General features: G+C 40.6%; 45 protein-coding genes and 7 pseudogenes (1 of these 52 running past the window's edge). 27 read left to right on the top strand and 25 right to left on the bottom strand.

What is annotated here, in order from left to right:
• Positions 1-165: 165 nt before the first annotated feature.
• Positions 166-462 carry a nucleotidyltransferase-like protein gene (locus NSS60_RS02375; protein WP_004888919.1) on the bottom strand — a complete coding sequence of 99 codons (297 nt, stop codon included), beginning with the start codon at positions 460-462 and terminating at the stop codon, positions 166-168.
• Between the two features lie 121 nt (positions 463-583).
• On the opposite strand from NSS60_RS02375, the gene NSS60_RS02370 reads away from it, so the two are divergent.
• Positions 584-946, top strand: a complete 363-nt coding sequence (locus NSS60_RS02370) for a YgzB family protein (RefSeq protein WP_004888918.1) — start codon at positions 584-586, stop codon at positions 944-946.
• Between the two features lie 23 nt (positions 947-969).
• Here NSS60_RS02370 and perR read toward each other — a convergent pair whose 3' ends face one another.
• The 6 genes from perR to NSS60_RS02340 all read right to left on the bottom strand — a co-directional run bounded on the left by perR (position 970) and on the right by NSS60_RS02340 (position 5,083).
• A complete protein-coding gene (perR, locus tag NSS60_RS02365; RefSeq protein WP_004888917.1) occupies positions 970-1,413 on the bottom strand; it encodes a peroxide-responsive transcriptional repressor PerR in 444 nt (147 codons plus the stop codon).
• A gap of 183 nt (positions 1,414-1,596) precedes the next feature.
• On the bottom strand, positions 1,597-2,058 hold the full coding sequence (gene bcp / locus NSS60_RS02360; RefSeq protein WP_004888916.1) for a thioredoxin-dependent thiol peroxidase: 462 nt from the start codon (positions 2,056-2,058) through the stop codon (positions 1,597-1,599).
• A gap of 12 nt (positions 2,059-2,070) precedes the next feature.
• Positions 2,071-2,469, bottom strand: coding sequence for a potassium channel family protein (locus tag NSS60_RS02355; RefSeq protein WP_041637782.1), 399 nt, complete (start codon positions 2,467-2,469; stop codon positions 2,071-2,073).
• A gap of 44 nt (positions 2,470-2,513) precedes the next feature.
• Positions 2,514-3,299 (bottom strand): ABC transporter permease, encoded by a 786-nt coding sequence (locus NSS60_RS02350; protein ID WP_004888914.1) that lies wholly within the window; start codon positions 3,297-3,299, stop codon positions 2,514-2,516.
• The gene (locus tag NSS60_RS02345) at positions 3,253-4,095 is read right to left on the bottom strand and encodes an ABC transporter permease (protein ID WP_340720618.1); all 843 of its coding nucleotides are present in this window, start codon (positions 4,093-4,095) and stop codon (positions 3,253-3,255) included. The genes NSS60_RS02350 and NSS60_RS02345 overlap by 47 nt, the downstream gene beginning before the upstream one ends.
• On the bottom strand, positions 4,088-5,083 hold the full coding sequence (locus NSS60_RS02340; RefSeq protein ID WP_064214532.1) for an ABC transporter ATP-binding protein: 996 nt from the start codon (positions 5,081-5,083) through the stop codon (positions 4,088-4,090). Before NSS60_RS02340 ends, NSS60_RS02345 begins: the two co-directional genes overlap by 8 nt.
• A gap of 133 nt (positions 5,084-5,216) precedes the next feature.
• Between NSS60_RS02340 and NSS60_RS02335 the strand changes: the two genes are divergently transcribed.
• The 3 genes from NSS60_RS02335 (at position 5,217) to NSS60_RS02325 (ending at position 12,458) form a co-directional block, all read left to right on the top strand.
• Positions 5,217-6,512 (top strand): glutamate-1-semialdehyde 2,1-aminomutase, encoded by a 1,296-nt coding sequence (locus tag NSS60_RS02335; RefSeq protein WP_035018424.1) that lies wholly within the window; start codon positions 5,217-5,219, stop codon positions 6,510-6,512.
• 262 nt (positions 6,513-6,774) lie between these two features.
• The gene (locus NSS60_RS02330; RefSeq protein ID WP_004888910.1) at positions 6,775-11,247 is read left to right on the top strand and encodes a glutamate synthase-related protein; all 4,473 of its coding nucleotides are present in this window, start codon (positions 6,775-6,777) and stop codon (positions 11,245-11,247) included.
• A 137-nt stretch (positions 11,248-11,384) separates the two neighbouring features.
• Positions 11,385-12,458: an FUSC family protein gene (locus tag NSS60_RS02325; RefSeq protein WP_004888909.1), complete on the top strand. Its 1,074-nt coding sequence runs from the start codon at positions 11,385-11,387 to the stop codon at positions 12,456-12,458.
• 34 nt (positions 12,459-12,492) lie between these two features.
• Here NSS60_RS02325 and ntdP read toward each other — a convergent pair whose 3' ends face one another.
• Both ntdP and NSS60_RS02315 read right to left on the bottom strand, forming a co-directional pair.
• Positions 12,493-13,023, bottom strand: a complete 531-nt coding sequence (ntdP, locus tag NSS60_RS02320) for a nucleoside tri-diphosphate phosphatase (protein WP_004888908.1) — start codon at positions 13,021-13,023, stop codon at positions 12,493-12,495.
• Positions 13,024-13,125: 102 nt separating this feature from the next.
• Positions 13,126-13,272 (bottom strand): gamma-type small acid-soluble spore protein, encoded by a 147-nt coding sequence (locus NSS60_RS02315; protein ID WP_004888907.1) that lies wholly within the window; start codon positions 13,270-13,272, stop codon positions 13,126-13,128.
• A 103-nt stretch (positions 13,273-13,375) separates the two neighbouring features.
• On the opposite strand from NSS60_RS02315, the gene NSS60_RS02310 reads away from it, so the two are divergent.
• Positions 13,376-13,600, top strand: a complete 225-nt coding sequence (locus tag NSS60_RS02310) for a hypothetical protein (protein ID WP_004888906.1) — start codon at positions 13,376-13,378, stop codon at positions 13,598-13,600.
• A 12-nt stretch (positions 13,601-13,612) separates the two neighbouring features.
• Here the strand turns inward: NSS60_RS02310 and mutY are convergent, their stop codons facing one another.
• The gene (gene mutY, locus NSS60_RS02305; RefSeq protein ID WP_004888905.1) at positions 13,613-14,701 is read right to left on the bottom strand and encodes an A/G-specific adenine glycosylase; all 1,089 of its coding nucleotides are present in this window, start codon (positions 14,699-14,701) and stop codon (positions 13,613-13,615) included.
• Between the two features lie 55 nt (positions 14,702-14,756).
• On the opposite strand from mutY, the pseudogene NSS60_RS02300 reads away from it, so the two are divergent.
• Positions 14,757-14,915, top strand: a pseudogene (locus tag NSS60_RS02300) (metal-dependent hydrolase); the annotation flags it as partial.
• A gap of 63 nt (positions 14,916-14,978) precedes the next feature.
• Here the strand turns inward: NSS60_RS02300 and NSS60_RS02295 are convergent.
• Positions 14,979-16,160, bottom strand: coding sequence for an IS701 family transposase (locus NSS60_RS02295; RefSeq protein WP_340720617.1), 1,182 nt, complete (start codon positions 16,158-16,160; stop codon positions 14,979-14,981).
• 111 nt (positions 16,161-16,271) lie between these two features.
• Between NSS60_RS02295 and NSS60_RS02290 the strand changes: the two are divergent.
• The 3 genes and pseudogenes from NSS60_RS02290 to NSS60_RS02280 all read left to right on the top strand — a co-directional run.
• Positions 16,272-17,102: pseudogene (locus tag NSS60_RS02290) on the top strand (metal-dependent hydrolase); the annotation flags it as partial.
• A gap of 91 nt (positions 17,103-17,193) precedes the next feature.
• Entirely contained in the window at positions 17,194-17,361 is a 168-nt protein-coding gene (locus NSS60_RS02285; RefSeq protein WP_004888903.1) for a small, acid-soluble spore protein K, read from the top strand.
• Between the two features lies 1 nt (position 17,362).
• Positions 17,363-17,527 (top strand): YpzG family protein, encoded by a 165-nt coding sequence (locus NSS60_RS02280; RefSeq protein WP_006322047.1) that lies wholly within the window; start codon positions 17,363-17,365, stop codon positions 17,525-17,527.
• Between the two features lie 23 nt (positions 17,528-17,550).
• On the opposite strand, the gene NSS60_RS02275 is transcribed toward NSS60_RS02280, so the two are convergent.
• On the bottom strand, positions 17,551-17,871 hold the full coding sequence (locus tag NSS60_RS02275; protein WP_194949963.1) for a YfhH family protein: 321 nt from the start codon (positions 17,869-17,871) through the stop codon (positions 17,551-17,553).
• Positions 17,872-18,224: 353 nt separating this feature from the next.
• Positions 18,225-19,025 (bottom strand): recombination regulator RecX, encoded by an 801-nt coding sequence (gene recX / locus NSS60_RS02270; protein ID WP_004888901.1) that lies wholly within the window; start codon positions 19,023-19,025, stop codon positions 18,225-18,227.
• Between the two features lie 69 nt (positions 19,026-19,094).
• Between recX and NSS60_RS02265 the strand changes: the two genes are divergently transcribed.
• The 6 genes from NSS60_RS02265 to adhP all read left to right on the top strand — a co-directional run bounded on the left by NSS60_RS02265 (position 19,095) and on the right by adhP (position 23,787).
• Complete coding sequence (locus tag NSS60_RS02265) at positions 19,095-20,003, top strand: TIGR01777 family oxidoreductase (protein ID WP_004888900.1); 909 nt, start codon at positions 19,095-19,097, stop codon at positions 20,001-20,003.
• 39 nt (positions 20,004-20,042) lie between these two features.
• The gene (locus tag NSS60_RS02260; RefSeq protein WP_340720616.1) at positions 20,043-21,170 is read left to right on the top strand and encodes an amidohydrolase; all 1,128 of its coding nucleotides are present in this window, start codon (positions 20,043-20,045) and stop codon (positions 21,168-21,170) included.
• A gap of 232 nt (positions 21,171-21,402) precedes the next feature.
• Entirely contained in the window at positions 21,403-21,960 is a 558-nt protein-coding gene (locus NSS60_RS02255; protein ID WP_340720615.1) for a GNAT family N-acetyltransferase, read from the top strand.
• 94 nt (positions 21,961-22,054) lie between these two features.
• Positions 22,055-22,183, top strand: a complete 129-nt coding sequence (locus NSS60_RS02250; protein WP_004888897.1) for a YfhE family protein — start codon at positions 22,055-22,057, stop codon at positions 22,181-22,183.
• Positions 22,184-22,257: 74 nt separating this feature from the next.
• Positions 22,258-22,446, top strand: a complete 189-nt coding sequence (locus NSS60_RS02245; protein WP_004888896.1) for a YfhD family protein — start codon at positions 22,258-22,260, stop codon at positions 22,444-22,446.
• Positions 22,447-22,773: 327 nt separating this feature from the next.
• A complete protein-coding gene (gene adhP, locus NSS60_RS02240; RefSeq protein WP_004888895.1) occupies positions 22,774-23,787 on the top strand; it encodes an alcohol dehydrogenase AdhP in 1,014 nt (337 codons plus the stop codon).
• 75 nt (positions 23,788-23,862) lie between these two features.
• Here adhP and NSS60_RS02235 read toward each other — a convergent pair whose 3' ends face one another.
• Positions 23,863-25,323: a protein adenylyltransferase SelO gene (locus NSS60_RS02235; protein WP_004888893.1), complete on the bottom strand. Its 1,461-nt coding sequence runs from the start codon at positions 25,321-25,323 to the stop codon at positions 23,863-23,865.
• Between the two features lie 189 nt (positions 25,324-25,512).
• On the opposite strand from NSS60_RS02235, the pseudogene NSS60_RS02230 reads away from it, so the two are divergent.
• Both NSS60_RS02230 and dcm read left to right on the top strand, forming a co-directional pair.
• Positions 25,513-25,759 (top strand): annotated as a pseudogene (locus NSS60_RS02230) (transcriptional regulator); the annotation flags it as partial.
• Positions 25,760-25,812: 53 nt separating this feature from the next.
• Positions 25,813-27,168 (top strand): DNA (cytosine-5-)-methyltransferase, encoded by a 1,356-nt coding sequence (dcm, locus tag NSS60_RS02225; RefSeq protein ID WP_230456154.1) that lies wholly within the window; start codon positions 25,813-25,815, stop codon positions 27,166-27,168.
• Positions 27,169-27,191: 23 nt separating this feature from the next.
• Here the strand turns inward: dcm and NSS60_RS02220 are convergent, their stop codons facing one another.
• The gene (locus tag NSS60_RS02220) at positions 27,192-27,935 is read right to left on the bottom strand and encodes a PmeII family type II restriction endonuclease (RefSeq protein ID WP_241735411.1); all 744 of its coding nucleotides are present in this window, start codon (positions 27,933-27,935) and stop codon (positions 27,192-27,194) included.
• Positions 27,936-28,124: 189 nt separating this feature from the next.
• On the opposite strand from NSS60_RS02220, the pseudogene NSS60_RS14960 reads away from it, so the two are divergent.
• The 3 genes and pseudogenes from NSS60_RS14960 to NSS60_RS14955 form a co-directional block, all read left to right on the top strand.
• A pseudogene (locus tag NSS60_RS14960) lies at positions 28,125-28,620 on the top strand (IS3 family transposase); the annotation flags it as partial.
• A gap of 141 nt (positions 28,621-28,761) precedes the next feature.
• Positions 28,762-29,877: an IS4 family transposase gene (locus tag NSS60_RS02210; RefSeq protein ID WP_032101754.1), complete on the top strand. Its 1,116-nt coding sequence runs from the start codon at positions 28,762-28,764 to the stop codon at positions 29,875-29,877.
• A gap of 198 nt (positions 29,878-30,075) precedes the next feature.
• Positions 30,076-30,237: pseudogene (locus NSS60_RS14955) on the top strand (IS3 family transposase); the annotation flags it as partial.
• Positions 30,238-30,403: 166 nt separating this feature from the next.
• Here the strand turns inward: NSS60_RS14955 and gnd are convergent.
• Together gnd and zwf are read right to left on the bottom strand one after the other, a co-directional pair.
• The gene (gnd, locus tag NSS60_RS02205; protein ID WP_020961355.1) at positions 30,404-31,306 is read right to left on the bottom strand and encodes a phosphogluconate dehydrogenase (NAD(+)-dependent, decarboxylating); all 903 of its coding nucleotides are present in this window, start codon (positions 31,304-31,306) and stop codon (positions 30,404-30,406) included.
• 140 nt (positions 31,307-31,446) lie between these two features.
• Entirely contained in the window at positions 31,447-32,850 is a 1,404-nt protein-coding gene (gene zwf / locus NSS60_RS02200) for a glucose-6-phosphate dehydrogenase (protein ID WP_340720945.1), read from the bottom strand.
• Positions 32,851-32,952: 102 nt separating this feature from the next.
• Here zwf and NSS60_RS02195 point away from each other — a divergent pair, with 102 nt between their 5' ends.
• Positions 32,953-34,086: an IS4 family transposase gene (locus NSS60_RS02195; RefSeq protein ID WP_064214037.1), complete on the top strand. Its 1,134-nt coding sequence runs from the start codon at positions 32,953-32,955 to the stop codon at positions 34,084-34,086.
• 12 nt (positions 34,087-34,098) lie between these two features.
• On the opposite strand, the pseudogene NSS60_RS02190 reads toward NSS60_RS02195, so the two are convergent.
• Together NSS60_RS02190 and NSS60_RS02185 are read right to left on the bottom strand one after the other, a co-directional pair.
• Positions 34,099-34,164 (bottom strand): annotated as a pseudogene (locus tag NSS60_RS02190) (glucose-6-phosphate dehydrogenase); the annotation flags it as partial.
• 130 nt (positions 34,165-34,294) lie between these two features.
• Positions 34,295-35,461, bottom strand: a complete 1,167-nt coding sequence (locus tag NSS60_RS02185) for an iron-containing alcohol dehydrogenase (RefSeq protein WP_064214222.1) — start codon at positions 35,459-35,461, stop codon at positions 34,295-34,297.
• A 314-nt stretch (positions 35,462-35,775) separates the two neighbouring features.
• Between NSS60_RS02185 and NSS60_RS02180 the strand changes: the two genes are divergently transcribed.
• The 5 genes from NSS60_RS02180 to NSS60_RS02160 all read left to right on the top strand — a co-directional run bounded on the left by NSS60_RS02180 (position 35,776) and on the right by NSS60_RS02160 (position 39,819).
• The gene (locus NSS60_RS02180; protein WP_064214221.1) at positions 35,776-36,141 is read left to right on the top strand and encodes a winged helix-turn-helix transcriptional regulator; all 366 of its coding nucleotides are present in this window, start codon (positions 35,776-35,778) and stop codon (positions 36,139-36,141) included.
• A 707-nt stretch (positions 36,142-36,848) separates the two neighbouring features.
• Positions 36,849-37,706: a carbon-nitrogen hydrolase family protein gene (locus NSS60_RS02175; RefSeq protein ID WP_064214397.1), complete on the top strand. Its 858-nt coding sequence runs from the start codon at positions 36,849-36,851 to the stop codon at positions 37,704-37,706.
• A gap of 40 nt (positions 37,707-37,746) precedes the next feature.
• On the top strand, positions 37,747-38,433 hold the full coding sequence (locus NSS60_RS02170; protein ID WP_021095846.1) for a GNAT family N-acetyltransferase: 687 nt from the start codon (positions 37,747-37,749) through the stop codon (positions 38,431-38,433).
• Positions 38,434-38,438: 5 nt separating this feature from the next.
• Entirely contained in the window at positions 38,439-39,110 is a 672-nt protein-coding gene (locus NSS60_RS02165; protein WP_064214395.1) for a hypothetical protein, read from the top strand.
• Positions 39,111-39,267: 157 nt separating this feature from the next.
• Positions 39,268-39,819, top strand: coding sequence for a DJ-1/PfpI family protein (locus NSS60_RS02160; RefSeq protein WP_020961363.1), 552 nt, complete (start codon positions 39,268-39,270; stop codon positions 39,817-39,819).
• A gap of 679 nt (positions 39,820-40,498) precedes the next feature.
• Here NSS60_RS02160 and NSS60_RS02155 read toward each other — a convergent pair.
• From NSS60_RS02155 to NSS60_RS02130, 6 genes and pseudogenes are all read right to left on the bottom strand, one after another.
• Positions 40,499-41,578, bottom strand: a complete 1,080-nt coding sequence (locus NSS60_RS02155) for a copper resistance D family protein (protein ID WP_033016621.1) — start codon at positions 41,576-41,578, stop codon at positions 40,499-40,501.
• Between the two features lie 3 nt (positions 41,579-41,581).
• Entirely contained in the window at positions 41,582-42,145 is a 564-nt protein-coding gene (locus tag NSS60_RS02150; protein ID WP_081253598.1) for a copper resistance CopC family protein, read from the bottom strand.
• A gap of 10 nt (positions 42,146-42,155) precedes the next feature.
• Positions 42,156-42,773, bottom strand: a complete 618-nt coding sequence (locus NSS60_RS02145) for a class I SAM-dependent methyltransferase (RefSeq protein WP_064214394.1) — start codon at positions 42,771-42,773, stop codon at positions 42,156-42,158.
• A gap of 112 nt (positions 42,774-42,885) precedes the next feature.
• Entirely contained in the window at positions 42,886-44,073 is a 1,188-nt protein-coding gene (locus NSS60_RS02140) for an IS701 family transposase (RefSeq protein ID WP_340720614.1), read from the bottom strand.
• A 403-nt stretch (positions 44,074-44,476) separates the two neighbouring features.
• Positions 44,477-44,967: pseudogene (locus tag NSS60_RS02135) on the bottom strand (PCYCGC motif-containing (lipo)protein).
• A 331-nt stretch (positions 44,968-45,298) separates the two neighbouring features.
• Positions 45,299-46,423: an IS4 family transposase gene (locus tag NSS60_RS02130; RefSeq protein WP_064214406.1), complete on the bottom strand. Its 1,125-nt coding sequence runs from the start codon at positions 46,421-46,423 to the stop codon at positions 45,299-45,301.
• 504 nt (positions 46,424-46,927) lie between these two features.
• Between NSS60_RS02130 and NSS60_RS02125 the strand changes: the two genes are divergently transcribed.
• On the top strand, positions 46,928-46,986 hold the 5' portion of the coding sequence (locus tag NSS60_RS02125; RefSeq protein ID WP_196762586.1) for a ZIP family metal transporter. Its footprint extends 481 nt past the window's final position; the window shows 59 of its 540 coding nt (coding positions 1-59); the start codon lies at positions 46,928-46,930; the stop codon falls past the right edge of the window.

Below are 46,986 nucleotides of genomic sequence, written 5' to 3'. Positions count from 1 at the left end.
ACTCCCCCCTGTACTTTTTTTGTCTCTTTTTTGGTTTGTATCTCCATAAAAGAGGATTTATCTCGTTTTCAAACATGAAAGTGGTGCAGGGAATCATCAAAAAAAGGGATGTATGGATCATATATCCATAGAACTAACACCAAAATCAAAGTTGATTTCCAACCATCACGGATTCAGGATTTTTCCATTTAACAACCAATTCATTACTTTACGATTTGAACCGAGCAACACCCATTCTTTTACTCGATGTTCATCTACAACGTACAATGATGCACTTTTTTCACCAAACACGTAATGTTTAATAAAAACCGCTTCTTCTCCCTCTCGAACGATAACGAATAAGATAACATCAAATAAATCCGTCTCCGGAGAATAATCCGATCCTCTTTCAACCATTAAAATACCGAGAGTGCGTGACTGACTAGCTCGCTCTTGGTAAATCGGGCGTAACACATCTTCCATAATCGAATCCTCCACTTTTCAACATTGTTTGACCGTATTCGACATTTTTAAAAAAACTCCTGCTTGGTTAATGCTTATCATTCAAAACTTATGATATAGTTATGCGTAGGAGGAGATAAATGTGGGTGTAAAATATTCAAGCAAAATTAACAAAATTCGTACGTTTGCGTTAAGTTTAATTTTTATCGGATTTTTCGTCATGTATGGAGGCATCTTTTTTCGTACATCGCCGATTGTTATGACATTATTTATGATTTTAGGACTGTTGTTTATTATCGCAAGTACAGTCGTTTATTTTTGGATTGGTATGTTGTCGACAAAGACGGTACAAGTCGTTTGCCCTTCATGTAACAAAGTAACAAAGATGCTAGGTCGAGTCGATGTATGTATGTATTGCAACGAACCACTCACCCTTGATCCAACACTCGAAGGGAAAGAGTTTGATGAAAAATATAATCGGAAAGTAAGGGACAAAAAAAGCTGATAGCATCGATGCTACCAGCTTTTTTAATGATGTCCCTTTTGACAATCCGGGCACGTTCCGTAAATCTCCATCCGATGATGACTTACTTTAAAACCTGTCACATGTGCCGCTAAATCTTCTACTTCATCTAAGCCCGGGTAATGGAAATCGACAATTTTCCCACATGTTTCGCAAATAACATGATAGTGATGTGTCGTAACAAAATCGAAACGACTAGATGCGTCACCATACGTTAACTCTTTAACGAGACCGACTTCCTTAAACACGCGCAAATTATTGTACACAGTTGCGACACTCATATTTGGAAATTTTCCTTCCAAAGCTTTATAAATTTCATCCGCTGTTGGATGGGACATTGACTGAATCAAATATTCGAGTATCGCATGACGTTGCGGTGTAATACGGACGCCGGTTTCTTTCAACGCATGAAGCGCTTCTTTTAATTGATGTGCGTGCGTCACCGTCATGCCCCCACTTTCATTTATAAAAATTATAATTATTACTTTATAATTTTTATAAATAGTGTACAAAAAAATAAAACCTTTTGTCAATTGTATTTTCCGGAAAGAAAAAAGGACGACTCTACACAGAATCGCCACATACGTCTTTGAGGAGGTGTGTGCTCTACTATATCGTACGCAACGATTTCATTATTTGTTTAAGCTAATCGCCTGTTTTAAAGCGTTTAGCACCTCTTCAACATGCCCATTTACTTTCACTTTTCTCCATTCTTTTATAATTTGACCATCTGGGTCGATTAAAAATGTCGAACGCTCAATCCCCATATACTCTTTCCCAAAATTTTTCTTTAACTTCCACACATTATACAACTTCGCTACGTCTTGCTTTTCGTCGGCAAGAAGTAAAAACGGTAAGCAATGCTTTTCAATAAACTTTTTATGTCGTTCAATGGAATCAGGGCTGATTCCGATGACAACTGCCCCAAGTTCCGTGAATACTTCGTATTGATCACGAAACTCACAAGCCTCTGTCGTACATCCTGGCGTCATGTCTTTCGGGTAAAAATATAATACGATGTACTTCCCGCGAAATTGTGACAGCGTGACGTTTTCCCCATTACTTGCTGGCAATGTAAAATCAGGTGCTTTCATGATTCTCTCCCCTTACCTTCTTTCTGCATCTATCACCGTTCGGACAACAAAAGCGGCGGGTAGTGCGTAGCCGAGCAACGCTTCGACCATCGCAATCCACCGACCAATTCCAATCGGTACAATATCCCCGTAGCCGACCGAAAGTAATGTAACTGCACTAAAATATAAACTCGTTTCGACATATTGAAAAAAGTTAGAAGCGTTTATATTCTCCCCATTTTCCATCATAACAACATGTCCATTTATATGCAAAATTGTATACACGAGTGCAAAACCGATCATTGTCGTTGAATAAACAAATAAAATGGCAATAAAATTTTTCACTGAAATAACAGAACGTTTCGTTTGCCAAAACGAAATAAAACTCATACATATAACAAAAACGATCATGCCAATCCACACATACGTCACAACATCCCCTCCTGTTCCTTTATATATACGAGGGGATGTTTTATTTAATTCCCGGCACCACGATAACGTTTGACGCCCGCATTCCATAGCAGCAACGATAACGTAAAACATACAATGCCCATCACCGGTGTTAAAAATGAATACATATACCATTCCGTTTTACGCAAAAAATACGCCGACGGATACACGCCGACAAACGCAAACGGTAAAATCCATGTCAAAATGTAGCGAATAATACGATTATAAATATCAACCGGATATCTCCCGTAGTTTCCTATGTTATACATCATCGGCATAATTGAACTGCGCGCATCAGACCAAAAACTGATACTTGCTAACGAAATAAAAATGCCTGCGTAAACAAACGTTCCTCCTAGCACGAACAACACAAACAAAATCGCATCATACCAATGAAACGTTATATCCAATCGAGACGCAGCATACCCCATGACAATGAAACCGGTAATGCCTCCAAGGAGCGACTCGAGTTCCATTCGTTCAAGTACAATTTGAAATAAACTATGCACAGGTCGAGTTAACACTCGATCCATCTCTCCGCGCACAATATATCGTTCATTAAAATCCCAAATGTTAAAAAATGAAGCAAATAAAGCGAAAGGAATTAAAAAGAAACCGTAAATAAAAATAATTTCATCGCGCGTCCAACCGTTTAATAATTGCGTATGCCCAAATACAACAAGAATAAAAATTAAATTTACCCCTTGAAACATCAGATCAGACAAAAACTCAACAACCAAATCCGTTCGATATTGCAACTTTGTCTTAATATATTGGCTCATATATTGGAAGAAAATAGACATATAAAACATATGTTCGCCCCCCTTGAATGATAAGTTTTCGTTTGGCTGCTTTCCATAGCAAATAAATCGGAACGATCAGTACGACACACCAAACGGCTTGAAACATCATTCCCCGCAACGCTTCACTCTCTGTAAAACTTTCCGTAAAAATCATGCTCGGAATATAGCTAATCGCTTGGAAAGGTAAATATTTCATCACATCTTGTGCCCATTCTGGATAAAAGCTGATTGGCAAAATAAGTCCTGAAAACAAATCAATAACAAACCGTTTAGCTCGGAGTAGTCCTTCCCCATTTAATGTAAAAAATGTAACCATTCCTGCAAGCAAATTGAGCTGAGAGTTAATGATAAAACTGAGTATTGTCGACAAGACGAAATATGCCCACGTATGCGCGTTCGTTGTAAATTGAAGCGAAAAAACGAATGTAACGATAACCATGCCCGGAAGCGAGAAGAAAAGTAAGCGAAAAATTCCTTCTCCAAGCCCTTGCATCGTTTTCATGACTAAATAGTTGTACGGACGAATCAGTTCAATCGCCACTTTACCATCACGAATTTCCATCGCAATTTCACGATCAATGTTATTAAAATAAAACGCTCTTGCCATCCATGCGATGGCGACATATGTCGTCATTTGATCAACTGTCATTCCTTGAATAGACGACTGCCCTCCATAAATAGCAGACCACAAAAAATAATACGCGCCGATATTAATGCTATAAATAAAAATGCCGCTATAATAATTCGTTCGATAAGCTAGCATCATTAAAAAGCGCATACGAATCATTTCAATATATTTACCCATGATGAATCCCTTCTTCATAAATGTTGCGAATAATTTCTTCCGTTGAAACTTCACGAATGTGAATATCTTTTAACTCATAGGAAGAAACAACTTTTCCGATCACATGTGCCATATCATTCGCGCGAACATGCGCAATCCAGCTGTATCGGTCTTCCCCTTGTTCCCATGTAACATGAACGAGCGATGTCAGCTCTTCTTTTGAAACAAGATCTCGAAATTGGAAGTGAATTTGTTTCCCTTCTCCCCAGTTTTGTTTTAAATGTTGCAATGACCCATCATAAATGATTTTCCCTTCATCGAGCATAATAACGCGTTCACAAAGCGCTTCGATATCTGTCATATCATGTGTCGTTAATAAAATCGTCGTGTTGTACTTCTCATTAATTTCTTTTAAAAACTGACGAATTTTTAACTTCACAAGCACATCTAAACCGATCGTTGGTTCATCTAAAAATAAAAGCGGCGGATTATGAATAAGGGCAGCAGCCAATTCACAGCGCATTCGTTGACCAAGCGATAATTTGCGCACCGGCTTATCAAGTAAAGGACCGATATCTAACGTTTCAATGACATGATCCATATGTTCGTTATAGTCTTGGTCAGAAACGCGGTATACTTTTTTTAACAACCGGAATGACTCTTGCACCGCAATATCCCACCATAATTGCGATCGCTGACCAAACACAACGCCGATCGTCTGCACGAAACGTTCCCGCTCTTTATGTGGATTCATCCCATTCACAACAACTCGTCCAGATGTCGGCGTTAAAATTCCTGTTAACATTTTGATTGTTGTCGATTTACCTGCTCCGTTTTCTCCAATGTATCCAACCGTTTCGCCCTGTTTGACAGCAAATGAAATATCGTCGACAGCACGAATGATTTTATAGTTTCTCGTGAACAAATCACGAAACGCTCCTGCTAAACCAGACCGACTAGAGTAAGATTTAAATTCTTTCCGTAGTTTTTCTACTTCAATCGCATACATGTTCCTCACCCCTTATGAAATCACTATTCACTAGTGTAACGAAAATGTTGAAACTCAACAAATGGTGTGCTCAAATAAATGTGATAAAATAAACACCATGAAAGAAATTTTACATAAAAGGAGGAGGCTTCGCGTGAATTTTACGAAGTCTGAACAATTATATCAAGAAGCGCTCGAACATATCGTTGGTGGCGTCAACAGTCCTTCTCGTTCATATAAAGCGGTTGGAGGCGGTGCTCCTGTCGTTATGGAAAGAGCACAAGGGGCATATTTTTGGGATGTAGATGGAAACAAATATATCGACTATTTAGCTGCTTATGGCCCTATTATTACTGGACATGCTCATCCGCACATTACAAAAGCAATTCAACACGCAGCTGAAAACGGTGTTTTATATGGGACACCAACACCGTATGAAATTACGTTCGCGAAAATGTTAAAAGAAGCGATCCCTTCCCTCGAAAAGGTGCGTTTCGTCAATTCGGGAACAGAAGCGGTCATGACAACAATTCGCGTCGCACGTGCATACACAGGTCGTGATAAAATCGTGAAATTTGCAGGTTGTTATCACGGCCATTCCGATCTCGTTCTTGTTGCGGCTGGTTCTGGACCATCCACATTAGGTACACCTGATTCAGCAGGGGTACCAAAAAGCATTGCACAAGAAGTGATTACTGTTCCTTTTAATGATGTCGATGCGTTTAAACAAGCTATGGATCGTTGGGGGAATGAAGTAGCAGCCGTTCTTGTCGAGCCTATCGTTGGTAACTTCGGTATCGTTGAACCAAAACCAGGCTTTTTACAAGCAATTAACGATATTGCTCACGCGGTCGGAGCGCTCGTCATTTACGATGAAGTCATTACAGCTTTTCGTTTTATGTATGGTGGCGCTCAAAACTTGCTCGGCATCGAACCAGACTTAACCGCACTCGGAAAAATTATTGGTGGCGGTTTGCCGATCGGTGCATACGGCGGTAGAAAAGAGATTATGGAACAAGTAGCCCCACTCGGCCCTGCTTACCAAGCCGGAACGATGGCGGGAAATCCCGCTTCCATTTTAGCTGGTATTGCTTGTTTAGAAGTATTACAACAAGAAGGCGTGTACGAACATCTCGATCATCTCGGCGCGATGTTAGAGGCTGGCATTTTAACACATGCGAAAACATACGATATTCCTGTGACGATTAACCGTCTAAAAGGAGCACTCACCGTATACTTTTCAACAGAAAAAGTAGAAAACTATGAACAAGCCGAACGAACAGATGGAGAAATGTTTGCTAAATTTTTCAAGCTTATGCTTCATCAAGGGATTAATCTTGCTCCTTCGAAATATGAAGCATGGTTCATTACATTAGCCCATACAGAAGAAGACATTGAATATACAATTAGAGCAGTAGAACACGCATTTAAATCCTTAAAAAATGAATAAATATACAAAATAACGAGGTGATACGTATGTTTTCACCTCGTTTTTTACGCTCAAAATCAATGAAAACACTTACAAATTTCATGAACTTTTTGTTACATAAACTGAATATCATATCCAAAAACATGAATAAATAATTGATTTTCTATCATGGTCGTGTTAATATAGACTATAAAATTTAGAAAATTTTATTTTTTAAAAAAGTTTTTTTGTAGGAGGTGGCGAAGGCGAGAAGCGAATGATAGTCGCTTGCAAGCCGCATGCTATGAAACAACGGTGGAATCCAGCTTCATTTCAACATTTTTACAAACATGAGCACGACGCGTGTGGAATTGTCGCTGCGGTTGAAAAACGACGCATCCCGACAAGAGAAAACATTACAACATGTATTAACGCCCTCGTCACAATGAATCATCGCGCAGGATTTATCAACGGAGAAGGAGATGGCGTCGGCATCCACATCGACATTCCAAAAGCACTTTGGAAAGAAAAATTGGCTGTTGCCCAACTTAATCCTCAACTCGTTGACCGCGACGATTTTATCGTTGGCCATATATTTATTACACGAACAACGAACGTGGAAGAAAAAAAAGCACGTATGCGCCAATTATTTGCTCAGTCCCAATTGACGCTCATTTTTGAATCTGACCGCGTTACATCTTCTTCAGCGCTCGGTCCAATTGCTTTACGCGAAGAACCAGTATTTTGGCAAGTTGCTCTTTTACCAAATCATCAACAAAAAACATTATCTCAAACATTATTTGAATTAACAATTGAGATCGAAAAAGATGAACATATTCATGTCGCTTCGTTAAGCAATCATCACGCGATTTATAAAGTCATGGGTGCTGGTGATATTTTACCAAAATATTATCATGACTTAGCGAGTCCGCTTGTCGCATCTACGATGACACTTGGCCATAATCGCTATTCAACAAATACATTATCAAACTTTTTCCGCGTTCAACCGTTCAGCGTCCTAGGTCATAACGGTGAAATTAACACGATTGCCAAACTACGTGAAGAAGCAACAATGATCGGTGTCCCATTGACAAACGGCGGAAGCGATTCGCAAGATTTAAGCCGTACGATGGAAACGCTCATTTATCGAGATGGTTATACACTATTTGAAGCGATGGACTTTTTATTCCCTCCCATCGTAAACGAAATCAAAAACTATCCAGATCATTTACAAGATTTATATACTTACATTCGCGAAGCTTGGGGACATTTTGCTCAAGGTCCTGCCGGAATCATTTCGCGCCATGCTGATGAAGCGGTATTTAGCGTCGATGCACTTGGATTGCGTCCACTTTGGAAAGTTGAGACCGAGCATCGTTACGTATTCGCATCTGAGCCAGGCATTATTCCAACGTGCGAATACACAGGCGAACCAAAACCGCTCGCCCCAGGGGAAAAAATCGGCTTAAAATGGCAAGCGGACGGAACGATTCGTGTTTATGAATACGCAGATTATCAACAAGAAGTATACAATCGTATTCGAAAGCGTTTAAATATTGAAAATATGCGCCAACGTCTACAAACGCCGACATTCAAACCTTATGTGCTCGTTGCTCAACCAACAAAAGTGCATAATGGACAGTACGCTGCATTCGGTTGGGATCGCGAACATATTCAATTGCTCGAACAAATGGCGGAAAAAGGTGCTGAACCGATTCGCTCCCTCGGTCACGATGCTCCGCTTGCAGCGATCGATCCTGAACGAAAAAACATTGCTGATTTCATAAAAGAAAGTGTGGCGGTTGTCACCAACCCTGCTATTGACCGCGACCGCGAAACAGAACATTTTTCGACGCGCGTGGTTGTCGGAAAGCGGCCAAGCATTGTTTCACATGAAGAACATCCGTACACAGTTGAACTTCTTTCACCTATTTTAATTGAAGGAAAGCTCGGAAACGAATGTGCCGAAACATTGCAACAGCCATCATATGATCAACTCGTTCATGCATTTGAAGAAAAACAATTAGCGTACTTTATATCAGCGACGTTCGTTGAGCACGAAACGATCCCGATGGCGCTTAATCGCTTAGGCAAAGAAGCATGTGAAGCTGTCGCAAATGGGAAAACATTACTTATTATTGACGATGTAAAAGCGCATCAAAGTGGGCATTTATGGATTGATCCGCTCCTTGTCATATCAGCCATCGATCAAGCATTAACAAAAGCGGGGATAAGAAGACATTGTTCTCTCTTACTTCGCTCCGGTGCGATTCGCTCACTTCACGACTTGATCGTCGCTTACGGACTCGGCGCGAACGTCATTAGCCCATATTTAATGTTTGCGACAGTAGCTGACACGTCAACTCGTCCAGCAATTCATTTATATCAAGCGTTAAATAAAGGGCTCGAAAAAGTCATCTCAACGATCGGGATTCATGAATTGCGCGGATATAGCCGACTATTTTCGTCCATTGGATTGCATGACGAAATCGCAGCTGTACTAAATATCGTTAACTTTTTCGGCTCGCACACACTTATCCAAAATTTTGACACATTAAAACAAGATGCGATTGCACGAGCTAAAGATTTTGAATCAGAGCAAGCAAAGTTACGAAAAACGTTTCACGTATTCCCACGTATTTGGAAAGCGATTGGCGAAGTAGCTCAAACCGGCTCATACGACAGCTATCGTGACAAATTGACAGAAATCGAAACGGGGACACCAACAGCCATTCGCCATTTAACAGACTTAAAACAAGCAGACGTCCCTGCAAAAAAAGAACACGTCGACATTTCAGTTGGTGAACATAGCTTGCCGTTTGTCATTGCTTCGATGTCATTCGGTTCACAAAATGAAATTGCCTTTCGTGCATATGCCGAAGCAGCAAATCGCCTCAACATGATTAGCTTAAACGGTGAAGGTGGCGAAATTAAAGATATGCTCGGTAAATATCCACGCACGCGCGGGCAACAAGTCGCCTCTGGTCGATTTGGCGTTAATGCTGAACTACTTAATTCATCCAATTTGCTTGAAATTAAAATTGGGCAAGGGGCAAAACCGGGCGAAGGTGGTCATTTACCTGGTTCAAAAGTAACAGCTAAAATTGCTGAAGCGCGAAATGCAACGATCGGCTCTGACTTAATTTCACCGTCAAACAACCATGACATTTATTCAATCGAAGACTTAGCGCAAATGATTGCTGAATTAAAAACAGCAAATGACCAAGCAAAAGTGGCTGTCAAAGTGCCTGTCGTCCCTAATATCGGCACGATTGCGGTCGGCATCGCAAAAGCTGGCGCTGACATTATTACGCTAAGCGGTTTTGACGGAGGCACAGGAGCAGCACGCATTCATGCCATTCAACACGTTGGCTTACCTGTAGAAATTGGCGTCAAAGCGGCACATAACGCCCTTTTAGAAGCCGGATTACGCCATCAAGTGGAAATTTGGGCAGACGGCGGCATTAAAAGCGCGATGGACGTGATTAAAGTTATGCTTCTCGGCGCCAATCGCGTCGGTTTCGGAACGTTAGCGATGATTGCCATCGGATGTACGACATGCCGTGGTTGTCATTTAGATACGTGCCATGTCGGAATCGCTACGCAAATTGAATCAGAAGCACAAGCAAAAGAACACGGTTTGCGTCGCTTCGTTCCAAGACAATTCGAGCAAGCCGTACAAAACTTAGTTCGTTTCTTTACCGCGTTCGGTGAAGAACTTAAAGCGCTCACCGCATCGCTCGGTTATACAAACTTACAACAACTTGTCGGTCGCTCTGACTTACTTGAACAAACACGCGGACGCGATCGGATAAATTTAGCGACGTTATTAAAACCATTGGAGATCGGTCAATGGTATCAAAAAGAAGTAGCAGCAACATCGGAAGAAGGAAAGCTTGCCGTTGCAGTTGGTGCGGAATATTTAGATTACCAAGTTGAAGACTTGCACCGCTCACGTGAATTTTCAACTGTCACAGCTGAACAGCGTGTGCTCGGTAGCCGTGTTGCATGCCATCGGGTACGTGGTCGATTAGACGGATCGTACAAAAAATTGCCAAATATTTCTTTACGATATAAAGACGGCTCTGTACCTGGCAATGGACTCGGTGCGTATAACGTCACGGGCATTCATATTCACGTCGATGGCGGAGCACAAGATGGCGTCGGAAAAACATCGTTTGGTGGCGGCATCTTCATCTTCAAAGCAAAAGGAAAAGACGGAAAGTTTTACAACGGATCAGTCGGAAAAGGATTTGGCTACGGTGCCCAAAAAGGACTATTAGTCGTGCAAGGAAATGCTGATGCACGCGCAGGCATTCGCCTATCAGGGGCGGATATGATTATCGGTGGTCAAGTGACAAAACCAATTCCTGAAGTAGAACATGGCAATATCGGTGTCAATGCCAACATTAAAGGATTTGCCTTTGAATATATGACAAACGGACGCGGGCTCGTTCTCGGCGATCCAGGGCCATGGATTTGTGCAGGAATGACAGGCGGTGTCGTTTATTTGCGTCATCAGCCAGAAATGGGATTAACGAAAACAGCTCTTGAACGTCGCATCGCCAAAGGAGCGAACGTTACGATTCAACCGCTTAACGAGAAAGGAAAAGCGGACGTGACAGAACTGCTTCGCACATATGTTGATTTGCTTATCGAACACGAACAGCACGACGAAGCAGCAACGCTTCAACCGTTGTTGCAACAACCGGAACAACACTTTTTCCAAGTCATCCCGAAAAAAGAACAAGCAGATCCATCGGTGTCAACAGAATAAACATAAAAAGAACTGCTTCAAAAAAATGAGGCAGTTCTTTTAATTTTTTTCCTTTTTTCTTGATATACTGATAAAAAACATGTATATTTTTTTGTTGTTCTAACAAGATGATAAAAAAGAAAGGAATTTGAGCGACGATGAGACTTGGAGCCCGCGTCTTTAAAACCGGGATTGCGATTACATTTGCATTAGTTTTAGCAAAATTGTTGCAGTTACCTTCCCCTGTATTTGCTGGCATTTCTGCTGTATTTGCGATGCAACCGACCATTTACCGTTCATACTTGTCCTTAATTGAACAAGTGCAAGCAAATGTCATCGGTGCGGTTTTTGCGATTGTTTTTACACTTATTTTCGGACACGATCCGTTTATTATCGGATTAACTGCCATTTTAGTTATTGCGTTATTTCTTCGTCTTCGTTTAGAATCTTCCATTTCTGTCGCGCTTGTAACGGTCATCGCAATTATGGAATATACGGGGGAACACTTTATTGAATTTGCGCTTATTCGCTTTTCTACGATTATGTTAGGTGTGTTGTCCGCGTTTGTCGTGAATTTAGTTTTCCTTCCACCGAAATACGAGAAAAAACTATATACGAAAATTGTCGAATATACAGAACAAATTTTAAAATGGATTCGCATGAATATTCGCCATGCATCTGAGCACCATCTGTTGAAGGAAGATATTGAAAAGTTTAAAGAGAACATGATGAAACTTGACCAACTTTATTTACTCTACAAAGAAGAACGAACGTATTTCCGTAAACATAAATATAGTAAGTCGCGCAAACTTGTCCTGTATCGACAAATGATTGTTGCAACAAACCGCGCCTTAGAGACGTTAAAGCTACTGCATCGTTTAGAAAACGAGCTGTCGCATACACCTGCTGAACTTCAAGATGCAATAAAAAACGAACTCGATTGTTTATTAAATTACCACGACCAAATATTGCTGAAGTTTATCGGGAAAGCAAAATCTGATCCACAATCACAATTTGCAACGGAAGCGTGTTCTGGAAAAAAAGGATTAATTCGCTCGTTTTTAAACCATTATGTTGAACAAAGCGTCGAACAAGAAAATTATCAACTATTTCCTCTGATCGGAGCGATTATTGAATATAGTCACCAACTTGAACATTTAGACACACTGATCGAAAGTTTCCATCATTATCATAAAGAAGAACATGTCGTGCCTACTCCTGAACAAGAATAAAAAGATGTCCCGTTTATGCCTCGGGACATCTTTTTCACTTTCCATACATAATAAACTTTTTATACCAATGTTCGACCACTTCAGGGGCAAACGGTCCCTTTTTTTCTTTAATCCATTGAATTAATTTTTGAATGTTATTTTTTAAAATCTTATCAATAATTTCAGGATAGTTCATTTCGTCGCGATGTCGTTCATATTCATCGCGATCTAATATTTCATACTGTCCGTTCGGAAATACTTTAATATCTAAATCATAATCAATATATTTGAGCGCTTCCCCATCCCAAACGTAAGGCGAGCTGATATTGCAATAGTAATACACACCTTCTGCACGAATCATCGCAATAATGTTAAACCAATGCTTCTCATAAAAAAAACAAATGGCCGGCTCGCGTGTCACCCACGTTCTCCCATCTGCTTCTGTCACAAGTGTGCGATCGTTGCCGCCAATGATTTCTTCTTCGCTTCCTTTTAACACAACTGTTTCCTTCCACGCTCGGTGGATATGACCGTCATGTTTATAACTATGAATTTGAATGATCGCCCCTGTCTGTGGATACTCCATACACATTCCCTACTTTCATTCGACGCTTTTTCCTCTATTATAACGTTAATCAGCGAGGAAGAAAAAGGGCATCGGACGAAAACCGATGCCCTTTGCGCGTTATTAGCTTTTCTTTGCTTCTGATTTTGCATTTTGTTGCTTCACGTGTTGAACATCAGTTTCAGTCGCAAACTCTGTCCCATACTGGCCAGCGTTTTGTTGTTTTACATGTTGAATGTTTGTTCCTGCTGCTGTTTTGTTTGGTTTCATGATACTCACCTCCACGCTTATTACTTTGCGCCATCTATTTAAAAAATATCCGTATGAATAATTTTTATTTCATTTTCCAAACTACATGAAAGAGGTGAAAAAAATGTATGTTGGACGCGACTTGACAGCCCTTCAAATGATTCCGAAACAAAAGTGGAAAGATAGCGAGTTAGCGTTTTTTCATCGCGCCCTTCAACAAGTCACTCCATATTTGAATGCAGAGGGACAAACGTTACATCGTGAAATGATCGAAGAAATTGAAGCGAGGGGCGGTTTACATCGGAATGAGGCAACATATACAAATGGAACATGCGTATTTTATGAGTAAAGGCGCATGCCTTTACTCATACGCTTGCCATATTTTTTGGTACACAACTGGAAATGCGTAAGATGCAAGCTCCTCGATCGTTACCCACTTGCGCGTTGGAATATCTACTGTAAGCCCAATCGCTTCTCCTTTATACGCTTCAATGTGCCATACAACGTGGGAGAACACATGTTGAAACGTACCAATTTGTTGTACTGAACGAGTCACAACACCATATCTTTCGCTTATTTCCTTTATAAACGTTTGGTCGTCTGCTGTCGGGGCATGCTCGTCATTTGGAAACTGCCATAAATTCGCTAATAATCCGCTACTTGGTCGTTTTTCAATCAATATGTTTCCGTCCTCATTGACGAGCACAATGGCACGGAAGGCAACATGCTTCGGTGCTTTCGCTTTCGTTTTTACTGGCAGCTGCTTCTCCATCCCTTCTGCAAACGCACGACAATGTCGTTGAACAGGGCATAATAAACAACTCGGATTTTTCGGTGTACATATGAGCGCGCCAAGCTCCATTAACGCTTGGTTAAAATCAGACGGATTATCGTGCGCAATGATACAAGAAACAAGTTGTTCAAACTTTTTTCGCGTGCTCCCTTTTGCAATGTCATCTGTTATATAAAAAATGCGCGATAACACCCGCATGACATTTCCATCTACCGCGGGCTCGGGAATGTCGTAAGCGATGCTTAATACCGCACCCGTTGTATATGGTCCAACTCCTTTCAACGACGAAAATTGTTCCTTCGATGCCGGCACACATCCATTGTATTTTTCTTTCACTTCTTTTACCGCTGCATGTAAATTGCGAATGCGCGAATAATACCCAAGCCCTTCCCATGCTTTCAACACTTCTTTTTCCTCTGCGTCAGCTAACGCGTCTAAAGTCGGGAACTTTTCAATAAACTTATAAAAGTAAGGGATGACGGTATCGACGCGCGTTTGTTGCAACATCACTTCCGATACCCATATTTTGTACGGATCTTTTTCTTTTCGCCAAGGCAAATCGCGTTGTTCTTTGACGAACCAATGAATTAAATCGTGCTGAAATTGCTCAATATGAAAATGGTCCAATATTTGTTGTACATTTTCTTTCACGTTCATTCCTCCATGGTGGTAAACTAAAAGTAAGTCCAATCGGAAAAAGGAGGCCTTTTATTTGGATACTGGTACACACGTTTTAATGGGATTTGCATTAGGTGGATTAGCGACGCTCGATCCAACGATTGCGAACGATCCGACGCTAGCTCACGCGGTGCTCATCGGCACGATCATCGGCTCGCAAGCACCTGATATCGACACTGTTTTAAAATTAAAAACTGTAGTTGAGCAATTTTCGTTACAATAATTACCATTTAAAAAGAGACAAACAGGGTACCCCTTATGCCACGTGGAGCTGTTTTTTCACGGTATCAATGGGAATATTTTGTTTCGCTGCACGGTAAATGAACTCCACGAGGCTATGTCCTTTTCTCTTGCGCAGGAGATCGAGCCCATCCGAAACATCACTGTTCGACTCGAACATGCTGTACACATACGCAAGTTGCACCAAGATCCAATACCGTTTCACCGCCCGACGCCCGCGAACGCGGTATCCATCGAGTTTCAGCTGGTCTTTCGCTTGACGGAAAAAACATTCGATCGACCAACGTGCAGCATAGTAGCGCAAGATCTCTTCATCGCTTAGCTCGCGATCGGTGCTCAAGACGCAATGAAGATGTTTCGGCGTCATCGGCTGATCGGCTTTCCATGCGAGCAGCACCACGGCATCCTTGAGACCGTTCAGAGCACCTTCGTAGCGATACACCCGATAACGCTCTTTTCCCACCGTGACGAGGCGGGTATCCCGTGGCTCCATAGATTTGGCAAATTCCTTTGCTTGAATGGCCGTCCCTTTTGGATAGAGAATCCGATTCGTCTTCAGCATCGCGATGACGTGGAACCCTTTTTTCAAGCAGGCTCCCACGAGGGTTTTCGATGGATACCAAGAGTCCATGAGCACATAAACGGGGCGACTCACATCCAACGAAGAAAGCATCTCGATCGCGAGTTCCCCTTTGCTTTTCCCCGCCGTCTTGTCGTAGAGGCGAAAGGCAAAAGGAAACGCTTGAGTCATCGTATGAACCATGAGCCAAACGAGAGAATGTCCCCAAATCGATTTTTTCTCTGCGTGACAATAGTGCCAATCACACCCTTGAATGGCGTGTGTTGCCCGTGACGAGGGCTTCGTTTTTTGGCAAATCGTATCATCGATCGAAACAAAAATGGGTTGATTCTCTCGTTTCGAGCTGCGTTCGACACGATGAAGCACCCACTGTTGGAGTTTGCGAAGCAGCGTCTCTTCCTCCCATGGGCTTTTCGTGAAAAAATGGCTCAGTGTCGTGCGATGGTTCGGATGAAAACTCCCATGATGTAGATCGGTCAGCGTTCCCGAAAAGCCCTTTGTAATCATCGCATCCACGATATGAACGAGATGCTTCATCACAGGTTTCGAGAAATAAAGCGCCAACCCTAACGTTATGAAAAACTTGTGGATTCCTTGATGATGTGCTAATCTATTCATGAGACATGAACCTCCTTGTGGATAGTTGTGGCACATCTATTTTAACCAAGGAATCGGGTTCATGTCTCCTTTTTTGTTTGGTTGTAAATTTATGTTAGCGAATTTGCTCATCTACAGTTAAAAAATAACGCCAAATATATTCGCAACCATCGCGGCATCACCCATTCCATCCCCGCGTTATTTGTTTGGACGCTGCTCATTAGCGTTGCCCTTTTTTACGTGTATGGTGCATCGTTTTTTCACATCGCGCTTTGGACGTTTATCGCTGTCAGTTTTCATGTGTTTGTCGATATTTTTAATTCGTATGGCACGCAAGCATTACGTCCTTTTTCAAAAAAATGGGTCGCCCTCGGTATCATCAATACATTCGACCCGTTCATTTTTATCATTCACTTAGCTGGTGTCATCCTATGGCTGAACGGGCACCATGCTGGGTATACGTTTCTCGCTGTGTACGTTGTGCTCATTGGTTACTATATCATCCGCTTTCGTCAACAACAAGCAATAAAGCGCAAGATCAAACAAATGTTTTCGGATGTCGAACAAATCATTACCGTACCGACAATAAAATGGAATGAATGGCATTTAGCTGTGACAACATCAACCCACTTTTACGTTGCTCGCTCGCAAAGAGGGGCGATTAACGTACTCGACATATTCGAAAAATGCCCTATTCCAAACATTCCTGTCATTGAAAAAGCAAAACAAGATGAAAATTTAGTGGCATTTTTGTCGTTCTCACCAGTATATCGTTGGGAAGTTCATGAGTATGACGACCATTATGAAGTGCGTTTTATTGATTTGCGTTACCGAAGCAAAGATTATTATCCATTTGTTGCGGTCGTGCAGCTTGATCGCGACTTAAATATTGTTAGCTCCTATACAGGATGGATTTTTAACGAGAAGAAATTGCGTAAAAAACTAGAACTTATTCCAGGCTAAAGTAAACGGGCGGTGTTCATAAATCACCGTCTATTGATGAATACTATACGTGTGCTTCAAGAGCACGACATCACGTCTGGGGGGACTAACAGTGGGCAATAAAGAACGAGGCTTTCCGAATCAAAACAACGAAAAATTAGAAGGTGAGCCACGCGCAAAAGCGGAATACGCATCAAAACGTGCAAACGGCACGATTAATACGCACCCTCAAGAACGAATGCACGCATCAAGTCAACGTGGCGACATCGAGGAGGAATAAAATGGGTAAACATTGGCGTAAAAAATTTTATGATAACCGTTATTCCGATCCTTTCCCACAGCCATGGGCGAACCCGAAACACGCTCATGCGCAAGTAAACGGTGAAACACAACAATCGCAAAGTTTAATGATTCTACATTCTGAAGTAAGCAAACGGAAAATTTAATGGGAAAGAGGTTGACGCTCGTGTCAACCTCTTTTCTTTAACAATGAAATAGGCAGCGCCACTTCTGTATTCGGATCGTTCAAACGATAGCCCCATGCGAACACACCATTCATATATTGAAGTTTAAATAACGACTGCGGATCTCCTTCAATTTCGTAAAATTCTCCCGGTTGAAAATCATTCGGGTTTAATAAATATGCTTTCGCCATCGCAATTTTCCGCTCATACACCGCATATTCATTTACCATGCCCATCTGTTCTGCTTTTCGTGCTTTTTCCGTTAACATGGCGATCTCTTGTTTTAATTCCCATTCACTCATTTCACTATATCGTTTTTGTTCCATTCTCCCCACCCCAACTTTATGACTAACTCACCCTCATCGTATCATAAAGCGAAGCTAAAATACATAGATGGATATAAGGATAAATATTCCATCCGTCGATACACAATAAAGCATCGGTATAATCGTTCCTTTTTTACGAACTAGGCCGACAACGGAAACTGTCGCAACAACGTTTAATCTTGACAACTGCTTATGTATACGTCTTCCTTATTGTTATAAATATAAATACACCGTTTTGGGACGATTCCGACCATATTCAAGATCGCTCCCGCCTTCGCTCACCAAAACAAGTAGCCGAAACGATCATAAACGAATATAAGCGACAAGCAGAAATCATTGTAGAATAGGAGGATTTATTCCTCCCTTTTCTTTTCTAAAAATTTTTCAATGGATGAAAGCGAAAAGCCTTTTCGGTACAATGCTTGTTTCATTTTTTGCTCGTACGTATAACGGTCGTATTTTTCATAGCGGCGATGTGCTTTTTCCCCGTAATATACGAGCGCTTCCCATTCCGCTCCATCATCTGCAATCATATGCTGTTTTGCCATTTCAACAATATGTGAAGGAAAACCTTTCATATGCAACAGTTGTGCAATGTATGCTTTTTGTTCTTGATGCGACCGTTTTTTCGATTGCTTATTTATTTTTTCCACCCACTTGATCGCTTTGTCTCGTTGCATATCCTCTGTATAGCGTTCCATCGCTTGTGCGATCACATCTTCACTTATCCCTTTATCCATTAGCTCTTTATAAATCACATAAGGTCCTTTCATTGTCGTATTTACTTGCGTTTGCACGTACGCATGTGCAAATTGCTCATCGTCTATATATCGTTCCTGTTGTAGCTTTGCAATCACTTGTTCAATCGTCCGAACATCTATGTCCTTTTTTTTCAAATAGTCAACAACTTCTTGTTTCGAGCGCATACGGTAAGCTAAAAAACGAAGCGCCATCTTATACGCTTGTTTTTCATCATCTTTTTTCATCATTTCCATCCATTGCTCTTCTGTTACGGTCATTCCTTTTTTTAGGCGATACTCAATCAATACGTCTTGATCAACAGACATGATTTGTTTCTCTCCATCTTCTTTCACAAAATGAACGTAAAAACGTTCAGCATTTTTTCGATCCACTTCAATTTTTTCAATCCACATCTTGAAAACACACCTTTTCTTTCTTTTTTTCTTGAAACAACGCATAATAAAGGAAAGGAGGGAAAAATAATGAATATTTTGATTGCTGGAGGAACAGGATTTGTAGGTAAGGCGTTAACAGCATATTTTACACAAAACGGACATCATATGTATATATTAACGCGAAATGCACAAAAACGGGAGAACGATCCGTATATTCATTATGTACAATGGTTAACAGATGACGCAAATCCTCATGAACAACTCCCTTCCATTGATATAATCATAAACTTAGCTGGTGAATCAATTAATAGTGGACGATGGAACGAAACGAGAAAGCGCGCAATTATGGAAAGTCGATTACAAGCGACACATGCCATATATGAATTCATTACAAAAATGAATAAAAAACCGCAAGTGGTTATTCAAGCGAGTGCCATCGGTATTTACGGCACATCGCTTAATGACACATTTACCGAACGTCGCGAAACAATCGGGATAGACTTTTTAGCTCAAACCGTGAAACGATGGGAAGAAGCTGGGCGACGCATTGAATCACTTGGCGTGCGCACGGTATTTATGCGGTTTGGCATTATTTTAGGTAAAAATGGTGGAGCACTTCCACGTATCGTTCTTCCTTACAAATGGTTTATTGGTGGAACGATCGGAAGCGGGAAACAATGGATTTCGTGGGTGCATATAAATGACGTCATTGGCGCCATTGACTTTGCCATTCGACATGAAAACATATCGGGTTCAATCAACGTTACTGCCCCACATCCTGTGACGATGGAACAGTTCGGAAAAACGATTGCAGAAGTACTACATCGCCCACATTGGCTCCCTGTTCCGTCCTTTGTGCTTAAAGTATTGCTAGGGGAAATGAGCATGCTTGTGTTAGAAGGACAGCGTGTCATCCCAGAAAAATTACTTCAAGCAGGGTATCATTTTTCTTTTCCAACTATTGATCGAGCGCTAGCGAACATACTACAATCGTAACGAATACACTATTCGAAAAAGGAAATAAAGGAGTCTAGCATGAAAAACATATTGCTCAAATATGGTACAGTATATCCGATTACGTCTCCTCCGATGAAAGGGGCAGATGTGCGTATCGAAAATGGAAAAATTGCAGAAATCGGCTATAACCTTCTCGTAAATGAGAAAACAGAAGTTATTGATGTCTCAGGAAAATACGTCTTTCCTGGGTTTATCGACGTTCATACACACCTTGGTCTATACGACGAAGGAACAGGATGGGCAGGCAACGATGCAAACGAAACAATTGAAACGATGACGCCGCATGTGCGTGCCATTGATAGCGTATATCCGCTCGATCCTGGTTTTCGCGATGCGATCGAACACGGCATTACAACGGTTCACATTATGCCCGGAAGTGCGAATGTCATCGGTGGAACGACGGCAGTCATTAAAACGTACGGAAAAAACGTCTCAAAAATGATTGTGAAAGAAACCGCAGGTCTAAAACTCGCCCTTGGAGAAAACCCAAAACGAATGCACAGTCAAGGAAATAAAGAATCACTTACACGTATGGGCATTATGGGGATGCTTCGCGAGACGTTTTATAACGCCAAATATAGCGATTGGCCGCACGATTTTCGTACGATCCCTATCATTCAGGCGTTAAATCGCGACATCCCGATTCGTGTCCACGCCCATCGTGCTGATGATATTTTATCCGCCATTCGTTTTGCTGATGAATTCGGACTTGACTTACGCATCGAACATTGTACCGAAGGACATCTCATTGCCGAAGAACTGCAAGGGCGAGATTTACAAGTTTCGGTCGGACCAACACTAACACGTCGATCGAAAGTAGAATTGAAAAACAAAAGTTGGAAAACGTATAAAATTTTATCTGATGCCGGCGTTCATGTTTCGATCACGACAGACCATCCTTACACACCGATTCAATATTTACACATTTGCGCTGCGATTGCTGTACGTGAAGGGCTTGATGAACAAAAAGCGCTCGAAGGCATTACGATTTTACCAGCACGCAACTTAGGAGTTGATGACCGTGTCGGCAGCTTAGAGATTGGAAAAGATGCCGATATTGTCGTTTGGAATTATCATCCGTTCCACTACCTCGCAACTCCTATGTTCACCATGATAAATGGAGAAATAATATACAAAAAAAATTAATAAAAAAACTATTTATTTTTTACATCATTTCAAGTATGATATAAAAGGTTATGTACAAAAAACTATATATGTATGCGATAGTAAGGGAAGGCAAATGGTGCGCCACCAGCAGTGCGCTGGTTCTAGTGGGTTCGATTCCCACCCCGAAATTTTTTGATTTGCATAAATTAAAAAATTTCGGGGGTGGCTCGTTCCCTATGGTCGACTGCCCTCGTGAATGGAGGGAGATACGATGCTTAAAAAACGTGAACTGCAAGATTGTCAAGCGTTATACGAGCTTATGGTGCACCCGGATGTCTTCCCTTTCGTGCGCCATAAAGCATATTCATACGAAGAGTTTTTATTTATTACAAAGCAAACGATGGAAGCCGAAGAACGCGGCGAACTCATTTCGCGTACCATTTTAGATGAGTGGGGCAATCCGATTGGAACGATTAACTTATTCGATATTGAAGATGGCGCAGGCTTTTTAGGCACATGGCTCGGAAAACCGTATCATGGAAAAGGATACAACCAACTTGCCAAAGACGCCTTCTTTAACGAACTGTTTTATGAGCGTTCCATCAACACGATCTTCATGCGCATTCGCAAAGTCAACGTCCGCTCCACAAAAGCTGCTGAAAAACTCCCTTACGTCACCCTTGCTAATGAAACGAGAAAGCGATTATGGGAAGAAATTAATCAAGGTGAAGACATATACAACTTATATGAAATTTCAAAGGACAACTATACGTTATATGTGATGCGCCAACAAAAAGCTGATGATGAACAACAATTAAAAGAAGCGTAACCTGTTCTGTGCGAACAGGTTTTTTTATTTGGATAATTTTTTATTTTTCTGTTCATAATGTTAATGTTACATTTTACAAAAACGAGGGATACATATGACTGACAAAAAGAAACGTGGGAAAACAAAAAGCACGCTCTCTAGTGCGCAAGAAATGACATATGCCCGCGATTTTAAGCGTGCCGATCAAGCTGGAGGATTCACCGCCAAGCACGCACGCCATTAACAACATTCTCCATTCATTTTTTTCGCTATTCGTCACATGCTAGTAGCGAAATAAACGAAAAGGAGGCGAAAGCGATGGGTCGTTCACGCGGTCAAAAAGCTAGAGACAAAAACAAGTCAACGATGCCACAAGTGCCGAAAACAATGAAATCAGACGGTTATGATGTCGAGTTTTCTGCCGAATTTGCTGATCATGAAGATTTAGAGGCGCAAGCACGCGCTGAAGCAGCCGGCATTCGCCAAAGTAAAAAGAGAAAATCTTAAGAGACGAAGAAGGTGTCCGAATGTCGGGACACCTTCTTTCCTAACCTCGTAACTCGTACTACACTCTAAATTTCGCCACTTCACTTCTTAATTTCTCGGCCATTTCAGCTAACGATGTAGCTGCGGACATGATTTCTTCACTATATGACTAAAATGGAAACTTTATATGATGTCAACTCCCAAACAAAATTTTTAACTTTTTATCCAAAAATATTTTTCATTTTTTTGAACATTTTATTTGTGATATTTTTCACAAGTTAAATGCATGATATATTACATATGTACAGACCAAAAAATCTCTTTTTTCCTAAAAGGAGGATTATAATCATGAAAGCTGCAGTTGTGGAACAATTTAAAGAGCCGTTACAAGTGAAAGAAGTGGAAATACCTAAGATCTCATACGGGGAAGTATTAGTGCGCATTAAAGCGTGTGGGGTATGCCATACAGACTTGCATGCCGCGCATGGCGACTGGCCTGTAAAGCCTAAACTGCCTCTCATTCCTGGCCATGAAGGCGTCGGTGTAATTGAAGAAGTAGGTCCTGGGGTGACACATTTAAAAGTTGGAGATCGCGTAGGTATTCCTTGGCTTTACTCAGCGTGCGGTCACTGTGACTATTGCTTAAGCGGACAAGAAACATTATGCGAACATCAACAAAACGCTGGCTATTCCGTCGATGGTGGCTATGCTGAATATTGCCGTGCTGCAGCCGATTATGTTGTAAAAATTCCTGATAACTTATCTTTTGAAGAAGCTGCTCCAATCTTTTGTGCTGGAGTCACGACATATAAAGCATTAAAAGTCACAGGGGCAAAACCTGGGGAATGGGTAGCCATTTACGGTGTTGGCGGGCTTGGACATGTCGCAGTCCAATACGCAAAGGCGATGGGGTTAAACGTCGTTGCTGTCGATTTAGGTGATGAAAAACTTGAGCTTGCTAAACAACTTGGTGCAGATCTTGTCGTCAATCCGAAACATGATGATGCAGCACAATGGATAAAAGAAAAAGTGGGCGGTGTGCATGCGACTGTCGTCACAGCTGTTTCAAAAGCCGCGTTCGAATCAGCCTACAAAGCCATTCGTCGCGGTGGTGCTTGCGTACTCGTCGGATTACCGCCAGAAGAAATACCTATTCCAATTTTCGATACGGTATTAAATGGAGTAAAAATTATTGGTTCTATCGTTGGTACGCGCAAAGACTTACAAGAAGCACTTCAATTTGCAGCAGAAGGAAAAGTAAAAACAATTGTCGAAGTACAGCCGCTTGAAAACATTAACGACGTATTTGATCGCATGTTAAAAGGGAAAATTAACGGCCGCGTCGTTTTAAAAGTAGATTAAAAAGAAGGCGTCTGTGGGCGCCTTCTTATTTTACTTCAACGGAAAATACTTGATAATCATGAAGCTCTTCCTTATTTACGTCCCACAAAACGTCCGATACGGCCGATCAGACGGCTCAGGAGGTATAGCATATTGTTCTTGTTCTTTCGTGTATGCATACGGATGTTGCAACGCATGAAGCAACTGCTCCATGACCGTATAATCCCCGTGTTCAACCGCCGCCGTCAGCGCTTCTTCGACCCGATAGTTGCGCGGAATGATCGCCGGGTTGTTTTGCCGCATTCGTTCATACACTTCATCTTTTGTTACGCCTTGACGGGCGATTCTTTCCTGCCAACGTGCATACCAATCACGAAACTGTTGTTCGCAAAAATTCCACTCGCCTAACGTTAATGAGCGAAACGTATTCGTATAGTCAGCACGATAAGTATACATAAGATGAAGCAACTCCCCAATAAGCTTTTTGTCTTCCTCCTCTTTCGTAAAAAGCCCAAGTTTTGTCCGCATCCCTTCTAGCCAATACGTTTCATACAACGCCGGAAATCGACCTATCGTTTCTTGCGCAAGCTCAATCGCTTTTTCCTCATTATCATGCAAAAGCGGCAAAAGACTTTCAGCCAAACGTGCAATATTCCATCCAGCGATATACGGCTGATTACCGTACGCATACCGCCCTTGCGTATCAATGGAGCTAAACACCGTCTTTGGATCGTACACATCCATAAACGCGCACGGTCCGTAATCAATCGTCTCACCGCTAATCGTCATATTATCGGTGTTCATCACCCCATGAATAAACCCGACTAATTGCCATTTCGCTACAAGCGCCGCCTGCTTTTTCATCACTTCTTCCAATAAAAAAAGATAGCGGTTAGACGCCTGTTCACCGTTCAAATCATGGCGCTTCATCGCATAATCTGCCAACGCCTGCAACTCGTCTTTCGATAAAAAACGAGCCGCATATTGAAACGTCCCGACACGCAAATGACTCGCTGCCACGCGCGTCAAAATCGCCCCTGGCAGCTCTGTTTCGCGAATAACAACTTCCCCTGTTGTCACAACGGCTAAACTGCGCGTCGTTGGAATACGAAGCGCATGCATCGCCTCACTAATGATATACTCACGAAGCATCGGCCCGAGCGCTGCACGTCCATCTCCCCCGCGCGAATACGGCGTCCGTCCCGACCCTTTCAGCTGAATATCGAACCGTTCTCCGTCTGGCGTCACATGTTCCCCAAGTAAAATCGCTCGCCCGTCTCCAAGCATATTAAAATATCTGAACTGATGTCCTGCATACGCCTGCGCCAAAGGCTCCGCACCTTCAGGAATTCGATTTCCGGCAAACACCGCCACCCCATCCTCGCTCGCTAGCGCCTCCGTACATAGCCCAAGTTCCCCTGCCAGCGAACGATTGAGCACAGCCATCTTCGGATTACGAACAGGCGTCGGATATATTTTCATAAAAAACCGCTCAGGCAAGCGGGCATAACTATTGTCAAAGTTCCAGTTGGTTTTCAATATATTTCCCTCCCGCATTACAGTCCAACACTTGTTCTTTTCTTACTGCTTCTAACTTCATACACAAAAATTGTGTTCTATTTTTTCAGTATACCCCATTTTTCTTAACAACGCTGCGGTGACGGATTGTTATGACAAAATGCTAACAAATGATGACAATAAAAGAAGGTAACAGGTAAATAATAGTAAAAAGCGGAGGGTAACAAAATGGCGCAAAGAATATCGTATCGCGCTAAAGATATTTTGTTTAAATCGCTAAGCGAATTGTATCGTAATCAAGCGCTTGATGTGTACGACCTCCATGATCTTCCGAAAATTAAAGCGCTTCTGCCGAACGAATTCCCAGCGGTGCGAGCCTGATGAAAAGCGTTCTGACACATTATTTCTTCTCGAAGACGATTCGATTCTCCTCTTAGAATACGAAAGCATTGACGGTCACCTTCTAAATTATATATAATAACCACATAACAGTTAAAAAAATATTTTAACTTTTATGGGGGTATAAATTTGTATAGCATTAGTAAAGAAAAAGTTAGGAAGTATATGACGAAATCAGGAATTTCTACACAAAAAGAACTTGCGGAAAAGATGGGAATTAGTAAAAATCAATTATCTATGCTCCTTTCCCCTAATTTCAATCCTATCAAGTCAAATGCCTTAAAGCTTTGTCATACACTTGGGGTAAACATTGAAGACATTATTTATTCCGAACAACTTGAGCTCGATTTAGGAGATATAGATACAAAAGCTGATGTTGAAATAGAAAGTACCATAAATGTTTTTCACTACGAAGGCTCCCATAGTGTAGAAGTGAGAGATATCGTTGCAGCTAAACAATATACAGCTGTTGAATTATTTGCAGGTGCCGGAGGGTTAGCGCTTGGGCTTGAAATGGCGGGCTTTCACTCCTTAGGGTTGGTAGAAATTGATAAATATGCCTGCAAAACATTAAGAAAAAATCGACCTCATTGGAACGTAATCGAAAAAGATATTATTGAAGTGGCTGAGCATGGAATAAAAAACTTTATCAATAACTGTCCAAACGATATCGATCTATTATCTGGAGGGTATCCTTGCCAGGCTTTTAGCTATGCAGGGAAAAAACTAGGGCTAAATGATGCAAGAGGAACGCTATTTTACTATTACGCAAAAATTCTGCAAGAACTGCAACCAAAAATGTTTTTAGCCGAAAATGTAAAGGGACTTGTCAACCACGACAACGGAAAAACACTAGCAACCATGCTCTCCGTTTTTGAAGAAATAGGCTACAACGTTCAATGGAAAGTATTGAATGCTTTAGACTATGATGTAGCACAAAAAAGAGAACGAATATTCATTATAGGGATAAGAAAAGATTTAGTTGAAAAATATAACGTTTCTTATCGTTTTCCTAAACCGTATGGATATACGCTGACATTAAGGGATGTCTTGCAAGATGTTCCTCCATCCGAGGGCGCTAAATACCCTGAAGAAAAGAGAAAAGTTCTTGAACTTGTTCCCCCTGGCGGTTACTGGAGAGATCTCCCAGAAGAAATCGCCAAACAGTACATGGGAAAAAGTTACTACTCAGGTGGCGGAAGAACCGGGATGGCGCGAAGATTGTCATGGGACGAACCATGCCTAACATTAACATGTTCTCCTGCCCAAAAACAAACGGAAAGATGCCATCCAGAAGAAACAAGACCTTTTACTGTCAGAGAATATGCAAGAATACAAAGTTTCCCTGACGATTGGGTATTTGATTGCTCGATGAACAATGCTTATAAACAGATTGGTAACGCTGTTCCCGTTCATATGGCTAAAGCTGTAGGTTTATCTATCGTAAAAGTTTTGAACGAAATTAACAAAAAGGGGAATGCCTAGGCATTCCCCTTTGCTTTATATTTCTAGCTATCGGCGTTCAACGTTTCCTCGATCTCTTTTGCGAGCTGTTCAATAATCTCTTCGATTAGCTTTGAAGAGTCAAATTCTGTTGCAACTTCCCCTATCGCATCTGTTAATCTTTGATAAAAGTTTTCAATCCCCGTAATTCTGTACCAAAACTCTTGTCCAACAATGACAGGATATTCTTGATTAATTTTTCGATAATGACCGCTTAACTGATCAGGTGTACCATAAAGAACACCAACGACTAAATCAGTGAAGCCAATATGAAGATTATTCGTCCTCGCAAGCCTTTTAACACCTGCAAAATGATTCTTTATCGTTTCTACATCGTCTTTATTAATGGTGTTGGGTCCTGCTTTTACTTGACAATATTTTCTTCTTCCATCTAATTTATCAATAAATTCAATGTCTATCCCTGCTGTAGTAGAAGCAAAGCTCCCCAGTACTTCACTACAAAATTTTTGGAGTTTATTCCCAAACGTTGTGTTAATAGATGTCCCCAATACCCTTGGATACACCAACGCCTTTGCCATGCTAACAGGATCGTCATTCCCTGTTAAAAATCTCGCTTTATACTTGTCTAAAAACGGGTTCAAATGGAACTCCTTTAATTTCTTCAACTTTTTTGTATTACGTATATGGCTAGAAGCGATTTCTTTCCTAAAAAATTCTTTCGCTCTTTCAATCATTTCGTCCGATTCTTCTTCACTCAATACATTTACATGTGACGTTTCTCCCGACATTTCCATCCCTCCTACAAACACCCTCTACTTTTATATTAACATTTCTATCCTCCAAAATGTGTTAAAGTAGCATCAATTTATTTGAGTTTTAACTTCGCGACACTCCCGACATGCGCTGTATGTGGAAAAAGGTCGAACGGTTGAATGTATTCGATGTGATAGTGCTTTGCGAGGGTGTCGTTGTCGCGCGCAAGGCTGGATGGACAACTCGATATTTCGCCAAAAACGCTTCATAAATGGGTAGCAGATTATAAAAAAGATGCTAAGCATAGCTTTGTCGGGAGTGGGAACCTCAAGCCAGAAGATCGTGAAAAGCGTGAACTTCAAAAACGTATTCGGGATCTGGAGGAGGAAAACGCGATCTTAAAAAAGGCCATGAGCATCTTCGCCAAAAATCAGAAGTAATTTATGCATTTATTCATACGCATAGAAAGGAGTTTCGTGTGGCGAAGATGTGTGAAGTCTTAGGCGTTTCAAGAAGTGGATACTATGCACGGGTTAAACGACCAGAAAGTCAACAAAAGAAAAGACAGGAAGCATTGAAAAAGCAAATCAAAAAGATTCATATCGAGTCAAGAGAAACATGCGGCAGTCCAAAAATCACAAAAAAGGGGTTAAGGTATCTCAAAAAACGGTCGCCAGAATCATGAAAGATGGTGATATTCGTTCAAAAACAAAGAAAAAATCACTAGCATTGCAGTAATTAAATCTGATGATTCAAAATACTAAGAATGTTCAATTTTTTATTGATTTCGAAACAAAAAAATCCTTTACAATGGAAGTACAGGTGGTTCCTGTCCAAATCCAATCGTAAAGGATAACTGTTATGGACAAGAATACACTAATTTCATCATTTGGTAAATGGGTTTCACCCATAAATATTCAAAAACTTAGCGAACAAGTCAAAGAATTGAAACAGGACTATTACACAAAAAAGCTGACAACAGAAGCCTATATTAAATTTTTATTGGTAGCCCAACTGCTCGAATTTAAGAGCTTAGAGGAAATGAGTGATGCACTTGTAGACGAAGATCTTCAAAAAGCACTCGGATTTGAATCGATAAGTGCCTCTCAGCTATCCCGAAAAAACAATCAGATCAACCCACTAATTCTTGCAAATTTGTTCTTGGATCTTGTTTGGAAAATTCAACGGTACCATTATAAAAACGGAAAGAATATGCCACTGAAAATCATTGATTCGAGTACACTCCCGTTGAATTTGACCAATTATAAATGGGCAAAATTCCGTAAAACAAAAGCTGGTGTAAAGCTACACTTACGGCTCGTTTTCATGGATAAAGACACCGTCTATCCTGAAAAAGCAGTGATTACGACAGCAAAAGAACATGACCGAAATCAACTCGAAGTCCTAGTGGATGATAAAGAAGCCATGTATGTGTTTGACCGCGGTTATGTGGACTATGAACGTTTTGACCGGATGACAGATGATGGCTATTTCTTCGTTTCAAGACTGAAGAAAAACGCAGTCATTCGTGAAGTCTATACATTTTCACTTCCTGATGATTGTCACGTTCTATCCGATAAAATGGTCTATATTGGTACCACACAAAATCGTACTGAAAATGTCTATCGTCTACTAGAAGTTATGGACACAAAAGGGAACTTACTTCGTTTAATTACCAACCGATTTGATTTAAAAGCAGAAGAGATAAGTGGTATTTACCGATCTCGCTGGGCTATTGAACTCTTTTTCAAATGGCTTAAGCAACACGTAGAAATTAAGCACTTTTATGGAATGAGTGAAACAGCTATTCAAAATCAAATTTTCTTAGCCCTTATCACGTATTGCTTACATGTTCTCATTCAATTGGAGATGAAAAGTAAGAAATCCCTACTTCGAATTACTCGTTGGTTAAAGAGAGCTCTGTGGAAACCAGCTTATGTTTGGTTGCGAAAATTTGATGGGCGAGCCAGTCCATAATCTCCCTTTTGTCGTTGTCGCTCTGATTTAACTGTATATATTTACCAAATGGACAGTGCCGCCTTTCTTTAGGTTTTGTCTTTTTGGCACAAATTCACAAAAAATAATTAACAGAAAATTCTAACTATATTTATGCAATGCTAATGAGAAAAAATATAAGGCAACCACGAAATCGAAGCATCATTTGCCTGTGTATCCCAACTTATTTTTCACGAGACCTTTGCAACAAGGGAAGAGGCCAAACATCGGATTTTTGAATATATTGAGTGTTTTTATCATGCCGAGCGAATTCATTCCGCTAACGAGTACATATCTCCGATGGCATATGAGAAGATGTATCAGCAAAGCAAAAAGCAGTGAACTCTTCTCTCCACAAAGTCACGATATAAGGGACATCTTTCCTCTTGAGGAGGGAAGGGTTTACCAAACCGTTCTCCTTCTCAAGAGGCCACCAAACGAAGTACGGTAGTAGGGTTTTAAAATTTTTCTCGATTTTACGTGTCTATTTTCTTGACATAATACCAATTTATTTTTTCTCATTTTTTTCTACAGCATGTCCGCCAAATTCGTTGCGTAAAGCTGCTACTACTTTACCTGTAAATGTATCTGTTTCTAATGAACGATAACGCATCAATAAGGACATAGCGATGACAGGAGTGGCTGTTTGTAAATCTAAAGCCGTTTCGACTGTCCATTTTCCTTCACCGGAAGAATGCATAATTCCTTTGATTTCCTCTAATTTTGCATCTTTAGAAAAGGCGCGTTCTGTTAATTCCATAAGCCATGAACGAATAACCGAACCGTTATTCCATACTCTTGCTACTTTTTCATAGTCATAATCGAATTCGCTTTTCTCTAATATTTCAAATCCTTCACCAATGGCAGCCATCATCCCGTATTCAATCCCATTGTGAACCATTTTTAAAAAGTGGCCGCTGCCTGCTTTTCCTGCATATAAATATCCATTTTCTACAGCCGTATCCCGGAAAAGAGGCTCGACAATGCTCCAAGCTTCAGGATCTCCTCCAACCATGTAGCATGCTCCGTTCCGAGCACCTTCCACCCCGCCAGAAGTCCCGGCATCCATAAAACGAATCCCAGCTTCTTTTAGCTCATTATAACGATGAATCGATTCCTTATAGTGAGAATTGCCGCCATCAATCACGATGTCTCCTTTGTTTAAAAATGGGGTAATCTCACGAATAACCGAATCAACAACATTGTGCGGAACCATGAGCCAAACAATTCTTGGATTTTCTAATGATAAAACGAGTTCCTCTAAGCTTGATACACCTTTAGCGCCGTATTTTTTTATTTCTTCAACCGCATTTGCATTTACATCGAACGCCACTACTTCATGTTTATGGTCAATGAGATTTTTACCTAAGTTTAATCCCATTTTCCCTAAACCGATTAACCCGACTTTCATGTTCATTGCCCTCCTCGAACTGTTTTAACCTTTCGACATTATTCACATTTTATACGTATATATGCACAGCTAATCTATAGTTCCATTTAGAAATGATATTTTCTAATGATGAGAATGAAGTTCGACAAGATCATTCGTAACTACCACCAATTGAATCCGTCCTCTTCCAGTAACCGATGAGAAGCCTCTGGCCCCATTGAACCTGAACGATACGAATGAAGGGGAAGGAGATTTCCCTCAAATGCCTCTAAAACAGGCTGTACCCACTTCCAAGAGAGTTCAACTTCTTTCCAATGAGCAAAGAAAGTCGAATCGCCTCGCAAAGCATCAAAAATTAACAATTCATAGGCTTCAGGTACATTTTTCTCATTAGTTGAAAAATGCATATGAATAGGCTCGATTTTTCCATTGTTTAATATATTTTTACTATTTAATTGCAACGTAACACCCTCATTCGGATTGATTTCAATCACTAAAAGATTAGGAACCGTTTCCTCATTTTTTGGCAAGTACCATTCCTTTAATGGATTTTTAAACTCAATCACAATACGAGTAGATTTTTCCTTCATTCTTTTCCCTGTACGGAGATAAAATGGCACCCCACTCCAAAACTCATCATCAATCCACAAGCGAGCCGCAACAAATGTATCTGTTGTTGAAGAAGCAGCAATTCCAGGCTCTTCTTTATATCCAACAACTGGTTTACCAAAGATTTCTCCAGGACCATATTGGCCGCGAACGACATGTAAACCTACTTCTTCTTTTTGTAATGGGCGAAGAGATTCGATGATTTTTCTTTTTTCGTCACGGATGTCTTTTGCGCTGATCCGTTTTGGCAGGTGCATGGCTGTCATCATCAACAATTGCAGCATATGATTTTGGAACATATCGCGAATGGCCCCTGCCTGGTCATAATACCCCGCTCTCTCTTCTACCCCAACCGTTTCACTAGCCGTAATTTGTACATTCGCTATATACTGATTGTTCCATAATGATTGAAACAAAGGGTTGGCAAATTTTAAGGCTTCAAGATTTTGGACCATCGGCTTTCCAAGGTAATGATCCACTCGATAAATTTCCTCTTCTTCAAAAGCTTTACTTAACTTTTCATTTAAATGTTGTGCCGATCTCCAATCGTACCCAAACGGTTTTTCGATCATCAAACGTTTCCAACCTCTTGCCGATCCTAATCCACTTTCCTTGATGTTCGACGTAATTACATCAAAAAACTCTGGCGCAACGGATAAATAAAACATGCGGTTTTCAGGAATATTCAACTCTTTTTCACGCTGTTGAACGATTTCCAATAGCTTTTTATACCCTTCCATATCCGTTACATCTAAAGAAGTATAACGAAATGCACGGAGAAATTCTTCCTTTTTGGAACGGTCATTGATGAAACGTGTAGAAAATGTTTTTAATGAATGTGCCACATGTGTTTGAAAGTCATCATCCGACCATTCTCTTCTACCTAAACCAATAATGGAAAACGAATGAGGCATTTTTTGATCGAGAAATAAATGATATAATGCAGGAAAAATCAGGCGTGTTGATTAACCAATAATATCCATAAAAAACATAGAAAAAAGAGCACCTTTCCTGTAGAATGTAAGTAACAACACAAACAAACCTAGGAGGTGCTCTCTATGCACAAGCATACCACACTCCCAAATTTGATGCAAAAAATTGTTTCTGATGAAGATCTCCAGTCGATTACCGAAGCCGTTGGCTACCATGACACTTCGCGGACGTTTACGGTGCGCACGTTGGTTGATTTTTTTCTGCTGGCGGCACTTCACGAATGGAAAAGTTTCCGTCATGGTGCCGATGTGGCGAAAATGTACGGATTGCCGACGTTTCATTACTCGACGGTTTCTAAGAAAGCGAAAGAAGTTCCGTACGAGGTGATGAAGCGCTTATTTGCTTTGGTTGTTTCTAAGTGCAATCGCCAAACCCGCCGTTCGCTTCGCTTTCCAAAAGCATTGCGTATAGTAGACTCCACGACCGTCACCGTGGGGAAAAACCGCCTGACATGGGCACCCTATCATGGGGAACGATCCGGAGTGAAAATGCACGTCGCGTATTCCCCTGAGCAACAAATGCCGAGCGACATCGTAGAAACCGTAGGGTTGCGCCACGATGGACCGGTGGGAGAGCGGCTCACAGACGTACAAACGGTTCTTGTCGAAGATCGAGCGTACTTTAAAATTGAACGCCTCGATCGGTTTGTCGAACAGAAGCAACCGTTTGTGATTCGGATGAAAGACAATGTCGAGATCCATCAAAAAAAGAGCCTAAAGCGCCTTTCTTCCTCCTCTTCTTCTATTGTGGCGGATTTTACTTGCCAGTTAGGAACGAAACAATGTCGTTCCAAAAAGCGCCATCGCGTCGTGATCTTTCAGGATGCGAACGGGCATGAAATCCGTGTGGTCACGAACGTCTTAGAGGCATCGGCGGAAAAGATTGCCGAGATGTATCAAGAACGTTGGACAGTGGAAGTGTTTTTCCGATGGATCAAGCAATATCTAAACGTTCCGACCTTATTTGGCAACAACGAGCATGCGGTATACAACCAACTTTTTGCGGCATTTATCGCTTATGTGTTACTGAGATGGCTATATCATCGAACGGAAAAACGGACAACCTCGTCCCTTACCTTTCTTTCGTTTGTCCGTCGTTTTTTCTCTGGGCAACTTCCTCTCGAATGGAAATCCGAGATGGCAGCTGTCTTATTTGAGTATGCCCGAATATATGGGAGGAGTATGCCTAATTTTGGATGATCAACAGCCGTGAGGAAAAATTTTTCTTTTCGCTAAATCCCCTGTTGCTCCAAACAAGACAAAGGTCATAGAATCCAATTTTCATTCCCCCATCCTTTCGAAACATTTTCTAAACCGAAAATTTTTGAATACAGTGAGATAAAAAGATCAGATTCAAATGGAATCCGATCTTTTTATCTTTGATAAGAAATTTTGATGGTAGTGCCGATTAGAAGTTAACATCCAAACCATAAAACGCTGCGATGTATAATTTTTTCATTTCTTCTACCGATGTTTCACGCGGATTCGTGCTTGTGCATGGATCTTGCACGGCATTGGCTGCCATTTCATCCACGTGTGCATGGAACATCTCCTCGGATACCCCATATTCTTGAAGCGTATTTGGAATGTTCATCTCGCGATTCAAGTCACGAATCCAAGCAATGAGTGAATCCACCAATTCTTTATTGTTTTCACCCTTCAGACCAAGTCGTTTGGCAATGGCAGCATAACGGTCCTCGACTACTGTGCGGTTAAATTGAATCACATATGGTAAATAAATCGCATTGGCACATCCGTGTGGCATGTTAAACGTTGGACCGCTTTTATGCGAAAGACTGTGCACGTTTCCTAGTACGGCATTAGCAAATGCCATTCCGGCCATCGCCTGAGCATAATGGACTTGCTCACGAGCTTTTCGATCTCCTTGGTAAGAAGCAAGAAGATTTTCTTTAAGTACTTCAGCTGCTTCAATCGCCAGCGAATCCGTGAAAATGGTACGAGGCTTGGCTACATATGCTTCAATGCTGTGTGTAATCGCGTCCATTCCACTGTAAGCTATCACATGCTTCGGCATGGATTGAACCATAACCGGATCGATAATGGCCATATCTGGCGTCAATTCGAAATCAGCCAGTGGATATTTGACACCTGTTTCCGCATCGGTAATCACAGATAAGTTGGAGATTTCAGATGCACTTCCACTTGTAGTTGGAATTCCCACGAATTTTGCTTTTGTGCGTAAGCGCGGCAGACTAAATGGACGAGTAGCGTCTTCGAATGTTAATTCTGGATGCTCATAGAACAACCACATCGCTTTCGCCGCATCCATGACAGAGCCGCCGCCAATTCCAATTACCCAGTCAGGCTGAAAATCATTAAGAACACGTACGCCTTTTTTGACTATTTGGGTCGTCGGTTCCGTCGTAATCCCCTCGATTACGGTTGTTTCTATATTGGCTTCTGAAAGAAGTTGTTGAATTTTATCAAGATTCCCATTTTTCTTGACGGAGCTACCACCAATGACGAGAACAGCTTTTGATCCTTCCAACGTTTTCAAAACATCGAGAGCATTCTCTCCGAAATAAATATCGCGCGGAATAGTAAAACGATTCATGTTGTCCCCTCCTATGCTTACGTTTTGTTTTACAAAAGCTAGTATAATCCGTATAATCCTATTTTAGAAGTACGCACTTTATTATCATGTAGTGATAAAAATATAATATAGTATAAAAAAGTATACTTATGGTTATAATTCAGTACGGATATATGCTCAATGAAATGACTTCACGAAAAGTCCTTTATCTGTAAGAAGAAATAAATCCTAGATGTTATAGGTGTAAATGAAATGTTTTGTAAATACATGCATTGTTATCATATAGTGTTAAAAAGTATACTATTGGTTTATAATAGAGAATGGAGGTGGAATAAATGGGACATGTTTGTGGCAAAATGTATAACTGTGAAAAAGAATTGACACTTGCCATTATTGGCGGTAAATGGAAAATGCTTATTTTATGGCATCTAGGAAAAGGTGGGACGAAGCGGTTTGGCGAGCTGAAGGCTCTCATGCCGGGGATCACCCAACGAATGCTTGTTAACCAGCTGCGAGAACTGGAAGCAGACCTTATTGTTGAACGCAAAGTCTATCCAGTAGTTCCTCCAAAAGTAGAATATTCACTGACTGAACATGGAAAAAGTCTAATGCCAATTCTCGATGCTATGTATGAGTGGGGTAAAAATTATATGGAGACGGTCGTGAAGGGCCAAGTAAAAATCAATGAGTCCACCAAATAAAAAACGCTCTCTCCTTTGCTCGAAAACGGCCTTCTCATCTTCCTTTATTTCAATATCGTTATGTTTGCAGAAAGAATGTGTGTTTATTGGAGCGCTAAATCTTATAGAGGCATACAGTCATCAAAAAACGGGCAGAATCTTTATAAATGGTCTGCTGCCCGTTTTTTACGTATATACATTGATGACTCTCCTCGCTTAATTCTTTATATTCCCTTTTAGTATACTTTTTTACACTATGTTACATGAAAGTGTGTACTTGTTAAAGCGAATGATGTGCTTAATAATATCAATATCATGGATATTAATAACGTCAACTACCCCCACTTAGCTAACGCTTGAAGCGGGGGCTTGCAACTCCCCAGAAGTGCGAACGGACTTCGTCCTCCTTCCTTGACTTGGGGTTGCATCAGGGGCAGGTTGACGACTACCCAACGACATAGGTCATGCCTATATCGCTACCGAGTGGCTCGGCATGTCTGTAGGCAGTACTTGACTTCCACGCACAACAGACGGATGTACGCTCGATGTTTTACGGTTGCAACGTTTCCTGCAACCAACTCCCTACATCGAGTAACGGGGATTGGAGTGCCTTGATTCAACGGTTTTCTCCACATTCTTATTCTATCATATACAAAAGAAAGGAGGAAGGGCGATTCCTCCCCGACTTTCGCTCTCGCTTAGAAGTCGGGGTCTCCTCGCCAAAGATGATGAAACTCAGAGTTTCAGCCGTTCAATATCATCTCCATACGATAAATTCTTTTGAAGAATTTGCTAATCAAGTGGAGCATTATATTAAGACAGCTCAAGAATTTGATGCAGATTTTGTTTTATTCCCAGAATTTTTTACTACTCAGCTCATGTCCATTGGCAATGAACAAGGACGGCCTTTGACGATTCAAGAGCTTCCTGATTTTACTGAACAATATCGATCTTTATTTATAGATTTAGCCAAGAAAACAAAGATGCATATTATTGGAGGAACACATGTCATCCGTAAAGGTGACCGATTATACAATGTGGCTCATTTGTTCTATCCAGATGGAAGAGTTGCCGAACAGGCAAAGCTCCATATTACTCCGACGGAAGTAAAGGAATGGAACATGTCGCCTGGTGATGGTCTACAAGTGTTTGAGACTGAAAAAGGAACGATTGCCATGTTGACGTGCTATGACATTGAGTTTCCAGAAATTGTTCGCATGGCTAAAGCGAAAGGCGCGGATGTTATTTTCTGTCCTTCTTGCACGGATGATCGTCACGGATTCCATCGTGTTCGTTACACAAGCCATGCAAGAGCCATCGAAAATCAAGTCTATGTTGTCACGACGGGTACAGTAGGTTCCCTTCCGACGATTGACTTTATGCGGGCGAATTTTGGGCAAGCAGCGGTGATTACACCGAACGATATTCCATTTCCTCCGCGCGGCATCTTAGTCGAAGGAGAAATCAATCATGATATGGTTGTAACCGCTGATCTCGATTTAGACCTGTTATATCAAGTTCGCGAAAGCGGTTCCGTCACTACATGGCGCGATCGTCGCACCGATCTCTATCCGGACTGGAAATAAGGTATAAGGTAAGACTAGCGCTCTTAAAGGGGGGAGAAAAATGTATCGAAAAGAATTTTACGTCTTTGACCAAGATCGTCCTGTTCCTGCGGTCATTCGAAATTATGAAGAAAAGGACTTTCCCGGCTTAATCCGCATCCAGCAAGAAAGTTTCCCACCGCCATTCCCATCTGAATTATGGTGGAACACGGAACAGCTGAAAAACCATGTTACTCTCTTTCCAGAAGGAGCCTTATGTGTAGAGGTCGATGGCGAAATTGCTGGATCGATGACAGGATTGATTGTTGACTTTGATCCGAATCATCCGGAACATACATGGGAGGAAATTACTGATAATGGATATATTCGAAACCATAATCCAAATGGAAATACGCTCTATGTAGTCGATATTGGCGTGCGCCCTGCTTATCGCAAATTAGGATTAGGAAAATGGCTAATGTTATCCATGTATGAAGTCGTCGTTCAATTGGGATTAGAACGTCTGTTAGGCGGAGGAAGAATGCCCGGCTATCATAAAAAAGCTCATGAGATGACGGCAGAACAATACCTCGAAGCAGTCGTCAAAGGAGAATTAAAGGACCCTGTTATCACTTTCCTGCTTCGCTGCGGCCGTACCCCTGTTCAAGTGGTGGCTAACTATTTAGAGGATGAAGAGTCTTGTAACTACGCGGCGTTGATGGAATGGAAAAATCCTTTTTATACAACAAAATCTGAACAAGGAGAATGATGAACATGGAATATCGGAGAATTACGAGTATTGAAGACCCTTTGTTTAAAAAAATGCACGAATTGATGCAAGAGGTATTTCCTCCTGAAGAAGTATTAGCATTCGATCTTTGGAAAGAGCCTCTTGAAGATCCGGGAATTCGTGTGTGTGTTGCTGTTCATGAAGGGAATGTCGTAGGTGCGACAGAGTACCGCTATTATGAAGATTTAAATGTCGCAATGACAGACTTCACGATCATTGGCCAACCAGGACTTGGCATCGGCCGATTTTTAGCGCAAAAGAGGCTAGAAGATTTGAACGCTTGGGCCGCAGCAAACGGAAAGCAGTTATTTGGCATGTTTGCGGAAATTTATGATCCTTATCGGGTGGAACATTATGAATTTGGCGGAATTAAGCCGATGGATCCGTATGTCCGCCGTGAAGTATTGTCTCATCTTGGTTATAAGCGTCTTGATTTCCCTTACGTTCATCCGTCTTGGAACAACGATGGAGAGGCTGTAACTGGGCTCGACCTTTGTTTCCTTCCGATGGATGATAACGTAAATGAACTTCCAGCGGAGCTTGTTGTGAAGTTTTTGAAACGATATTATTCTGTCTTATCAAACAAGCCAAAGGCTTGGTATGAAATGATTGAAAATCTTGAAACAAAAAATACGGTACCTCTTTTAAGCATTTAATGTACTGACGTCGTATTCATTTAATTTCAAAAGTCCAAATTCAAAAAACTAAAAAATCCTTTATCAATTCAAATAGTGACAGTACACTTTGTTTATAAAAAGTACCGTGTTAAAATTCCTTCTATAAATAATCATAGTAATGAAGGAGGTTGTTCATATGAGCAAAAAAGTATTAATTGTTACAGGAGATGCGGTGGAAGCGTTAGAGATTTATTATCCGTATTACCGTTTGTTAGAGGAAGGTTTTGATGTTACAATCGCTGCTCCGAAGAAAAAGAAACTGCATACAGTTGTCCACGATTTCGCTGATTGGGATACTTTTGTAGAAAAGCCAGGCTATCTCATTGATGCACATGCATCGTTTGCAGAAATCGATCCAACACAGTACGATGCGCTCATTATTCCGGGAGGACGTGCGCCAGAATACATCCGCCTCGATGAAAACTTGCCAAAAATTGTACGCCATTTCTTTGAAGCGAACAAACCAGTTGCGGCGATTTGCCATGCTTCACTTGTATTAGAAACCCTTCCTGATATTATGAAAGGGCGCAGCATGACCGCATACATTGCCTGCAAGCCAGGTGTAGAAGCAATTGGTGCCAACTATGTATCTGAGCCAACTCATGTTGATAACAATTTCGTATCCGCTCATGCATGGCCAGATTTACCAGCATTCATGCGCGAATTTATTAAGTTATTAAACAAATAAAATCGTTTGTTAAGGCGTTCTCCTATGGGGACGCCTTTTTGGTTTAAACAACATGTTGCATTGATTGTTGATGATCTAGACACAAAATATTTATGAGCAGTTTTTACTTCTCAATCTAACACGAAGGCGCATTTTCATGAAAAGGTAAGACGTCTCATACTTCGCACGACTCTAATGAAAAGACCGCAAAACGCTTCCTTTAAGAAACGCTTTGCGGCCTTTTAGCGAACAGTGCCAGGCACTGTTCGCCAAATAAAAAATCCTTTGTTTTGACCTTGTTAGGGTGCGAAATATGAGTTCTAAGCGTTCTTGGATATATTTCTAAGGAAAAAATGAATTGTATATGTTTGGATTAGTCTCAATAAAAGCAGCAAAATGTTTGGGATGCAACATAATCAAGATTATAGGAAGTCCTAAATTTTCAGTAACATACACTGCACCTTAGCAAACCTTAAAAGCTATGCTTTTTAGGGTTGGTTAGCCGACTTGGCTTCCCCAAGCCGTCCGAAGAGCGCAGACCCTTTACGCGCCTAACAAGCAAAAATTATAATGGGGAGAGGCAAAGGAAGGAGCGTACTTGGGAAGGAGGTAAAAAAATAAAACGCATTTTTGGCCTGTTGCATTTTTTAAAATGCAACGGCCTAAAAATGCGCCAAGACAAACTCTTTATGTTAACCAATTATTTTATACTCACCATTAGACCAAAATAAGTACAAACTATAAATAACAATCCACAAACTACTGCAAAATATGGCTTCATCTTTTTGTAAAAGCTCAAAAAGATCATAATTAAAAATATAAAACTAAAGAGTATTAAGAAAAATCCTTCAACAGAAAACATTGGTTTTAGATTAACGGGAGTTATAATCGTTTTGCCGATTAAGTATTCAAGCCACTTAGATGCTCCCTCAGATTTAACTGTAAAATCTATATCGTGTGGGGGAGATAAGGTGCCAAGTATACTTGTGAAAAAGAATATGACAGTAATAATGATGGTTTCAGCTTTCAACCAAGCTCGAATATTAAGATTAGGCTGCGCTGACAATCTCCTTAAAAGAATTCCATTGATTAGTGCAAATGCAAGTAAAGGTATGATACTGATATGCTTTAATAATAACATTTGACCATAAGGCAGAACCCATGAATTGATATAATCACTTATATCTACTACAAAGAGCATCACAGAAAAGCCACTTGTTAATATGATTACCATACAACCAATAGCAAATGGTGTAAACCATTTTAAAAAGGTCATCCAGTTATGAAGGTTTTTTGAAAACCATGCAACATGAATGAGAATTCCAGTCCATAATGCTACTGCTAAAAAGTGAATACTGTGAGAAAGCAGCCCAGTCCAAAATGATAATGATGCAACATGGCTAGCGTAACCAACTGCTAAAATCATCAATAATAACCAAAAGGCTTGTAAATATTTCGAACCTTCCACATACACGGTCATCCACAAGAAGGTTGCCACCCAACCAATGAAAATCCACGCTTTTCCAACTTGAAAGTCAGTTAAGATTGACCATGATTTCTGATTAAAATAGTCACTACCATCAGAAAAATAAAAAATGACTTGTAAAACTGGACCAAAGGATGAGACGATGATGCCTAATATAGATAAAAGGAGCATTGGTTTTGGAATAATGATTTTTGGTTTTTTTTCATCAGGTACAAAAGATAATGCAACATGACCAGCAAGTAAAGAATAGAAAATATAGTTAAAAAATTCGCTAAGTGAAACAATGAATGGCAATGCTTATCCCTTCTTTTTCAAGATTGATATCAAACCAACGATAAGAATAATACCTAAGCTAACTGTTAAAATTCTGATCAATGTGCTGGAAGATGTATTTTTTGCTTGACTATCTTCTTCTGTTTTCTGACTTTTTTCTAGTTTCGTATCTTTTTCAATGCTGTCTTGTTTCGTTGTAGAGGTCGTTGACTGGGTTGGCGTTTTTGTCTTATTTTGTGCTACTTTTACATTAAACGGAATTTCGCCAGTGATTGGATGACCGTCTTCTCCAACAATTTTCCATACAATCGTATATGAACCGTTCTCAAGTGGGGTTGAAATAGTACCGATAAGTTGATTGTCTTTCACCGTGATATTGTTCAATGGAATTTCATTTCCATTGTTGAGAAGATGCATTGTGCTTAGTTTCTCTATTTTTGTCTCAAATGTAAGAGTAATTGTTTCTAGTGGTTGAGTTACTGTTTCTTTTGCTTTAGGATTAGAAGACGATAAGTAACTATGAGCATGTCCGATGGATGGAATACATAAAAAGGTAAGAAACATCATTAGAATCATTTTTTTTATCATTTTTAATCACCTAGTTCTTTTTTAATATGATTTTTCGGTACATACCTTTCATCATAACATCTTTATCTTCAACTAAGTAACATTCATGTTTGACCTTTTTGTAAACCTTTTCAAATGAAATACCTATATCAGTACCCAACAGCTTGATGATGGGACGAATTACTTTTTTTCCGAATGACAGTTCTCTATGTTTAGGTGCAAATTTATCAAATATAATAATACGTCCACCTTTCTTCGTTACACGCACGATTTCTGACATCACTTTTTCGGGGGAAGGGACTACGCTTATGACTAAACTTGCTACTACTACATCAAATGAATTGTTTGGAAATGTTAGAGATTGAGCATCCATTTGAATGAATTTTATATTTTCATTCTGATACTTATTTTTTGCTTTTTCCAGCATTTCTTTAGAATAATCAATAGCAACTACATTTATTTTTTCTAATGGACAAAAGGCCAAATCAGCACCCGTTCCTACTCCAACAAATAGAACATTCTCGCCATCTCCAAAAGGAAATTCATGAAATATCTGTTTTCGCGCTGAATAAAACACACCTCTATTAAAAAATAAATCATAAAAAGGAGCCCAACATTTATAAATAATCCGATTCCATTTGTTATTCATTTTCTTTTTCTCCTTTTTACATGGCATTTGAGCATTGATTAAGTCAATTACTGTAGATGAGTATTTTTCATTACAGTAATTTCCATTCCCTAAGAGACAAACAGGGGACCCCTTAGGCGACATGGAGCTGTTTTTTGATCACATCAATGGGAATATCTTGCTTTGCGGCGTCATAGATGAACTCGACAACGCTGTGCCCTTTCCGAGACCGAAGAAGCTCCAGGCCGGAAGAGATGTCTTGTTGAAATTCCGCGATGCTGTATACGCAGGCTAACAGCACCACGACCCAATACCGTTTCACCGCCCGAACGTGGCGAACACGGTACCCATCGAGCTTCAGCTGGTCTTTTGCCTGCCGGAAAAAGCATTCGGTCGTCCAGCGCTGGGCATAGTAACGCAAGATGTCTTCGTCACTCAGCTCCCGGTCGGTGCTCAATATGACATGGAGATGATCCGGCGTCATCGGTTGATCCGCCTTCCAGGCCAGCAGCACCACCGCGTCATCAAGACCGTTGAGCGCGCCTTCGTAGCGGTAGACACGATAGCGCTCGTTCCCCACCGTGACGAGGCGGGTGTCATTTGGCTCGATATAGCGGGCAAACTCCTTCGCTTGGATGGCGATACCTTTCGGGTAGAGAATCCGGTTCGTCTTGAGCATGGCGATGACATGAAATCCTTGTTTCAGACAGGCTTCGATGAGCGCTTGGGACAGATACCATGAATCCACGAGCACATACACCGGCTGAGCCCGCTTCCCCTTGAGCGAGGAAAGCATCTCGATCGCCAGGTCGATTTTGCTTCTTCCCGATGTCTTGTCATACAGACGAAAGGCGAACGGAAACGCTTGCGTGAAGGTGTGCACCATCAGCCAAACAAGCGAATGCCCCCAGACCAATTGATGATCGCTGTGAGAGAAATGCCAATCACACCCTTGAATGGCGTGTGTTGCCCGTGACGAGGGCTTCGTTTTTTGGTAAATCGTATCATCGATCGAAACAAAAATGGGTTGATTCTCTCGTTTCGAGCTGCGTTCGACACGATGAAGCACCCACTGCTGGAGTTTGCGAAGCAGCGTCTCTTCCTCCCATGGGCTTTTCGTGAAAAAATGGCTCAGTGTCGTGCGATGGTTCGGATGAAAACTCCCGTGATGTAGATCGGTCAGTGTTCCCGAAAAGCCCTTTGTAATCATCGCATCCACGATATGAACGAGATGCTTCATCACAGGTTTCGAGAAATAAAGGGCCAACCCTAACATCGTGAAAAACTTGTGAATTCCTTGATGATGTGCTAATCTATTCATGAGACATGAACCTCCTTGTGAATGGTTTGTTGGCACATCTATTCTAACCAAGGAATCGGGTTCATGTCTTCTTTTTTGTTTGGTTGTAAATTTATGTTAGTAAATTTGCTCATCTACAGATATTTATAAAGAGTTCTTGGTATGTTGCAAGAGGCATTATTCAAAAGGAGTGAATCAGATCGTCTATGCCCTCATTTTATTTTTGCGGATGTTGAAGCGTATGCTTTCCATTAAATTTTTCTTGCGTCTAATGTCAAAAAAATAAAATTAACTCCTTTTGCTTATTATCGATTCATGCTTGCTGTTTTTTATAAAAAAGATTAGGAGTACTCTTACAAGTTTGAAGAGTACTCCATCTAAGAGTCAGTACAGGGACTTTTAAAACTTCAACGTTATTAAGATATTACAGGTTTGGCGTTGGAGTCGGTTCGGCATACCCATTTTTATATGCTTCATCAATTTTTTTCGAATCTCTTTTATTGATTTTCCTGCTTTATAATCTTGAATGGAAGTGGCCGCAATTTCTAGGCAAACTCCACATTTTGTAGCATGATCGTCCCACACAATTGCTCCGTCTTTAAGATTTTTATATACAAAGCAGTCATAATTATTTTTATGCCCAGAAGATTCACCGCAGCCACAATAACACGGAATATTTTCAAGCAATTCTCTATTTTTCGCTGCGCTAGCGTATAAGTTTTTCATTTCTTTCGGTTTATCATCCAAGAAATTTGGTAGAACCTCGACACTTTTTGTTTCTTCTACAATATCTCTGCTTTCTGTTTGTTGATGTTCTTTTTTGTTGTTTCCTGATTCTTGTAGCGAATTAGAGCAACCAACAATTAAGAACGCACTTAATAATGTAATAGGGAAAAATTTTTTGTAATTTACCATTTTATATCCTCCTGACACTAGATTAATAAATGAACATATATTCATAAAAGATACGTATCTATTATACACGTTTTCTTAACACATAGAAAAGCTTTTCAGTTTGAAAACAACACAATACATAGTGGTTAAACGGAATATGAGATACTAGGGAGGCGGAAGAAGTAAAAATTTTGATGTAAAAAATAACACTACCGTCGCATAAATGATGTCTGAATTTTCAGTTTTATTTTTTCTGGACTTTAGAGAAAAAACGAAAACACCTAAGCGAGGGTAGTATACATCCATTTTTTTACTATAACCTATGACTTGTGCAACAACGACTGGCAAACCTTTATGGGACGCTGTTTCCTTCGATTTTTCGTAACCAAATGTGAGCGGATTTCCACAAAGAAGCCTTCAAATAGCGACTAATTTGTAAGTAACTGCGTTCGCTATTCGTGTTCAACTGAGCTAAAACATTCAGACAGTACACTATCATGGCTACGTACACTTGATTATGTACAGCTTGTTCACTGTGACCAAAAAACTTTTTAATGTTCAGATGTTGTTTCATCCATTTGAAAAAAAGTTCGATTGCCCAACGTGATTGGTAGATTTCTGCAATTTCATCTGCGTCAATGTCAAACCGATTTGTCAGTAAATGAAGCTCATTTCCTTTTGTATCTTGCAATTTGAGTAAGCGAAACACGTTTTCAGAACGATTTTGTGGTGTTCCAATGACAACCATTTCATCAGAGAATACGGGTGAATCTTCTGGTAACGAAAAGGATTCTAACACTCGGACAACAGCGTTTTTACGCAAACGGGTCACAAAGAAATAGCCATCTTCCGTCATTTGATCAAAGCGCCTATAATCCAAGTAACCACGATCAAACACGTACATGCATTCTTTGTCATCCACGAATACTTCTAGTTGACCACGATCATGTTCGTTGGCATTCGTGAGTACGGCTTTATCTGGATAGGAGAGTCCTTTTTCCATAAAAACAAGTCGTAAGTGAAGCTTTACTCCTGATTTTGTCTTTCGAAACTCTGCCCACTTATGATTGGTCAAATTAAGCGGTAATGTACTCGAATCAATGATTTTCAAAGGCGTTGTCACTTTTCTTCTTGTTTGGAAATTGGTTTTCCGATGAATTTGTGCCACTAAATCGAGAAAAATCGTTTGAAAGAACTCAGTTGGGATGGTATTGATTCGTCTCCCTAACTGTGAAAAACTAATCGATTCCAATCCCGTTGCTCGTTGTAATTCTTCTAAAAAGACAGCGTCACTCAACGCCCGTAAACTCTCGGTTTCATGGAGTTGGGCATACAAAAGCAGTTTCATAAATGAAGCCATATAAAGTTTCTTGGTATAGTGATTTAATTGATGTGTTTTCACTAGGTCGTCAAATAATGGACGATTAATCGGTGAAAACCATTGTTCAAATGATGTTTTTCGTGTAAACTTATCCATGGTTTTGTCCTTTGTATTGGATTTGGATGGTTTACTACCACCCAACCATTATAAAGGATTTTTTTGTGTTTGGATTATATTTCAGAAAATTCTGTTTATTTAAAGGTGTTAAATTATTTTAATGCGACACTAGTGAAAAAATAACGATCTAATTTTTCCGTTATAACCTCGAATATAACCTCGAATCATTTTATTGCGGAAAGACAGAAAGAAAAGTGTGTTTTTATGTTGATAAGACATGTTTTGTTTCATTCATGCATAGGATAGATAAAAATGAATTATGGACAAAATGGATGGTGACATCATGGGAGAAAGAGAAATATTAATGGTTCCCATCATTACTATTTTTATGTTTTTAGGAATTACCTTGGGGGGATTTTCAGCTTTTTATTCCGTTTTATTTTAGGAATGAAAATAGAGCGGACTTTCGTTTTCTGCGGCGGTCTGTTGCTCGGATTGATTCTATTCGAATTGCTTCCAGAAAGTTTTACTCAGAATAGCTGGATGGGAATTGTCTTAGGGATATTAGCAGGTATTTTATCGATGAGTATAGCTGAGAAATT

Origin of the sequence: Anoxybacillus sp. FSL W8-0382, from assembly GCF_038003845.1 — a bacterium.
GTDB lineage: Bacteria > Bacillota > Bacilli > Bacillales > Anoxybacillaceae > Anoxybacillus > Anoxybacillus flavithermus_G.
This window is presented reverse-complemented; position numbering and strand designations above follow the sequence as displayed.

Excerpts from the sequence above, each read along its gene's own strand:
- NSS60_RS02375 (WP_004888919.1), bottom strand. The coding sequence starts at position 462 with ATGGAAGATGTGTTACGCCCGATTTACCAAGAGCGAGCTAGTCAGTCA.
- perR (WP_004888917.1), bottom strand. The coding sequence starts at position 1,413 with ATGACGGTGACGCACGCACATCAATTAAAAGAAGCGCTTCATGCGTTG.
- bcp (WP_004888916.1), bottom strand. The coding sequence starts at position 2,058 with ATGAAAGCACCTGATTTTACATTGCCAGCAAGTAATGGGGAAAACGTC.
- NSS60_RS02350 (WP_004888914.1), bottom strand. The coding sequence starts at position 3,299 with ATGTTTTATATGTCTATTTTCTTCCAATATATGAGCCAATATATTAAG.
- NSS60_RS02345 (WP_340720618.1), bottom strand. The coding sequence starts at position 4,095 with ATGGGTAAATATATTGAAATGATTCGTATGCGCTTTTTAATGATGCTA.
- NSS60_RS02340 (WP_064214532.1), bottom strand. The coding sequence starts at position 5,083 with ATGTATGCGATTGAAGTAGAAAAACTACGGAAAGAATTTAAATCTTAC.
- NSS60_RS02330 (WP_004888910.1), top strand. The coding sequence starts at position 6,775 with ATGAAACAACGGTGGAATCCAGCTTCATTTCAACATTTTTACAAACAT.
- NSS60_RS02325 (WP_004888909.1), top strand. The coding sequence starts at position 11,385 with ATGAGACTTGGAGCCCGCGTCTTTAAAACCGGGATTGCGATTACATTT.
- ntdP (WP_004888908.1), bottom strand. The coding sequence starts at position 13,023 with ATGGAGTATCCACAGACAGGGGCGATCATTCAAATTCATAGTTATAAA.
- NSS60_RS02315 (WP_004888907.1), bottom strand. The coding sequence starts at position 13,272 with ATGAAACCAAACAAAACAGCAGCAGGAACAAACATTCAACATGTAAAA.
- NSS60_RS02310 (WP_004888906.1), top strand. The coding sequence starts at position 13,376 with ATGTATGTTGGACGCGACTTGACAGCCCTTCAAATGATTCCGAAACAA.
- mutY (WP_004888905.1), bottom strand. The coding sequence starts at position 14,701 with ATGAACGTGAAAGAAAATGTACAACAAATATTGGACCATTTTCATATT.
- NSS60_RS02295 (WP_340720617.1), bottom strand. The coding sequence starts at position 16,160 with ATGAATAGATTAGCACATCATCAAGGAATCCACAAGTTTTTCATAACG.
- NSS60_RS02280 (WP_006322047.1), top strand. The coding sequence starts at position 17,363 with ATGGGTAAACATTGGCGTAAAAAATTTTATGATAACCGTTATTCCGAT.
- NSS60_RS02275 (WP_194949963.1), bottom strand. The coding sequence starts at position 17,871 with ATGGAACAAAAACGATATAGTGAAATGAGTGAATGGGAATTAAAACAA.
- recX (WP_004888901.1), bottom strand. The coding sequence starts at position 19,025 with ATGTGGATTGAAAAAATTGAAGTGGATCGAAAAAATGCTGAACGTTTT.
- NSS60_RS02265 (WP_004888900.1), top strand. The coding sequence starts at position 19,095 with ATGAATATTTTGATTGCTGGAGGAACAGGATTTGTAGGTAAGGCGTTA.
- NSS60_RS02260 (WP_340720616.1), top strand. The coding sequence starts at position 20,043 with ATGAAAAACATATTGCTCAAATATGGTACAGTATATCCGATTACGTCT.
- NSS60_RS02255 (WP_340720615.1), top strand. The coding sequence starts at position 21,403 with ATGCTTAAAAAACGTGAACTGCAAGATTGTCAAGCGTTATACGAGCTT.
- NSS60_RS02250 (WP_004888897.1), top strand. The coding sequence starts at position 22,055 with ATGACTGACAAAAAGAAACGTGGGAAAACAAAAAGCACGCTCTCTAGT.
- NSS60_RS02245 (WP_004888896.1), top strand. The coding sequence starts at position 22,258 with ATGGGTCGTTCACGCGGTCAAAAAGCTAGAGACAAAAACAAGTCAACG.
- adhP (WP_004888895.1), top strand. The coding sequence starts at position 22,774 with ATGAAAGCTGCAGTTGTGGAACAATTTAAAGAGCCGTTACAAGTGAAA.
- NSS60_RS02235 (WP_004888893.1), bottom strand. The coding sequence starts at position 25,323 with ATGCGGGAGGGAAATATATTGAAAACCAACTGGAACTTTGACAATAGT.
- NSS60_RS02220 (WP_241735411.1), bottom strand. The coding sequence starts at position 27,935 with ATGTCGGGAGAAACGTCACATGTAAATGTATTGAGTGAAGAAGAATCG.
- NSS60_RS02210 (WP_032101754.1), top strand. The coding sequence starts at position 28,762 with ATGGACAAGAATACACTAATTTCATCATTTGGTAAATGGGTTTCACCC.
- gnd (WP_020961355.1), bottom strand. The coding sequence starts at position 31,306 with ATGAAAGTCGGGTTAATCGGTTTAGGGAAAATGGGATTAAACTTAGGT.
- NSS60_RS02195 (WP_064214037.1), top strand. The coding sequence starts at position 32,953 with ATGCACAAGCATACCACACTCCCAAATTTGATGCAAAAAATTGTTTCT.
- NSS60_RS02185 (WP_064214222.1), bottom strand. The coding sequence starts at position 35,461 with ATGAATCGTTTTACTATTCCGCGCGATATTTATTTCGGAGAGAATGCT.
- NSS60_RS02180 (WP_064214221.1), top strand. The coding sequence starts at position 35,776 with ATGGGACATGTTTGTGGCAAAATGTATAACTGTGAAAAAGAATTGACA.
- NSS60_RS02175 (WP_064214397.1), top strand. The coding sequence starts at position 36,849 with ATGAAACTCAGAGTTTCAGCCGTTCAATATCATCTCCATACGATAAAT.
- NSS60_RS02170 (WP_021095846.1), top strand. The coding sequence starts at position 37,747 with ATGTATCGAAAAGAATTTTACGTCTTTGACCAAGATCGTCCTGTTCCT.
- NSS60_RS02165 (WP_064214395.1), top strand. The coding sequence starts at position 38,439 with ATGGAATATCGGAGAATTACGAGTATTGAAGACCCTTTGTTTAAAAAA.
- NSS60_RS02160 (WP_020961363.1), top strand. The coding sequence starts at position 39,268 with ATGAGCAAAAAAGTATTAATTGTTACAGGAGATGCGGTGGAAGCGTTA.
- NSS60_RS02150 (WP_081253598.1), bottom strand. The coding sequence starts at position 42,145 with ATGATAAAAAAAATGATTCTAATGATGTTTCTTACCTTTTTATGTATT.
- NSS60_RS02145 (WP_064214394.1), bottom strand. The coding sequence starts at position 42,773 with ATGAATAACAAATGGAATCGGATTATTTATAAATGTTGGGCTCCTTTT.
- NSS60_RS02140 (WP_340720614.1), bottom strand. The coding sequence starts at position 44,073 with ATGAATAGATTAGCACATCATCAAGGAATTCACAAGTTTTTCACGATG.
- NSS60_RS02130 (WP_064214406.1), bottom strand. The coding sequence starts at position 46,423 with ATGGATAAGTTTACACGAAAAACATCATTTGAACAATGGTTTTCACCG.